Origin of the sequence: Variovorax sp. M-6 (assembly GCF_052114385.1) — a bacterium.
Taxonomy (GTDB): Bacteria; Pseudomonadota; Gammaproteobacteria; order Burkholderiales; family Burkholderiaceae_C; genus Variovorax.
The window spans coordinates 110,624-166,468 of the sequence record NZ_JBFREQ010000023.1 but is presented as its reverse complement, the minus strand read 5'-3'; the positions used below and the strand labels follow the sequence as shown (position 1 = coordinate 166,468).

The following is a 55,845-nucleotide window of genomic DNA, read 5'->3' as shown; positions in this document are numbered from 1 at the left end:
CCACACGCGGCTGCGTGCCGTGCGTCCCACGTTGGGCCGCGTGCCCGGCGTCGCGGCGCTGGCCGAACTGGCGCTGGCGCTGCTGCAGCCGCCCTCGGTTGCGCGCGAGGCGCAGCAGCTGCGCAGCGATGCGCTGGAGATCATCGCGCTGTTCGGCGCGCGGCTGGTGCCTCGCATCGACCATCCGGCCTACAGCCTGTCGTATGCGAACCGGCGCCGGGTGGAGATCGCCCGAGCCCTGGCCTTGCGGCCGCGCCTGCTGCTGCTCGACGAGCCGACGGCGGGCATGAACGAGAGCGAGACCGCGGAAATGCTGGAGATCATTCGCAAGCTCAAGGCGCGCGGCCAGACCATCCTGCTGATCGAGCACAAGCTCGATCTCGTGATGCAGCTGTCGGACCGCGTGGTGGTGCTCGACGACGGGCACAAGATCGCCGAGGGCCTGCCGGACGAGGTGCGAAACGACCCGCGTGTGATCGAGGCCTATCTGGGCCATCGGCAAGTCGGCAACGCGGTCCCGGTGGAGGTGGCCGCATGACGCTGCAAGCCACCATGGCCCGCACGGGGTTGGCGCCGTCCTCTCACTGGGGCAGCGACCGGGGGGAGGGCGCACGTGCCTCCGCCGCCTTGCCGGCCGCCGGTGGCGCCGCGCACCCGCTGCTGGCGCTGCGCAAGGTCAACAGCTTCTACGGCCCGGTGCAGGCGCACTTCGACCTCGACCTCGAGGTGCGGCCCGGCCAGATCGTGAGCCTGCTCGGCGGCAATGCGAGCGGCAAGTCGACCACGATGAAGGTGGTGCTTGGCCTGCTGAGGCCGCGTTCGGGCGAGGTCCGCTTCGACGGCCGGTCGATCGTCGGCCTGGCCACGCCGCAGGTGATCCGGCGCGGCATCGGTTCGGTGCCCGAGGCGCGGCGCCTGTTCCCCGCGATGACGGTGCGCGAGAACCTGCTGATGGGCGCCTATGCGCGCAACGACCGCAAGGCCGTGGCCGAGGACCTGGCGCGCATGCTCGATCTCTTTCCGCGGGTCGCCGAGCGCATCGAGTTCCAGGCCGGCACGCTGTCGGGCGGCGAGCAGCAGATGGTGGCGATGGCGCGCGCGCTGATGGGTCGGCCGAGGCTGATCTGCATGGACGAGCCGACCATGGGCCTGTCGCCGCTCTATGTGGACCGCGTGCTGGAACTCATCGCGCAGATCAACCGGCAGGGCGTGTCGGTCTTCATGGTCGAGCAGAACGCCAGCCTGGCGCTGCAGATCGCGCACTACGGCTACGTGCTGCAGACCGGCCGCATCGTGCTGCAGGGCCCGGCGAGCCAGCTGCTGGCCGATGCGCGCATCCGCGATGCCTATCTCGGCGGCGCCGATGCCGCCCTCACCGCTTCTTGAACCGAGGACCCCCCATGACCCTGAGACTCGACCACATCGTCATCGCCGTCGACGAACTCGACCCCGCCATCGCCGACTACCAGGCGCTCGGCTTCAACGTGCTGCGCGGCGGCGACCATCCGGGCCGGACGACGCACAACGCGCTGGTGGTGTTCGCCGATGGCAGCTACTTCGAGCTGATCGCCTGGAAGGCGCCGGCGCCCGGGGAGCGCTGGTGGCAACTGCTGCAGCGCCGAGGCGAAGGCCTGGTCGACTTCGCTCTGCTGCCCGCGAGCACCGGGGGCACGGTCGCCGAGGCCGCGCGGCGCGGCCTGGCGCTGCAGGGGCCGCTCGATGGCGGCCGCCTGCGCCCCGACGGCGAGCGGCTGCGCTGGCAGACCGCCCGGCCGCCGTCGCCGGACCTGCCCTTCCTGTGCGGGGACCTCACGCCGCGTGCGCTGCGCGTGCCCGAGGGCGATGCGCGGGTGCATCCCAACGGTGCGCTCGGCGTTGCCAGCCTGGCGATCGCGGTGCACGACCTGGAGGCCAGCCGGGCGCGCTACCAGGCGCTGTTCGGCGAGGCGACACCGGTCGGCCGTGCCGAGCAGCCGCCGGGCGAAGGCGGCCCCCACGCCTTGATCGCGCTGGGCGACAGCGTGCTGCGACTGAGCGTCGATGGAGCGGGCGAGCAGGGCCCGCGGGCCGTGGTCCTGCGCACGGCCGACGGCACGGCACCGCTCGCGCTGGATGCCAGGCGCACGCATGGGGCGCGCATCGCGTGGGATGCGGCAGGGCCGCGACCGGCCTCCTACAATGCGCGTTCTTCCGCGCCTGAAACTGTGGCCTGACACTTCCATCGAGCGGGCAGCCAACGGCGCTGCCGCTCATGTCGAGCGTCAGGGTGCAGAAGCCTTCCAATGAACCACCCTTACGCAGACCTCATCGGCCTCATCGTTGAAGAGCAGCGCGCCGGCTTCAGCCAGTGCTCGCTCCAGGTCGCGGAGCATCACCGCAATCCGCACGAGGTCGTGCATGGCGCCGTGATCTTCGCGCTCGCAGACACCGGCATGGGCGTCGCGCTCTACCCGACACTGGCCGAAGATGAAATCTGCGCCACCATCGAGGTGAAGATCAACTACTTCAAACCCGTGGCTTCCGGCCTCATCAAGTGCGTCACTGAACTCGTCAGCAGAGGCAGGACGATCGCCAATCTTGAATCGAGGATCTTCTCCGGAGAAACGCTGGTCGCGCAGGCCAATGGCAACTACTCCATTTTCCTGCCACGCAAGAAAGTGGCTTCGGTCGCGCGGTAGAGCGCATCGGGCGGCCCGGGCCCGGATTCGAGTCCTATCGCTGCGCACGCGTCACCATGGCCGGCATCGAGCCGATGCAAATGGTCAAAGCGGCGCGGCCGAGCCGCCCGGGGACGCAGAGGCCCGCGGCGTCGTCTCCGACGGCTTGACGCCGTTGCTGAGCCGGTAGTCGGCCGGTGTCGTGCCCGTCCAGCGCTTGAAGGAACGGAAGAAGGAGTTGGGGTCGACGAAGCCGAGCAGGTAGGCGATCTCGGTCAGGCTCGCGCGGCCCGCCGCGAGGTAGCGCCGTGCCATCTCGAGGCGGGCTTCGTCCAGCAGCGTGCTGAACCGCAAGCCTTCGCGCGCCAGCCGCCGCTGCAGTGTGCGCTCGCTGACGCACAGCACGCCGGCCACCTGCTCGATGCTCGGCACATCGCCGTGCAGCAGCTGCCGCAGCGCCTCCCGCACCGCCTGGGTGGTGTCGGGCGGCGACCGGTGGGCCACCAGGTCGCGCTCCGCGGCATCCTCGAACAAGGCGGCCACGGTCGGATTCGCGCTGACCAGCGGCAGGTCCAGGTCGCCGCGGCGGAACACGATCGAGTCGTGCGGCTGGCCGAACAGCGCCGGACACGAGAACATTTGCGCATAGCGCGTGTGATAGGGCGGTGCCTCGCCGATCAGCGTCAGGCGCACCGGCGCGATCTCGCGCTCGGTGAACAGTCGGCCGAAGTTCAGCAGCGTCCCCATCTGCACATCCATCCGGCAGCGGCTGTACGGGCGCTCGGGGCCGCTGTAGCGCACGCGCACGGCGGCCTCGTCGGCGTCCAGCACGATGTCGAGCTCGCAGGCCGACACCAGGGCGTTGTAGCGCGCGATGCGCGCCAGCGCCGCGCCGAAGCTGCCGCAGGTCATGGCCGAGAAGCCGACCACGCCGAACAACTCGGGCCGCATCGGCTGCATGCCCAGCGCCAGCCCGATGGCCGGATCGCCGATGCGCTCGTAGGCCATCGTGAAGAAGCGGTCGGCCTGATCCGCAGTGAGCGGCTTGCGCAGTTCATCGGGCGACAGCCCGGCCTGCGCTGCGAGTTCAGCCAGGTCGATGCCGGCCTTCTGGATCCCGGCGAGCATGTTGAACGGCAAGGCGGCGGAGGGCGTCACGAGGGGGACCTTTCAATGAGACGAGGCGTCCGGCCCTTGGCGCGTTCAGCAAGTGAAATTGGCGGCTGCGGACAGTTTTCCTTCCCGGGGCGCAGCTTAATCTGCAACACAAAGAAAACACAATTATTACTTTCTGTATGGTCCCCACGGCCGAAGCTGTTGCGGGTGGGCTTGGCGTGCACAAGACACACCCGATCGTCGAGTTGGACTACCGCGTCCGGCTGCCGGTGTGCCTGCTCGTGCTGGGGCTGTGGGGGACGCTGCTGAGCCAGCGCAACGCCAGCGTCTGGTTCTGGGCGCTGGCGGTGTTCCATGGCCTGCTGTGGCCGCACGTGGCCTATCTGCACGCGCGCTGGGCGGCCAACTCCAAGCGTGCCGAACTGCGCAACCTGCTGGGCGACGCTTTCCTGTGCATGCTGATGGTGGCGGTCTGCTCCTTCAGCCTGTGGCCGGCGGCGGTGGTGGTCATCACCCTCAATGCCGCCAACCTGAGCGTGGGCGGCGGCCGTTTCGCCGCCCTGGGCCTGCTCGCCCTGGCGGCCGGCGCGCTGGTCGGCGGTGCCTTCACCGGATTCGCCGTCGACCTCGAGTCCAGCCTGCCCATCGCGTTGCTGAGCATCGCGGCGCTGGCGCTGTTCACGGCCATCTTCGGCGTGCACTCGAATGCCCAGACCAAGCGCGTGCTGCGCCACAAGCAGATGCTGGAGAGCCAGAACCTGCTGATCGGCGAGCAGAACCGGCACATCGAGACCGCGCGCGCCCTGGCCGAGCAGGAGCGCGTGGCCGCCGATCAGGCGCGCGAGGCGGCCGAGGCGGCCAACCGCGCCAAGAGCGCCTTCCTGGCCAACATGAGCCATGAACTGCGCACGCCGCTGAACGCCATCATCGGCTACAGCGAGCTGGTGGCGGAAGAGGTGGCCGAGCTCGGCCAGCCGCAATTGCAGCCCGACCTGCACAAGATCCGCGCCGCCGGCCAGCAGCTGCTGGAGCTGATCAACAACGTGCTCGACCTGTCGAAGATCGAGGCCGGCAAGCTCGAGCTGCTGATCGAGGACGTCGACCTCGAAGACCTGATCCGGGACGTGCTCGACATCGCGCGGCCCCTGATCGCGCGCAACGCCAATGTGCTGGAGGTCAGCGTCGAGCCTGCGCTCGGCGCGGTGCGCGCGGACGGCATGAAGCTGCGCCAGGTGCTGCTGAACCTGTTGTCCAACGCCGGCAAGTTCACCCGGGACGGCCTGCTGTCGCTGGAGGTGCGCGGCGCCGCGCGCGACGGCCTGCGCTGGCTCGAGATCGCGGTCAGCGATTCGGGCATCGGCATGACGGCGGCGCAGGTCGAGCGGCTGTTCCTGCCTTTCTCCCAGGCCGACAGCACCACCACGCGGCGCTTCGGCGGCACCGGGCTGGGCCTCGCCATCAGCCGGCGCCTGTGCGAACTCATGGGCGGCGACATCCGGGTGTCGAGCGAGGAAGGCAAGGGCTCGCGCTTCACCGTCATGCTGCCGGTGCTGGGCCTGGAGCTGGTTGGCGTGAGCGTCGAGGGCTGAGCGCGCGATGAACGACGAGACCGCAGTCCCACGGCGCATTCACCCGATCGTGGAGCTGGACTACGGGGTTCGGCGCTGGGCCAACCTGCTGGTCTTCGTGGTGCTGGTGTCGCACTTCCTCGAGCGGCCGCCGTCGCCGTGGGCCTGGGCGGTGCTGGTCTTCCACGGCTTCCTGTGGGCGCCGCTGGCACGCTGGGTGGCGCGCCGGGCGCCCGACAGCCGCCAGGCCGAGCACCGCAACCTGATGGCCGACGCCCTGCTGTTCGGCGTCCTGAGCGGGCTGGTGTCGTTCTCGCTATGGCCCAGCACGCTCATGCTGAGCTCGGGCCTGCTGTCGATCCTGAGCCTGGGCGGACCGCCGCTGGCGCTGCGCGGCTTCGTCGCCTGGCTGGCCGGGGCGCTGCTGGGCGCGGCCGCCAGCGGCTTCGATGTGCAGCTGGAGACGTCGCTGCGCACCGCGCTGCTGTCGGTGGCCTGCTTCGTGCCCTACCTGCTGATGTTCGGCGTCCATTCGTATTCGCAGTCCCAGCGAGCGCTGGAGGCGCGGCGCGAGGTGATCCAGCGCAACGAGCAGATCACGCTGAAGAACCGGCAGCTCGAACTGGCGCGCATGCTGGCCGACTCGGCCAACCGAACCAAGAGCGCCTTCCTGGCCAACATGAGCCACGAACTGCGCACGCCGCTGAACGCCATCATCGGCTACAGCGAGCTGCTCGAATCGGAGTTCATGGACATCGGCGAGGCCGATCGCGTCGGCGACGTGCAGAAGATCCGCAGCGCCGGCATGACGCTGCTGGCCATGGTCGAGGGCGTGCTCAACCTCTCGAAGATGGAGGCCGGCCAGGCGGAGGTCTTCAACGCGCCGTTTCGGCCCGACGAACTGGTGGAGAGCGTGGCGCAGGAAATGCGCGAGGAGATCGAGCGCAACGGCAACGTCTTCAGCCTGTTCTGCGACGTCCCGCCGCTGCGCCTGCTGGGCGACGCGGAGAAGATCCGGGAGATCCTGGCCCACCTGTTGTCGAACGCCGGCAAGTTCACGCGCGACGGCGAGGTCGTGCTCAACGTCCGGCACGAGCCCGAGACCCAGATGCTCGTGATCCAGGTGGACGACAACGGCATCGGCATTGCCAGCGCCCAGCGCGAGCTGCTGTTCCGCGCCTTCGCGCAGGCCGACAGCTCCTCCACGCGCCGCTTCGGCGGCAGCGGCCTGGGGCTGGCGATCACGCGCCACTATTGCGAGCTGATGGGCGGCACGATCGACGTCGACAGCCAGGTCGGCGCCGGCGCCCGCTTCGTCGTTCGGGTGCCGGCGCCGGTGGCCGCCAGGAGGGGCCTGGCCCATGCCTAGGATCCTGATCGTCGAGGACAACGAGATGAACCTCGACATGCTGTCGCGCCGGCTGTCGCGCCAGGGCTTCCAGATCTCGGCCGCCACCGACGGCGCGCAGGCCGTGGCGCTGGCCGCGAGCGCCGCGCCGGACCTGATCCTCATGGACATGAGCCTGCCCGTGATGGACGGCTGGGAAGCCACGCGCGTCCTGAAGGCCGATGCGGCGACCCGGGCGATCCCGGTGATCGCGCTCACGGCGCACGCGATGTCGGGCGATCGCGAGCGCGCCATGGCCGCCGGCTGCAACGACTTCGACACCAAGCCGGTCGACCTGGCGCGGCTGATGGACAAGATCGCGCGCGCGCTCCTCCCGAAAGGCCCGGCATGACCTCAAGGCGAACACCGAAGCGCCGCTGCGCGAAGGCACACCGATGAACAGGCTCAGCATCACCCGCACCGCCACGCTGGACAACCTGCCCGAGCTGCTCGCCGCGGCCGACCAGGCCTGCCAGCAGGCCGGCGCCAGCCGCGAGGTGCGCGACGAGGTCCGGCTGGCGGTCGAGGAGGTCAGCGTCAACGTCATCACGCACGGCTACGCCGACGGCCCGCCGGGCCCCATCACGCTGGCGTTCGACTGGGAACGCTGTCCGATGACGATCGAGATCGCCGACCGCGCGCGCGCCTTCGATCCGGACTCGCTGGCCGCGCCTGCGCTCGACGCCTCCTGGGAGGAGCGCCCGATCGGCGGCCTCGGCTGGCACCTGGTGCGCCAGATGGTCGACGAGGTGCGCTACCGGCCGGACCCCGAGCGCGGCAACCATCTGACGCTCGTCAAGCAGATCCGCCCCTAATCCAGATCACAGGAGTTCCGCATGCAGATCAGCATCACCCCCGGCGACGTCACCGTCGCGGCCATCAGCGGCAGCGTCGACAGTCTCACGGCCGAGCACCTCATGGAGGCGCTCGGCAAGGCGGTCAGCGAACACCGGGTGCGCCTGGTGGCCGACTTCAGCGAAGTGGTCTACACCAGCAGCGCCGGCCTCCGGGCGCTGCTCGCGACCCTCAAGGACGCGCGCCGCCAGGGCGGCGACTTCCGGCTCGCGGGCGTCCAGCCCGGCGTGCTGCGGGTGCTGGAGCTGTCGGGCTTCACGAGCATCCTGAAGCTCTACGGCGACGTCGGCTCGGCGGTCGCCAGCTTCGACGCCGAAGTGCAATGAAGCCGCCCGAATCCGCCCCCGGGCGCAAGCGCATCGCGCTGGTCATCGGCGCGGGCAGCGTGAAGTGCGCCGCCGCCATCGGCATCCAGACCGTGCTCAAGCGCGAGGGCTTCGAGCTCGACATGGTGGTCGGCTGCAGCGCCGGGGCGATGTACGCGGCCGTCATGGCGGCCGGGCACGATGCGGCCGTGGCGGCCGAGATGACCCGCACGCTGTGGACCAAGGAAGTGGCGGAAAAGCGCAACACCCGGGCACTGCTGCAGACCGTGGCGCCGCGCTTGCTGCGCTTCGACAAGGCCACCTACGGCCTGCGCGACGACCGGATGATCCTGCAGCGGCTGCAGAGCGCCTTCGGCGATATCCGCATCGAGGACCTGCCGACGCCGCTGCACGTCACCGCCACCGACCTCGCCAACGGCGAGCAGGTGGTGCTGTCGTCGGGCAGCCTGGTGGATGCGGTGCGCGCCAGCATCGCGCTGCCGTTCGCCTTCTCGCCCTGGCGCATCGGCGACAAGCTGCTGATCGACGGCTTCCTCTCCGACCCGCTGCCGATCGGCGTCGCCATCCGCCAGGGCGCCAACGTGATCGTGGCGGCCGGCTTCGAGAGCCCCTACCAGTCCAGCATCCACTCGGCCGGGCGCTTTGCCTTCCAGCTCAGCGCGATCATGTCCAACAACCTGCTGAAGTCGAACTACGCCTTCCACAGCCTGGCCCACCACAGCGAGATCATCCCGATCATTCCGCGCTTCGAGCAGCGCGTGCGGCTGTTCGACACCGACAAGATCCCCTACATCATCGAGGCCGGCGAACGTGCCGCCGAGGAGCAGCTGCCGTACCTGCGCGAGCTGATGCGACAGAGCCCGGAGCCCGCGGAAGTCGCATGAAGCAAGGGCATCCCGGGCCGCCGGAGCGCAGGAAACCGAAGGTGGCGGTGGTGATCGGGTCGGGCGGACTCAAGTGCGCCGCCGCGCTCGGCGTGCTCAAGGTGCTGCAGCGCGAAGGCATCGGCATCGACATGGCGATCGGCTGCAGTGGGGGCAGTTTCTTCGCCACCGCGATCGCGCTCGGCGCCGCCGACATGGACGAGGCCGCCGAGCGCTTTGCGCGCGGCTGGAGCGGGATCTTCGGCCGCGTCGCCTATCGCACGATGCTGAGCGTGCTGTTTCCGCGCCTGTTCGGCTTCGGCCACCGCTTCGGCCTGCTCGACGACGAGAAGGTGAACCAGGGGATCGAATCCTTCACGCGGCAGCTCACCTTCGCCGACACCGAGATTCCGCTCCACCTGGCGGCGACCGACTATCGCACCGGCGAGAAAGTGGTGCTGTCGCACGGCAAGCTGGCCGACGCCATCCGTGCCAGCATCGCGATTCCGCTGGTGCTGCCGCCGTGGCCGGTGGACGGCCGGCTGCTGTTCGACGGCGGCGCCTCCAACCCGATACCGGTGGACGTGGCGACCCGCGAGGGCTGCGACATCGTCATCGCGATGGGTTTCGAGGAGCCGGTGGACGGCGAGGTGCAGTCGGCGATGCAGCTCGCGCACCGCGCCATCTCGATCTCGGTCAATCACTTCATCCGCTCGCAGTACGCGCTCTACAGCCTCACGCACCACGCCGAGGTGATCCCGATCCTGCCCGTGTTCGAGCGCCGCATCGGGCTGCGCGACCTGAGCGAGCTGCCCTACATCATGGCGCTCGGCGAACGCGCGGCCGAGCGGGAGATTCCTTACTTGCGCCGGCTGCTGGCCGCCGGCACGACCGCGATCGATCGCGCGCCGGGGACCGTGCAGTGAACGCCATCGCCGTCGCGCCGGCGCGCGCGCTGGTGGTCGACGACAACGAGATGAACCGCGACGTGCTGTCGCGCCGGCTGCAGCGCAGCGGCCATGCGGTGGAGGTGGCGGACAGCGGCGAGCGTGCGCTGGCCCGCCTCAAGGCGCAGAGCTTCGACCTGATCCTGCTCGACGTCATGATGCCCGGCATCGACGGCTACGAGGTGCTGGCGCGGCTGAAGGAGGATCCGGCGCTGCGGCACATCCCGGTCATCATGATCTCCGCGCTCGGCGAGACCGAGAGCGTGGTCAAGTGCCTGGCGCTGGGTGCCGACGACTACCTCACCAAGCCGTTCAACCCGCTGATCCTGCAGGCCCGCGTGGACGCCTGCCTGCTCAAGAAGCGGATGCACGACGGCGAGATGCGGCACATGCAGAGCATGGAGCGCGAGTTCGAGATCGGCCGCGCCATCCAGGCCGGCTTCCTGCCGGAGTCGCTGCCCGCGATGTCGGGCTGGGACATCGCGGTGCGCTTCCGGCCGGCGCGCCAGGTGGCCGGCGATTTCTACGACCTGTTCGAGACCCAGTCCGGCGGCATCTTCATCGTGGTCGCCGACGTCTGCGACAAGGGCGTCGGCGCCGCGCTCTACATGGCGCTGTTCCGCAGCCTGATCCGGGCCACCGCGAGCCAGCCCTTTGCGGAGGGCACCGATGCGTCGGCCATCCTGCTCGCGACCGCCACGCTCACCAACGACTACATCGCGCGCGTCCATGGCCGCGCGAACATGTTCGCCACCGCCTTCCTGGGCATCCTGGACGCCGGCACGGGCGTCTTGCTGTACGTCAACGCAGGCCACGACCCGCCGCTGATCGCGAGCGCGCAGGGGGGCCGGCGGCGGCTCGGCCTGACCGGGCCCGCGCTGGGACTGCTGGCCGAGCAGCGCTTCAGCGTCGGCACCACGCAGCTGGGCGTCGGCGACCTGCTGCTGGGCTACACGGATGGCGTCGTGGAGTCGACCGGCGCCGAAGGCGCATTCGGCGAGTCGAGGCTGCAGGACGCCCTGCTCGGCGCGCCGGGTTCGTCCGATGCGTTGCTGCAGCGGATCGAGGCCGCGCTCGACGCCTTCGGCGACGGCGCGGAAGCCGCGGACGACATCACGATGGTCGCGCTGCGGCGGGTCGAGGCGATCGAGGGCTCGATGCCGGCGCGCTGACGCAGTGGGCCGCGCGTCTGGCGAAGCGCGCCTACACCACGAGGTTCGGCCGCCTGGCGGTTCGACAGGGGCGTTTCCCTAAAATGGCCTGCCACGAGTTGAACGGAGCTTCCCTTGCGCATTGCCACCTTCGCCCTTGCCGCCCTTGCCGCGGCGGCTACTTTCCCGGCTCTCGGGCAGGTCAACATCAACATCAACGTGCCCGGCATCGTGCAGATGGCGCCGCCGCCGCCACGTTACGAAATGATTCCCGGACCGCGCCCGGGCCAGGTGTGGGTGCCGGGGCGCTGGGCCTGGAACGACCGCGACTATGTCTGGCGCGGAGGCTACTGGCAGCAAGCCCGTCCCGACTATGTGTACGCACCGGGCCGCTGGGTCCAGGCGAGCGGCGGATGGCGCTGGGTCGACGACCAGTGGAAGCCGGGCAAGCAGAAGCACGGCAAGCACAGCAAGCACGACCACGACGACTACCATGACGATGGCGGCTACCACTGCCCGCCGGGGCAGGCCAAGAAGGGGCGCTGCTAGCCTGCATCGCCTTCAGGCTCACCGGAGCAAGGCGCTAGGCATCTCTTTTTCGGCGCTGTATAGAGCGAGAGGAAGTGCTCACTAACAAGAGCGCGATGATCAGCAGCGCGGGCCCCAGGGCCAGCTTCAGCTTGTCCAGGCTCTCCTGCAGGTCGGTGCCGACGGCGGGGCACAGCGGTGCCGCCCACGGATTGACCTGCTGCCAGGCCAGCCGCAGCGCCTCGAAGGAGGCGCCGGCACTCCACCAGGCGGCGATCAGCACCATGCTCGCCATCGCGAGCGGGCCGCTCCATGGCTGGAGCAGCAGCAGCACGCCGAGGCCGATGGCCACGATCTGCCAGAACAGCAGGGCCTTCATGAGGTAGAGCCCGGCAAAGAGCAGCAGCACCATCAGCCAGCCCAGCCGGATGCTGCGCAGCAGCGTGACCGCGACCACGCCGGCCAGCAGCGCCCAGCCCAGCCCGAGTGCGGCCGAGGGCAGCTTGTCGGTCAGCAGCCCGGCCGCCACCAGCGCGAGGCCGATGCCCAGGATCGCGCCTTCCATCGCCGCGCCGGACGCGCCGGCCCCCGACAGCCGGTTCGCCAGCCAATACAGGATGCGCACCGGCCATTCGGTGATCCGGAACAGCACGTCGATGGCGTTGAAGCCGCCATGCTTCGAGCCCAGCGCCGCGTGGGTGGTGGCCAGCGCCTGGCTGGTGGTGCGCGTGAAGAGGTCGGTGCCCGGCTGCAGCGCGAGGGTCTCGGAGCCGAGCAGGTCGGCCTGCACCAGCCGCACCGCGTCGTCCGGCGCCGGCACCTCCGGCCGGCCGGCCGGCGCCACGCGCGCCAGCAGGGGAACGCCGGCCAGCGGGGAGGGCGGCGCGCCGCTGCGTCCCTCGGCGATCAGGCTGACCGCGATCTCGGGCAGTTCCCGGCGCAGGGCCTCCAGCTGCAGCCGGCGCGTGAGCGCGGCGGCGCAGTATTCGAGCACCGGCGGCGGCAGCGTCGCCGGATGGTCCAGCCATTGCAGCTCGGTCCGGATGCGGGCTTCGTCTTCGAGCCAGCGGGCTCGGAGCACCTCGTGCAGCGCCGGCTCCGCGCTCTCGACCGCCAGTGCGCGCAGGTACTGCATGACGTAGTCGGACGACTTCCCGAACAGCGGTCCGCCGGCGCCCGCCTGCACCTGCCGCAGGCCGTAGCGGCGCTGCAGCGCATCGGGATTCAGCGCGATGCGGATCGCGCGGTCGATGCCGTCGAGCCGGCCGAAGGTCCAGTCGTTGGCGCGCCACGAGCGCTTGTAGAAGGCGCCGAAATGCGCCAGCTGCATGCCGTTGAGCTTGCGCGAGGGGTCGTCGCGGCCGCCCCAGGCCGATGCCAGCCGCGCGCTGATCTGCACCAGCTCCGCCTGCGCGTTGGGCGTGCGCTGGCGCGAGCAGGCCGTGACCTCGAACACCTCGAGCGCCAGCATGCGCCAGGCGATCCGGTCGACGCGTTCGGGCGCGTCGCCGGGCTGATCGACGAAGAAGTAGAGGGTCAGCGCGTTCAGGTCCTTGATCGCCTCCTCGACGTCGGCGCGCCGCCTGAGTTCGGGGTCCTGGCGCCCGTGCTGCGCGAGGATCTCGGCGATCGGCTCGCGCAACGACGCAAGCAGTTCGCACAACGCGCGCGCGTCGCTCAGGTTTTCGGCCTCGTGAGTGGCGCCGGAGTCCTGGTTGCTCTTGTCCAGCAGCGCCACGATCATCGCGATCGCGTCGTCGAGGGGCGGCTGTTCGCCGCCGCTCGAGGTCCAGGCGTCGACCAGCGCCACGAAGCGCTCACGGCCGATGTCCTCGATCTTCTTGTTGCCCCGCAGCCGGCGCTGGCGCAGCCGTTGCACCAGGGCATAGACCTCGCGCCACACGGGTTCGAGCTGCCGGTCGCCGATGCGCGACAGGTCGCGGCGCAGCGCCCGCCCGGCCGGGCTCGGGCCGGCATCGAGCCGCTCCCAGGCGGCCGTCGGCGCCTCCCGGGCGGGGTCGGCCAGCGGCGGGCCGGCCACGGTGTCGCCGCGGTTCTGCGACCAGCGCTCGACCAGGCCGTGCATCCGCTGGGTGCGCCGCAGCACCTCGATGGTCAGCTCCGCCATGAATTCCAGCGGGTACATGCCCCAGGGCCAGCCGGCCTGCGGACCGGTCAGCAGCGCCGTGGCCGGTTCGTAGCGCTCCGGAATGCGCCCGGCCCAGACCTGCGGGAGGTCGGCGCTGCGCCAGGTGCTGCGCAGCCACTGGCGGGTGGCGCGGCGCATCGCGACATGGGTGGCGCCGCCGGCCGGGGCATCGCGGTGCGGTGCGGCCAGGCCGGCCTCGGTCTCGGCGATGAGGTAGTCGATGACGCCGTCGATCCGGCGCGCCCGGTAGGCCGGCAGCATCGCCGCCGCGCTCTGCATGAGCTGCACGGCGCCGACGTGGCGCACGGCGCCGACGAGGCGCTGCCAGCGGCTGCTCGCCTCGTCGTTGTGGGCGCGCAGCCGCGCCATGTGGCCGGAGATCGACTGCGACGCCGGGATGCTGACCAGGCTGCGCCAGGCCACCTGCGCCAGCGTGGGCCTGGGCAGCGCGTTGTTCGCGTCGGGCACGCGCCGTTCGGCCTCGGCGGCCGGATCGGGCACCACGTAGGCCAGCACCCGCCGCGTGTTGCCCTGCGCGGGCAGCCGCGCGATGCCTTCGAGCGCGGCGTCGAACGGGCGGTTGTCGAGGATGCCGCCGTCCAGCAGCAGCGTCTGCCCGGTGATCGGCTGGTCGGGCGACAGGCGCGCGCGCAACGGCTGGTGCGGACTGAACACCTCGTCCTGCGGGTCGTAGTGCGCCGGCTCGAAAGCCACCGGGAACGAGGCCGTCGCCCGCGCCGCGAAAGCCAGCTGGTCGACGATGCGCGGGCGCTCGAAGTCGTCGGCCTCGCCCTCCAGCCGCTCGAAGCGCCACAGCGAGCGGTGCACCGTGTCCTCGATCACGGCGCCGAAGTCGTCGAGCTGCTTCTGCGACATGCCGTCGAGCAGCGTCGACGTGAGGCTCAGCAGCATCGGCGCCTTGTCCTGCGCCGCGGGGTCGGCGCCTGTCAGGTCGCCGAAGGCGCGCCGGATCTCGGGCAGGAACCCGTCGTCGCCGCGCAGCAGCGAAGCCGGCTGCGGATCGTCCGGATCGCGCATCAGGCGGTCGAGCCCCGCGGTGTCGAGCCAGATGTCGCGCAGCCCGTAGAGGCTCTTGTCGTGCACCTGGGCCAGCGCCAGCGCGGCCCCGTTGATGCCGCCCGCGCTGGTGCCGCTGATGACGTCGATGCGCGCGGCGGTGCCGGTCAGCTCGAGCAGCCCCTTGTAGACCGGGTGCGTCTCGCGCACCAGCCGGTTGAGCTCGAACGAGACGCCGCCCATCCAGACGGCCAGGCTGACGCCGCCGTTGAGCACCAGCGCCAGCCGCAGTTCTTCGGTGCGTGGCTCCTCCACGCCGGGCATCGGGGCAGTGGCCATCGGACTCTCCTTGTGTGCGGCCGACCGGGCCGCGACGCCTCAGGCGCGCTGCAGGCGGTACAGCGCGTCGCGATAGATCCGGTACACGGGGCCGATGCTGTCGAGCGAGACCCGCTCGTCGGCCGCGTGGATGTTCTCGCCGTGCAGGCCGAAGCCGCACAAGGTCGGCACGCCCAGGCCGTGAAGGTAGTTGCCGATGTTCGACGGCCCCACCACGGTGGTCGGAAGTGAGATGCCGAGTTCGGCGCGGCCGGCTTCGCGCAGCGCGGCCACCATCGGGTTCGTGTCGGGCACGCGGTAGGCGGGCCAGCCGGCGGTCCATTCGATGTCGGTCGCCGCTGCGGCGGCGTACTCGGCATCCTGCCGCTCGACCGTGCGGCGAACCAGTTCGCGCGCGCGCTCGTCGGTGAAGCCCGGCGTGAGCCGCAGGTCGAGCCGCAACTCGCACAGGTCGGGCACCTGGCTGTAGCCGCCGTCGCCGGCGTGGATGCCGGTCAGCGTCAGCTGGGGCGGGAGCCCGAAGGCATCGTCCGCCGCCGGCGGCCCGGCCGCCTCGAGCGCGCGTGCGAGCGCGGTGGCCCGGGTGATCGCGTTCAGCCCGCGCTGGCGGGTGGCGCCGGAGTGCGCGGCAATGCCGTGCACCGCGAGGCGAGCGCGCAGGAAGCCGCGCCCGCCGGTGACGATCCGCTGCATTCCGGGGTAGCCGATGATCACGCCGTCGGGCCGTGGCGCCGGTCCGTCATCGAAGGGCTGGTCGAAGAAGGCGCGCGCGCCGCCGAAGCGGCCCGAATGCTCGTCGAGGTCGAACAGCACGCCGAGCCGGCCGGCGAAGCGATCCCGCTCGTGGCTGAACGCCTGCAGCAGGTGCGCGAACAGGGTCGCGCCGCCCTTGGAGTCGGCGCTGCCGCGCCCGTAGAGCCAGCCCTCCGAGATCCTCGGCTCGGTCGGCGGCGAGGTCCAGGTGGCGGCCTCGCCGAAGCCCGCGGTGTCCAGCGTGGCGTCGAGCACGGTCCAGGGGCCGCCGGCCTGCGCGCCGCGCACCTCCGCATAGAGGCCGAGCGCCTCGCCATCGGGACCTTGCAGCCGGCGGAAGGCCAGGCCGTGCGCATCGAGCCAGCCCTCCATGCAGTGGACCACCGGCCCCAGCGCGTCGGTGCCGGCGCGGCTGGGCGTGCGCACCAGCGCCTGGAGCAGCGCGACGATCGAGTCGGCGGGGACAGCGGGGCTTGGCATGCGACGCTATTGTGCCGCCGGCACCAGCAGCTCGTGCAGCATGCGCCGCGCGTTGAGCGGCAGCGCATCGACGTCCCGCACGCAGGCCAGCAGGTGCCGCGCGGCCCAGGCCTCGGCGATCGGGATGGCGCGGATCTCTGGCAGGGAAGGGGAGCGGTCCGCCGCGGCCTTCGGCACCACGCCGACGCCGATGCCCTGCGCGACCATCCGGCAGATCGCCTCGAAGCTGCGCACCCGCACCCGGTAGGCCAGCCGCTTGCCCAGCCGCCTGGCGTGCAGCGCCACGTGCGCCTGGAGCGGGCTGCCCTCCGCCAGGCCGATGAACTGGCTGTCGACCACTTCGGCCAACGCCACGCGGCGGCGTCGCGCCAGCGCATGGCCGCGCGGCACCACCAGCACCAGGTCGTCGCGCCGGAACACGAAGTGCTGCAGGCCCTCGACGTCGACCACGTCGGAGACGATGCCGATGTCGCAGAGCCCGGTGCGCACCGCGTCGACGATGTCGGCACTGGCCTGTTCTTCGAGGTCGACCGACACCCGGGGATGCAGTGCCAGAAAGCGGCCCAGCGCCTCGGGCAGGTGTTCGGTCATGGCCGAGGTGTTGCACAGCAGGCGGACGTGGCCCTGCAGGCCGGCGCCGTAGTCGCCGAGCTCGCCGCGCAGTCGCTCCATCTGCTGCAGCACCAGCCGTGCGTGGTGGACCAGCGTGCGTCCGGCTTCGGTCGGCTGCACGCCCTGGCTGGAACGCAGCAGCAACGGCGTCCCGAGGTCGGCCTCCATGCCGAGCACGCGCTGGCTGGCGGAGGCCAGCGTCATGTGCGTCTGCGCGGCGCCGCCGGTGATGCTGCCGGCCTCGACGATGTTCTCGAACAGGCGCAGGTCGGTGAGGTCGAATCGCATGCCGGCAAGGTACCACGAGGGCCCTCAGCCTGTGCCTGAGGCAGGGTGTGCAAGTTCCGCATTTTCAGACGAAGCCGGCGCCGCGACACTGCCTCAATGCTGGAATCCAACTTCTCTCTATGGGCCCTGGTGGCGGCTGTCTTCATGTTGGCGGGCGTCGTCAAGGGCGTCGTCGGCCTCGGCCTGCCGACACTGTCGATGGCGCTGCTCGCCGTGTGGATGCCGCCGGCCGCGGCGGCCGCGCTGTTGATCGTGCCGTCCCTCGTGACCAATCTCTGGCAGCTGCGGCCTTGGGCGAGCGTTTGGGGCATGTTGCGCCGGCTCGGCGGCATGCAGCTCGGCATCGTCGCGGGCACGCTGGTCGGCGCCTGGTGCTTCGGTGCTCCGGCCGGTTCAGGGGCGAGGCTGGCCCTCGGGCTGGCGCTGGCCGGCTATGCGGCCTGGGGGCTGCTGGGGCGCCCGCTCGATCTCCCTGCGTGCCACGAAGCCTGGCTGGGCCCCCTCGCGGGAGCGCTCACCGGCGCGATCACCGCGTTGACGGGCGTGTTCGTGCTGCCCGCCGTGGTCTACCTGCAGGCGCTGAGGCTGTCGCGCGACGAGTTGATCCAGGCGATGGGGCTGTCCTTCACGAGCTCGACCTTCGCGCTCGGCTTCGCGCTGGCGGGGCAGGGCGGCTATTCGGCGCCTTGGGTCGGCGCCTCGCTGGCGATGCTGGCGCCCGCGCTGGCGGGCATGGCGCTGGGCCAGCGGCTTCGGCTGCGGCTTCCCGTGGCCGTGTTCAAGCGCTGCTTTTTCGTCGGGCTGGCGCTGCTGGGCCTCTACATGGTCGGTCGCGAGCTGCCGCGTTGAGAAATCCTTGCCTCGTCGCACAATGCAATTCGCGACGAATCGACCCGACAAGGAGCAGGCATGTCAATGCACGTACTGTGGGACACCGCGATGGCGAGTCTGGCGTCGTCGATCTCCACCCCGTCCGGCATCGTCGCCGTGTGCTCGGCAGGGGTGGCCGGCGCGCTGGTGGTGGTCAGTTCGTTCGTGAAGACCATGATCCCGCTGCGCTGTCTCGCGGTGGGCGGCAACCTCGGCTTCCTGGTCTACGGGGCGCTCCACCCCTCGCTGATCATGATGCTGCTGCACGGGGCGCTGCTGCCGATCAACATCTGGCGCACCGCGGAGATGGTGCGTCTCACGCGTCGCGTGACCGCGGCGGCGGCGGAGGACGACCTGTCGGGCGTCTGGCTGCGGCCCTACATGCGCAGCCGGCGCCTGAAGGCCTCCCGCGTGCTGTTCCGCAAGGGCGATGCCGCCCGACACCTGTATTTCCTCGCCTCGGGCCAGATCGAATTCGTCGAGATCGGCGAGATCATGGAGGCCGGTCGCCTGTTCGGGGAGATCGCCTTCTTTGCGCCTGACAAGCGCCGCTCGCTGACTGCGCGCTGCGTCACCGACTGCACCGTGCTGCGAATCGACGAAACCACCTTCAAGCAGCTGTATTTCCAGAACCCGGCCTTCGGCTTCCAGGTCGTGACCCTGGTCACGTCGCGGTTGATCGCCGACCGCAAGCGACTGGAATCCCTGATGGCGGCGAACGCACCGCGGGCACCGGGCGCATCGGGAACACCGGAAACGGTCGTCCTGGGCACCTGAAAAAAAGAGCTCAGGCCATGCAGGCGCGCGCCGCGCCGAGGATCATTTCTTCGGAGGGCAGCTTGCCGATGCCCGCGAGCCCTTCGCGGGCGCATTCGATGTCGTGCCAGCGCACGATGCCTTCGCGGTCGATCATGAACATCGCCTTCAGCTGCGGCCATTGGCGGTCGACGTCGCCCAGGTCGGTCGGCGTGCAGACATAGCCGTCGAGCTCGGTCAGCACCTTGGCGGCTTCCGACACCGGCAGCGGCTCGGGCAGCTCGCCGGTCGGATTGACGCGGATCTCGTCCAGGGCCTGGATCAAGGCGGGCRTCGCCTCGGGCTTGGGCACCCGGTAGGCGCGGTGCGTCGACAGGGCGGGGTCGGACGCCAGCCGCAGCGGCGTCGGCCGGAACTTGAAATAGAGCCGCGCGTTCTCGGGATCGGTGGCCACCACCACCAGGCTCTCGACCCCCAGCGCCTTCAGCTTGACCTCGAACTTGCCGAGCTGCACCAGTTGCCGGCGGCAGAACGGGCACCACAGGCCGAGCATGAGCGCGAGGAACACGGGGCTGCGCCCGCGGTAGTCGGCGAGCGCGATGGTTTCGGGTCCGGCCACCGCCGGCAGCGCGAAGTCCGGGGCTGCTTCGCCCGGTGCCACGGGGGATTCCATCTGGGAGGTCATGTCGAATCTCCTTCCGACAGGTTCAGCAGAGAAACGGAAGCACCATCAGGGCGTCGGGCTCGAGGCCGGCGCGCTCGCAAACGGCCTGTGCCTTGGCCAGATAGGTCTCGGCCTGCGCCATGCGGCCGGCGTCGAGGTACAGCGTCGCCAAACCATCGTAGCAGGGAAAGAGCAGCTGAGGCTCGTCGATCTGCTCGGCCAATTGCAACGCCTCGTTGTAGGAAACGAAGGCGCGCGCATGGTCGCCGTGGCATTGGTAGATCTGCCCCAGCACGATCAGCGGCACCGCCAGGTGATCGAGCAGGCCGAGCCGGCGGTCGAGGCTGGCGGCGGCGCGCGCGGCCTCGATGCCCTCGGCCTCGCAGCGGCTGGTCAACGCGCAGTAGGCGACCGCGAGGTTGGCGTAGAGCCTTGACTGGAAGCCGAGATCGCCGACCTTGCGCGCGGTCTCGAGCCCGCGCAGGCAGGTCTCGATGCTGCGCTGCGGATCGAGCGACGCATACAGCACCCCGAGGTTGGTGTAGCCCCGGCAGGCCGCCTGCAGCAGTTGATGCGCCTCGGCCTGGGCGACGCTGCTCTCGATCTGCGCCACCGCCTCGGACGGCCGGCCCAGCCGCGCCAGCGCGACGCCGAGCGTGTTGCAGGCCTCGGCGCGCACCACGGTGGCCTCGCGCTCGCGCCCGAGCGCATCGGCCGGCAGCTCGGCCAGTGCGCGCTGCGCCAGCGCCAGGGCGGCGGGGCTGTCGCCGGCGCGGAAGGCGAGCCGGCCCATCTCCTGGAACAGATGGGCGCGCTCGATCGGATCGCCGTCCGCGCCCAGGGCTTCCAGACCGGCGCTGAAGCAGGCGCCGGCGCGCTCGCGCTCGCCGGCTTCCCAATGCAGTCCGCCGATCTTGCGCAGCGCGCGCGCGGCCCGCACCCGGTCGCGCTGCGATTCGGCCCCGCGCTGCACGAACTCGTACTGCGCCAGCGCCTCGGCGCGCCGGCCCTGAAGCCCGAACAGGTCGGCCAGGCGCTCGCGCGCGTCGAGCGTCGCGGCCTCGATCGAGGAAATCGAGGCCGGCGTGTCCGCCGGGGCCTCGGCCAGCGTCCGCAGCGCGCGCTCGTAGTGGCGGATGGCGTCGTCATTGGCATACACGGCGCGCGCGCGGTCGCCGGCGGCCAGCAGGTAGTGGGCGCCGCGCGCCTTGTCCGGCGACAGGCTCCAGTGGTGGCCGAGCGCCTCGAGTTCGGCCAGGCGGCGCGGGCTGGGGGCCTCGCCGTCGGTGCTCGGCTCCCAATCCGCCAGGAAGGTCGCTTCCAGGGCCTGGCCCGCCCGCTGGTGCAGTTCGGTACGCCGCGCCAGCAGCAGGTTCTGATAGGCGACCTCGTGCAGCAGCGCGTGCGTGAACCGCCAGCGCAGCCCGCTCGCCGCCCCGGCCCGGATCAGGTCGGCCGCCGCGAGCCGGCCCAGCGCCGCTTCGGTCGACGGCGGGTCGCTCGCGATGCGCTGCAACAGCCCGGCATCGAACTCGGCGCCCAGCACGGCCGCCTCCTGCAGCATCCGGCGGTCCTGCGCATCGAGCCGGTCGATGCGCGACAGCAGCAGGCCGTACAGCGTCGACGGGACGTCCACCGCGTCGTGCGTGGCCTCGCAGACCCAGCGTTCGCCCTGGCGCACCAGCATGCCGCAGCCGGCCAGGCTGCGGACGATCTCCTCGACGAACAGGGGGTTGCCGCCGGCGCGCGCCGCCACCAGTTCGCGCACGGGCCCCAGACCGTCGTCGGCCGCGGCGCCCAGCAGGTGGCTCACCAGCGCGCCGGCGTCTTCGTCGTTCAGGGGGGCCAGCTCGACGATCGAATGCTCGGCCCGCAGCGGGCGCAGCGCGCGGGCGTCGGGGCGCTGCGCGACCAGCAGCATCAGGGGCCGGTCGGCCAGCTGGTCGATCACCTCGCGCAGCAGGTCCACCGACGCCGCATCGGCCCATTGCAGGTCGTCGATCACGATCATCACCGGCTGCCGCGCCAGCCTGCGCTCGAGCAGCGCACGGGCTGCCAGCGTGATCTGGCGCTGCAACTGCTCGGGGTCGATGTCGCGCGGCCCGGTGTCCTCGATCCCGAGCAGGTGGCTCACCACCCGTTCGACCGCATCGACCTCGTCGGCGTCGGCGCCGAGGGCCTTCAGGCCCTCGTTCAGCTTGCGTCGGGCGACGTCCAGCGAGTCGGCGGCGTCGACCCGGTAGACCTCGCGAAACAGCGCGCCGAAGGTGCCGTAGGTCGGCTCGCCGTGCGACGAGCAGGTGGTGCGGCGCACGCCCGTCGCCGCCAGCCGGGCGTCGCTCCCGAGCCGCTGGAACATTTCGGCCAGCAGGCGCGACTTGCCGGCGCCGGCCTCGCCGACGATGCCGACGAGCTGGGCCCGGCCGCCCTGCATGCGGTCGAACGCGGCCAGCAGGCAATCAATGGCCTCGCCGCGCCCGACCAGCGGCGCCACCAGCCCGAGTTCGGCCAGACCGCGCGCGGAAACCGCATCGGTGCGCGGGCCGCGCAGGCAATGGACCCGCATCGGCCGCGCCTTGCCGCGCAGCGCCAGTTCGGCGGCCGGCTCGAAGTCGAAGCGGTGCCGCACCATCGCGTGGGTGGCCTCCGACACCAGCACCGTGCCCGGCAGCGCGGCAGTGAGCAGCCGCGAGGCGGTGTTCACGGTGTCGCCCGTGACCGCATAGGCGCCGCCGGCACCGCTGCCGAGGCTGCCCGCGACCACCGCCCCGGTGTGGACGCCGATGTGCAGCGTCACCGGGCGGCCGAGGCGCGTGGCCCACTGCAGGCTCAGCCGCTCCACGCGCTGCATCATGTCCTGTGCGGCCTCGAGGGCGCGCAGGGGGTCGTCCTCGTGCGCGCGCGGGGCGCCGAACACCGCCATCACGGCGTCGCCGACGAATTTCTCGACGAAACCGTCGCTGCGCGCAATGGCCTGCGCCAGGGTCTCGAACAAGGCGTTCTGGAAGGTGCGCACGGTCTCGGGGTCGAGCTCCTCGGCCAGCGAGGTGAAGCCGGTCAGGTCGGCGAACAGCACGGTGACCTGGCGGCGGTCGGCCACCTGCTCGGGCTCCGCCGGGCGAGGGTCCGCCAGCCGCTGCCCGCAACGCTGGCAGAAGGACGAGGAGGGCAGCACTTCGGCGCCGCAGCCGGTACAGGTCGTGGTCATGGCGAGTCCCGTGCCCGGATGCTGCGCCAGTTCGGGCATGTGCGCCACCGGGGCGCCCCGCAAGCCGGGGACGGCGTTCCCAAGGCCGGCGGAATCCGCGCCGATGCCCGCCATCCACCATGGAATTCCTCAAGTTCATCCGGTCACTCGATCGCCCCCGCGGCGTCGCGAGGAGGCGGCAACGGATGTGCGTGACGCGGAGGCCCCGAAACCGCTAGAGTGCGCCTGATGACACCCACTCGCGACATCGGGACTTTTTGCGCCACCCTGGAGGCCCGAGGACCGGAGGCCGCCCTGGCGTACCTCAACGAAGCGGTGCCGCATCGCTATTCCGCTGTCTACCGCATCGACGGCGGCATGCTTCGCAACGTCTTCCTGCACGACAAGCAGCGGGAGGCGCGACCGGAGTTCCTGGCGGTGGTGCCTTTCGAGGTCAGCTTCTGCCAGTTCGTCCTGCGCGACGGCTTCTTCCGAACGACGGATTCGGGCGCCGATCCGCGACTGGATGGCCATCCGTACCAGGGCGTGATGGTCAGCTATCACGGGGTTCCGCTCACCGACCCCGCTGGTGGCCTGATCGGCACGCTGTGCCATTTCGACGTCGTCGCGCACGGGCTGGCCGACGAGGAATTCGAGCTGCTCCAGCGTGCGGCCCGGGTTCTGCCGGCGTACCTGCCCGAGCCTGGAACGACAGCATGAAGATGGCCCTCGGCAGGGTCAAGATCGTCCAGCTCAGCTCAGCGTCTGAGGATCGGCCTGTTGCGGCACGACCCTTCAAGGATGCTCGGGCGTGCGCGCCGTTGTTCGATCGGGCACCCCTGCCGCACGGCGCGTTGCGCTCAGCCGCGCGCGCCAGGCAATCATCTCTCCGGTGAGCCCACGCCGGAACACCAGTACGCAGACAACGAAGATCAGGCCGGTGATCGTGGTGACCGACTCGCCGAGCGTGTTGAACCAGTCGATCGACGTCCATCGCGCCAGGAACTGGCCCAGTTCGCCGATCTTGTTCTCGAGCAGCACCAGAACGGTCGCGCCCACCAGGGGCCCCGCCAATGTCCCAAGCCCGCCCACCAGGGTCATCAGGACAACCTGCCCCGACGCAGTCCAATGCACGTCCGAAAGTGTCGCGAAACCCAGCACCAGCGTCTTGAGCGATCCAGCCAATCCGGAGATGGCGGCAGAGAGCACGAACACCACCAGCTTGAAGCGTGCGACGTCGTAGCCCAGAGAGAGCGCGCGCGACTCGTTTTCCTTGATGCCGCGCAGGACCTGGCCGAACGGCGAGTGGACGATGCGCATGATCAGCGCGAAGCCTCCTGCGGCCACTGCGAGCGTCACGTAGTACATCGCGACATCGCTGCGCAGATCGACGAGACCGAACAGCCGGCCGCGCGGGACGCCCTGCAGTCCATCCTCGCCGCCTGTGAAAGGGGCCTGAAGGACCACGAAGAAGACCATTTGCGCCAGTGCCAGGGTGATCATTGCGAAGTAGATTCCCTGGCGCCGGATGGCCAGCACACCGAACACCCAGCCGAGGAGCGCGCCGGTGAGCGTGCCGACCAGCAAGCTGAGTTCGGGCGTGAAGCCCCAGACCTTGGCGGCGTGGCCCGCCACGTACGCCGAACCGCCGAGCAGGGCCGCGTGCCCGAGCGACAGCAAACCGGTGTAGCCGAGCAGAAGATTGAACGCGCACGCGAAGAGGGCGAAACACATGAGCTTCATCAGGAACACCGGGTATGCACCAAGCCAAGGTGCAAATGCCAGCGCCGCCAGAACGAGCAGATAGACGGGGATCGATGGTTGGGTCATGAGAATCGAGGAAGCGAATGAAGGGCGGAGCCCGAAGGGGCCGAGGCGTGTGTCACTTCTCTTTGCCGAACAGTCCTGCAGGTCGCAGCAGCAACACGATGGCCATGATGAGAAACACGACCGTCGATGAAGCCTCGGGATAGATGACCTTGGTCAGCCCCTCGATCACGCCCAGTCCCAGGCCGGTGAGGATGGCGCCCATGATCGAGCCCATGCCGCCGATCACCACCACCGCGAACACGACGGTGATGAGGTTCTGCCCCATCAGCGGCGACACCTGCATCACCGGTGCGGCCAGCACGCCGGCGAAGGCGGCGAGCGCACAGCCGAAGGCGTAGGTCAGCGTGATCATCAGCGGCACGTTGACACCGAAGGCCTCGACCAGCCGCGGGTTCTCGGTGCCGGCGCGCAGGTAGGCGCCGAGCCGGGTCTTCTCGATCACGAACCAGGTCGCGAAGCAGACCACCAGCGAGGCCACGACCACCCAGGCCCGGTAGTTGGGCAGCACCATGAAGCCGAGGTCGGTGGCGCCGGACAGCAGGTCGGGCGTGTCGTAGGGCAGGCCCGAGACGCCGTAGACCGATCGGAACACGCCTTCGATGAGCAGCGTCAGGCCCAGCGTCAGCAGCAACCCGTAGAGATGGTCGAGCTTGTAGACCCAGCGCAGCAGGAGCCGTTCGACCAACACGCCGAACGCCCCGACGGCGATCGGCGCCACGAACAGCATGACCCAGTAGTTGACGTCGAAGTAGTTCATCGCCATCCAGGTCAGCACCGCGCCCAGCATGAACAGCGCGCCGTGCGCGAAGTTGATGACGTTGAGCAAGCCGAAGATCACCGCAAGCCCGAGGCTGAGGATCGCGTAGAACGACCCGTTGACCAGGCCGAGAAGCAATTGACCGAGCAATGCGGTGGATGGAATACCAAACAGATTCATGGTCCTTCAGACTCCCAGCAGCTCGTTGAGCACCGGCATCTTGGCGTCGAGTTCGGTGGCGCCGAAGGCCTCGACGATGCGGCCGTGTGCCATCACGTAGAAGCGATCGGCCAGCGGCGCGGCAAAGCGGAAGTTCTGCTCGACCATCACCACGGTATAGCCCTTGGCGCGCAGCATGGCGATCATGCGGGCCAGCGCCTGCACGATCACCGGCGCCAGCCCTTCGGAGATTTCATCGAGCAGCAGCAGCTTCGCGCCGGTACGCAGGATGCGCCCCACCGCGAGCATTTGCTGCTCGCCGCCGGACAGCCGCGTGCCCTGGCTATGGCGGCGCTCCGTGAGATTGGGGAACATCTCGTAGATTTCTTCGAGCGACATGCCTTGCTCCGTGCCCTTGAGCCGCGGCGGCAGCAACAGGTTTTCCTCGCACGAAAGGCTGGCGAAGATGCCTCGCTCTTCCGGGCAGTACCCGATGCCGCAATGAGCGATCTTGTTCGTCGGCATGTCGATGGTCTCGGTGCCGTTGACACGGATGCTGCCTTTGCGCGCGCCGGTCAGCCCCAGGATGGCGCGCAGCGTCGTGGTGCGCCCGGCCCCGTTGCGGCCCAGCAGCGTGACCACCTCGCCGGGCTGCACCACCATGTCCACGCCGTGCAGCACGTGCGATTCGCCGTACCAGGCGTGCAGATCCTTGATCTGGAGTGCGGGTGTGCTCATTCAGTGGGCGCCCTGGAGTTGTCCGTCCGTGGTGCCCATGTAGGCCTCCATGACCTGCGGGTTCTTCGAGACGACGCCGTACGGGCCTTCGGCCAGCACCGCACCGCGCTGCAGCACCGTGATGGTGTCGGCGATGGTGGAGACCACACTCATGTTGTGCTCCACCATCAGGATGGTGCGCCCGGCAGAGACGCGCTGGATGAGTTCGGCCACGCGGTGCACGTCTTCGTGGCCCATGCCCTGCGTGGGTTCGTCGAGCAGCATCAGCTCGGGCTCCATCGCCAGCGTGGTGGCGATCTCGAGCGCGCGCTTTCGGCCGTAGGGAAGATTCACGGTCTGCTCGCCGGCAAGATCTTCGAGGTCCACCTGCGCGAGCAGCGCGCGCGCCCGCTTGTTGAGCGGGTCCAGCGATTTCTCGCTCTTCCAGAAATGGAACGAGGTGCCCAGCGCGCGCTGCAGGCCCAGGCGCACGTTCTCCAGCAGCGTGAGGTGCGGGAACACGGCCGAGATCTGGAACGAACGAATCACGCCTCGCCGCGCGATCTGCGCCGGCCGTTCGCGCGTGATGTCGGTGCCGTTGAAGAGGATGGTGCCGGAGGTGGGCTCCAGGAACTTCGTGAGCAGGTTGAAGCACGTGGTCTTGCCCGCACCGTTGGGGCCGATCAGGGCGTGAATGGCGCCGCGCTCGACCTTGAGGCCCACATTGCTGACTGCGGTGAAGCCCTTGAATTCCTTGGTGAGCTGGCGCGTTTCGAGAATGATGTCGCTCATGAGCCCTTCACGAGGGTGCAGCGCGATTCGCTCAGGGGCTGGAACGCCTGATCGCCAGGAATCACGGCCTTCACATGGAAGTAGTCCCAGGGGCGGTTCGATTCGGAGGGCTTCTTGACCTGCATCAGGTACATGTCGTGCACCATGCGGCCGTCTTCGCGAATGCGGCCGTTGCTGGCAAACACGTCGTTGATCCGGGCCTGGCCCAGCTGCTTTCGGACGGCAAGCGCCTCGTCGGTGCCGGCGGCCTGAACCGCCTGCAGATAGCTTCTCACGGCGGAATAGGTTCCGGCATGAATCAGATTCGGCATCCGCTTGTGCTTCTCGAAGAAGCGTTGACTCCAGGCCCGCGTCCGCTCGTTCAGATCCCAATAGAAGGCTTCGGTCAGCATGAGACCTTGCGCCGTCTGCAGGCCGAGCGCGTGCACGTCGGTGATCGATCCGGACAGCGGAACCAGCGTCTGGGTCTTCGTGATGCCGAATTCCCGCGCAGCCTTGATCGCATTGATCAGATCACCGCCCGCGCTGGCAATGCCGACGGCTTGCGCCTTCGAGGCCTGCGCCTGGAGCATGAAGGACGAGAAGTCCGGCGTACCGATCGGGTGACGTACGCTGCCGATGACCCGGCCGCCTGCGGCCTTCACTGCCGCTTGGCCGTCCAGCTCGATGGACTGGCCGAGCGCGTAGTCGACCGTCAGAAAATACCAGTCTCGTGCACCATCCTTCGTCACGGCCGTGGCTTGCGGCCTGGACGTGGAGTAGGTGTCCCAGGTGTAGCTGATCGTGTGGGGTGAGCAGTCCTCGTTGGTCAAGCGCATGCTGCCGGCGCCGGTCACCATCAGCAGACGGCGCTTCTCCCGAGTCACATTGGAGGCGGCGATGGCGACTGCCGAATTGATCGCGTCCACGACCATGTCGACCTGCTGCGTGTCGTACCACTCGCGCGCCTTGTTGGCGCCGACATCCGCCTTGTTCTGGTGATCGGCGGACACCATCTCGATGCGGAAGTCCGGCTTGGTCGTGGCCTTGAAGTCATCGATCGCCATCTGTGTGGCGATCACCGAGCCGYGACCGGCCAGCTCGGAGAAGATTCCGCTCATGTCCGTCAGTACGCCGATCTTGACCACGCCATCGGACACCTGAGGCGACGCGGCATGGGATGCGAGCTGGAAGAAGGCTGCTGCAGCGGCGGCGAGCAAACGAATGCGGTTGGAGCGGCGAAATGACATGGTGTATTCCTTCAATCAAGTGAAATGCCTAAACATGAGCCGGGCGGGGGGCGTCGCCCGGAGACGGACCGATGGAGGCGGCGGCGGGTGCGCCTACGCCGATGTGGCGTGCTGCCGCTGCACTTCGCGCCAGAGCACTTTTCCCGACGCCGACTTCGGCAGCTCATCGACGAAATCGACGACGCGCGGCACCTTGTAGGCCGCCATTTGCGTCTTCGCCCACGCGATGAGGTCTTCGCCGGCTTGTTGGGGCTTCAAGCCCTGGCGCAGCACCACGACCGCCTTGACGGTTTCGCCGCGGTAGTCGTCTGGCACACCGACGACGCAAGCTTCCTGCACGGCCGGGTTGCGGTACAGCAGTGCTTCGACCTCGGCCGGCCAGACCTTGAAGCCGCTGGCATTGATCATTCGCTTCAGGCGATCGGTGACGAAGAAGTAGCCTTCTTCATCGCGGTAGCCGATGTCGCCGGTGCGGAAGAAGGACTTTCCAGCGATGTCCTTGAATGCCTGCGCGGTGGCCTCTGGCTGCCTCCAGTAGCCTCGAAACACGGTGGCGCCGCGCAAGACGATTTCGCCCGCCTGGCCCGTGGGAAGTTCGACGCCCGTCTCGGGATCGACGATCCGCACATCGTTGCCGAAGATCGGGATGCCGAGGCATTGCAGCTTCGCGCGCTCGATCGGGTTGATCAGCGTCATGGCCGCCGTCTCCGTGAGGCCGTAGCCTTCCGCGAAATCGATGTCGAACTCTTGCTTCAGGCGCTCGGCCACCGCTTGTGGCATCGCGGAGCCGCCGCCGATGAGATTGCACAGCGCCTCCAGGCCGAAGCTTCGGTAGTTCGGGCTCGCGAACATGTCGATCACCATGGTCGGTATGCAGGCGAAGTGGGTGACGCCGTACTCGGCAATCCAGCGGCCTGCAAGCTCCCTGTTCCAGCGCGGCATCACGACGGCAGTGGCCCCGAGATAGACATTGCTCAGCACCCCGAAGACCAGCCCCGTGATATGGAACATCGGCAGCGCTGCAAGGCTGCACGAGGAGGCGCTCATCTGAGGCCACATGGCGCCGGCGAGCGCGTTGGGCATCAAGGTCTCATGGGTATGGATGCAGCCCTTGGGCCGCCCCGTCGTCCCCGACGTGTAGGGCAACATCACCATGTCCGACGGCCGAGCCTCGTGCGGCCGTGGCGTCAGCGACCGCGCGAGCGCATCGGTCCAGCGCTCGCATCCTGCAGGCAGCGCGTGCTCGGTCAGAAGCATGGCTTCCAGTTCGGGAGGAATGTCTTGGCTCGCGGGCGGCATCGGCAGCGCATCGGCATAGCGCGTGACAAGCACCGCGGGCGCGGCGCCATCGCCCAGGCCGCCGATGGCGGAGCACAGCGTCGCTGCCACGTCGGCGGTGCAGATCGCGGCGGTGGCTTGCGCATCTTCGAGGTAGTGCCGCAGCTCCTCCACGGTGTTCATCGGGCTGACCGGAACAACCACCGCATCGGCCCGCACGATGGCGTAGTAGGCGACCACGAACTGCGGGCAGTTCTGCATCTGCAGCAACACCCTGTCACCCTTGCCAACGCCGGCCGCCTGGAGCCAGCCCGCGATGGCGACCGCCTGCTGGCGCAGCTCGGCGTAGGGCAGCGCGCGCCCGAAGAACAGGTAGGCGGGTTTTTCGGGGTATCGCGCCGCCGACACCTCGAGGTTGAACCACAGTGACGTGCCTGGGACCGTGAGCTGCGCAGGCAGGTGGCGTGGCCAGTGCTTGGGTCGGCCCGGCGCAGCGCTCATGCCCGTTCCGCTGCGGTGGCAGCGGCGCCCATGCGCTCCTCGATCCAGACCGCGAGCTCTGCCAGCGTTTGCTTGGCCTCCGGCAGGAAGGGGAACAGCGTGAAGACGTGCACGGAGTCCTCGACCAGACGCAAGGTGGTGTCGACGCCGCAGGCCCGGGCCTTGTCCGCCAACCGTGTGGTGTCGCTGAGCAGCACCTCGCCGCGCGTCGCGGTGAGGAACAGCGGCGGCAAGCCGCGCAGGTCCCCGTACAAGGGGGACACGAGCGGATCGGTCGGCTCGTGTCCCTGGAAATAGGACGCGGCGAGCAAACTCAAGGAGTCCCGATGCGCGGCGGGATCTTCGCCAGAATGGGCTTGCACGCTGGGGCCGCTGAGTGTCAGGTCGACAAACGGGCAGACCGCGAAGACCCCGGCGGGTGCCGGCAGGCCCGCATTGCGAATCGCGATCGCCAAGGCCAGCGCCAGCCCTCCGCCGGAAGACTCGCCGCTCAACAGTACCTGCTGCGCCGGGACGCCACTGGCCAGCAGGCCTCGGTAGGCATCCAGCGCATCGTCGATGGCGGCGGGATACGGATGCTCGGGCGCCAGCCGATAGTCGACCGTGCAGCACACGCCCTGCACGGCAGCGGCCAGGCGCTGCGCGTACTCCAAGGAACTGCGGGCGGACCCCAGGACATAGGCGCCACCATGGAAATGCAGCACGACGGGGCTACTCAATGGCGCTTCCGCCGTCGTCACCCGCAGCGTTCGAACGCCTTGGAGCTCCACCTCTTCGACCCGAGCGTAGCTGGGGACAGGAAAGTGGCTCAGCAGCATCCGGTCGTATGCCTCGCGCATCCCGTCGTGGCCGCGAGCCACGTCTTCGGGCGTGAACGTCCCCTTCCAGAGATCGAACGCGCGCTGGCTCTCGGGCCGCTGCATCCGCTTGCCTTCGCGCGCTGCGGCCACGCCCACCACATCGCCGGGGGGCTGCTGGGCCGCCACGAGTTCGTTGTGGCCCCAGACAAAACCCCAGGAGGTCTCGGCCAGCGGATCAATGCGCGCCATGCCCTTCCAACGGCCGTTGCGCGCCTTCACGCGTTCAGGGTCGGATTCGTGCACCATCTTGACGATGGCGCGGGCGCCGGCCTGGACGCGCGTCGTGCGAGGCCTGCGGCGGCTTTCGTATTCCTGCAGCCGCTCGGTGACGCCAGAGTCGCCGGTACGTGCCAGGGTTGCAGCCAGGGTCCAGGCGTCCTCGATCGACTGACAGGCGCCCTGCGCCAGGAAGGGCACCATCGCATGAGCCGCGTCGCCAAGCAGCGTGATCCGGCCCGTGGTCCAGCGCTCGATAGGGTCGCGGTAGTACATGCCCGTGATGAAGCTGGACTCGATCTGCTCGAAGACCTTGCGGACGGTCGGCTCGGCCCCGTGGAAAGAGCGTTGCAGTTCTTCGATGTCGCCGCTTTCGGTCCAGGACTCGCGCTGCACCTCCGTCGCCGGCACCGAGGCGAGGATGCTGTAGAGGTCGGGGCGCACCCAGTACGAAATCACCGTACGCCCCGGGCCGAACCAGTTGTTGCCTCGGACCGGCAGCCGCAGCCCCTCGAGCTTGTGGGCCGGGATCAGCGAGCGCCACATCAGGATGTTGGCGAACTGGGTCTTGTCGGGGCCGCCCAGCGCCGTGCGCACCGCCGAATGGATGCCATCGGCACCCACCACGACGTCGGCCTCCAGCCGCTCCCCCTGAGCCAGGTCCACCCAGGCCCGATGGCCGTCCTGTCCGATGCCGGCGACCTTGACGCCGAGTCGGACCACCCCTGCAGGCAGCGCGCGCGACAGGATCTCGATCAGGTCGGCGCGATGGACGTTGTACATCGGCGCGCCATAGCGTGCGGCCGCCTCCGGCCCCAGCGGCGCCAGATAGAGCTGGCGGCCGGTCGCGAGGTCGCGATAGTCGTAGGCGTCGGGCTGAGTGCCGACGGCAGCCAATCCGGGCTCGATTCCCAGCTCACGCAACACCAGCGCACCGTTGCTTGCGATCTGGATTCCGGCGCCAACCTCCGACAACTCCGCCGCTTGTTCCAACACCAGTGCATCGATGCCGTGGTGCCTCAACGCCAACGCCGCGCAGAGCCCACCGATGCCGGCCCCCACAATAATCACTCGCATGCCCAAGAACTCCTTCTGTAAGATAACTAAGCCATATCTTTTAACTAAGTTAACTCGCTTAAATAAAGATCAAACCAGTGAAAACCCTGAGAGCTGATGGTTTGGAGACGCGTGCGCGACTCAAGGAGTCGGCCCAGCGTCTGTTCGCGCTGCGCGGCGTGGACGGCGTGACGGTGCAGGAAATCGTGTCGGCGGCGGGCCAGCGCAACAATGCGTCGTTGCACTACCACTTCGGATCGAAGCACGACCTGCTCAAGGAACTGGTGCTCGACGGCGCCCGGTTCATCGATGCCCGGCGCCAGGAGATGCTCGATCGCCTGGAGGCCGACAAGGCGCTTTCTGTGCGCAGCCTCGTCGAGGCGCTGGCGCTGCCGCTGCTTGAAGTCAGCACCCAGACGGGGCAGCGCACCTACATTCGCATGATCGCGAATCTGCAGCTCAGCGACCGTGCATTCCTCAGAGAGGCAGTCGGCGACACCTGGAATACAGGCTATCGACGCTGCCTCGCGCACCTGGCCGAGCTACTGCCTCAGCTGCCGCCGCCCATCCTGGAGCAGCGCCTGTCGCTGGTCGGCATCTATGGCAGTGCGATCTGGGCAGCGTGGGAGGCCGCCCAGGATCTGGAGGCACCCAATCGCTTCTGGGGCCCGGCGCACAGCGTGGAGAACGTGCTCGACACGCTTCAGGCCACGCTGGAGGTGCTGCCGTCCGAGTCCACCTTGGCGCTGTTGGCGCCGACCCCGGAGCCGCCTGCGGGCAGGCGGCCACGCGGCAAGAGCGGAGCCACGACCGCCAATCGCAACTAAGGCCATCAGCTGCTGTCCGGAACCAGCGCTTGACCGCGGCGCGCCGCCCGAGATCCGTGCCGAGGTCTGGAAGCGTTTCGTCGATGCGCTGTTGCCGCTGCGCGCGGCCGGCAAACTGGGCCTGGTGCATTTCCAGTTCCCGCCCTGGCTGACCTGCAATCGCGAAGGCCACGCGCACGTGGCGCATTGCGTCGAGCAGATGGCGGGCCACACGGTCAGCATCGAGTTGAGGCTCCAGAGTTGGCTCGACGAGGCGCACCGCGCGGCGACGATCGAGTTCGTGCGCGGGTTGAATGCCGTCCACACGGTCGTGGACGGCCCGCAGGGCTTCGCCAACAGCGTGCCGCGGCTGGCCGAGACCACGCACCCGGACTACGCGCTACTGCGCCTGCACGGGCGCAACGTCGACACCTACAACACCAAGAGCGCGCCGTCGGCCGCCGAGCGCTTCGACTACGACTACCCGGATGCCGAGATCCGCGAAAAGGTGGCCGAGGCGGTGCGCATCGCCTACAAGGTTCGCAACACCCACATCACCTTCAACCCCTGCGACGAGGACAAAGGGCAGCGCAACGGCATCACCTTCATGAAGATGCTGCTGGCGTCGTGTTCCGGCTGACCTCCCTTTCACGCTCGATTCCTTTCCGGCAATTTTCACGTAGACAAGGTCCGGGTCCTCGGACTAGACTGCATCCAACCCGTCACATTGAACGCATTCATCGTGTCCATGCACCTGTCGATTTCGAGTTTTTGCACCTTCGTTGCCTTTGAGCAGCGCAGTCGAACTATGTGGGGTAGCTAGCCCGCTCACTTCGCCAGGCGCCCCCCTCAAAGGCAACGAGTTCCGCTCGTTGCCTTTTTGCATTTTTGGACCTGAATCATGTTCAATCTCAATCCCTCGAAGTGGTGGCCCGAGCCGGTGCCGGCGAATTCGGACCAGGGTTGCAATCTCTCGCTGCGCCCGTTGGCGGTCGTGTTCGCCTGCTGCGCATGCGTGGTCGGCTGCGACCTCACGCCAAGCGTCCTCTTCGTATCGGATGGAAGCCCGGTTCGCCTGTTGCAATTGACCGATGCGCAGGACGAGTGCGCTGCACCGCGCCGTGTCTGCTTCCTGGCAACTTGGGATGGACAGGCGGTTCGTGGTTGCTGGATGCGCGAGCAGGCCAACGTCCTGGTCACCCTTCCAGGCGAAGTGCGGACTGTGCCGGTGGGTAGTTTCCGGCCGACCGCGTACGCCGAGTATCGGCGTATGTCCTTGGATTAGCGGCGCTGCGGCGCCTGCGTGGAGAGCAGAATGCGGGCCATGACCAGACCTTCGTGAAATCCCATGAAACATGACGCGGCGCCCCCACCCTTCCTCGGCAGCTGTCTGTGCGGCGCAGTGAAGTACGAGGTTCGCTCCGAGATCAAGGCGGTCTCGCACTGCCACTGCCGCATGTGCCAGAAAACCCATGGCGCTGCCTTCGGCACGTATGGCAGCGTGCCGGTAGGCGATTTCGCCATCACGCACGGCGCCGACGTCTTGCGCGGCCGCAGTTCGTCGCCCGGGGTCACCAGGACGTTCTGCTCTCTGTGCGGCTCCCCTGTGACGTGGCACAGCACGCATGGCGACGCAGATTCCTGGATTTCGTTCACCTTGGGAACGCTCGACACGCCAATTGCCCCATTGAAGCAGCGGCATATCCATCTTGCGTCGAAGGCGCCTTGGCATGCGGCTGACGATGCGTCGTCGCGGCGCCAGTGACAAGGCACTGGCACGGCCGGTTGCGATGAAGCGACCGGCCGACTTCGGCCTCACGGCCACGCGCGGCACGGCGTCGGCCGTCTACAGTCCCTCCGCCCAGTTGCGCCGCATGGCACGCCATAGCGTCAGGTCGTAGGCGATCTTGAGCAGTCCACACGCGATGAGCGGCATCGAGATCCATCCGGCCGCGAACATCGCCCCGCTCAGCGTCGGGCTGATGGCCGCGGCCAAGCTGCGAGGCACGGCCGTGAAGCTTGCCGCGGCGCTGCGCTCCGCGGGCGTGACCACGGCCATGACGTAGGCCGTGCGCGTGGGCACGTCCATCGACGACAGGGCGCTGCGGACCATGAGCAAGGCCAACGCCAGCGGCAGGCTGGGCGCCAGCGCAGCCAGCACCAGGCAGACGTTCGCCGGCAGATGCGTGAAGACCATGGTGTTGAGCAGCCCGATGCGCCGGGCGACCACCGGCGCAGCCAGCTGGGACGCGGCGCCGAGCAGGCCGGTCCAGAAGAAGAACACCCCGGCCTGCGTCAGCGTGAAGCCGAAGCGCTCCAGCAGCCACAGGGACATCAAGGCGTTGACGGTCAGTCCACCGGCAAATGCGTCGACACTGAAGAGGGCCGCCAGCCGCACCACGACACCGCGCGACGCGCCCAGCGGTGCCGGCGCGACGGGAGCGCTCGGCGCGTCGGATGCACTGCTCGCACCCTCGTGCGCCGGCAGATGTCGATAGAGCCAGAAGACGCCCAGGCCGATCGCGGCATAAACCAGAAACATGCCGCGCAGCGCATCCGGGCGTGCAAGCCCGCTGTGCCGAACCAGCCAGTCCGGCACGCCGGCCGCGAGCGCCCCCAACGCCGCGCACAGCGCGCCCAGCAGGCTGTAGCGCGCGAACAGTGCGGTCCGCGCCTGGCCTTGCGCCGCCCCGGCCAGGCGGGCGTGCTCCAACGGCAGGAAGACGCTCACGTCGCCCGAGCTGGGATTGAGCGTGCCCACGAGCGCGACGATCAGCAAAGGCCAGAATGACGACAAGCCCGCGAAGCCCAGACCCGTGGCGGCCATCAACAGCGCCGCGCCGCGCAGGAGTTTTCCGCCGGCGACGCGGTAGCCCCATGCACCCACCGCGAGCGTGGCCAGCGCGGATCCCAGCATCGTTGCGGTACTGACGATGCCGACTTCCAGCGTGCCGAGGCCGATCGACAGCAGATAGGCCGGCAGCAGCACCGCCATGTAGCCGTCGCCGAAGGCGCGCAGCCCCCGCGCGACGAGCAGGGGGACGGCGCCGGCATCGACCCCGGATGGCAGCAGAAATCCGAGGCCGGGAAGACGACGGGACGGCGGTGCTGATTTCATTCGCGTGCTTGCACGATGGACGTTGCTTTAGCGATAGAGACGCAAACGCATTATTCGCTACATGCCGATCCTCGGTGCTTCGCCGCGGTTCAGTACAGGTACACCGCTCCCGACGACAGTGCGCCCGTGTTGTTCTTGTCGCCGCCCAGGCCCGATGCGTTGCTGTCTTCGCCGAAGGCGCTCACCAGCAGCGTGCTGCCGTCGGTCGAGATCGACAAGCGGGCTCCGAACGAGTCGTTGACATCCGTCGCGGGCGCCTTGAGATAGGCCTGTTCGCTCCATGCGTTCCCCGCGCGCGTGAAGACATAGGCCGCGCCTGCGCCGTGCGCGCTGTTGTCCGCCGGCCCGGAGCCGTTGCCGCTTTCGATGTCGGCGCCCACGGCAAGCGTCTGCCGAGTGCCGGAGAGATCTAGCCGCCACTACATTACCGACACGCCGCGCTCGCGCGGCCTTCGACGATCGGCAACGGTCACGCATATTGACGGAATTTGAAGGAGCAACCTTGGGACTACTCGACGGAATGCTTGGCAACGCAGCCAAGATCGACCCTGTGAAGATTCAGCGTGAGTTCAGCCAGATCTTGGCCGCCGGGGAAGTGGTCGAACACGCCTATCAGCTAGTCCGAGACTACTTCGTGTTCACCGACAAGCGCTTTGTGCTGGTCGACAAACAGGGCATCACCGGAAGCAAGACCGAATACCACTCGATTCCCTACAAGAGCATCACGCACTTCAGCATCGAGACGGCTGGCACCTTCGATCTCGATGCCGAGCTCAAGATCTGGATCTCAGGAACAGCCGCTCCGATCCAGAAGCAGTTCAACAAGAAGCTCAGCATCTACGAGGTGCAAAGCGTGCTCGCCAGCTACGTACTGCGATAGTCGCGAGAAAGGCGCCGCCCGGCCAGCCACTGATGTCCGCGAGGCCCTCGCCCGGTTATGAGCCGGACCGAGTCGGGCTCATGGCGGCTGCGCATTCGACGACCGCTTCCGGGCAGGATGTGGCGCATGAACGTCTGCAATGCAGCGATGAGCGACGCGCTCGCGACCGTCTACGAGTGGTAGCGGCTGCGATGCTGGATGACGACGCGCAAGCAGCGTTCTTGCCACCTACCCGCGCCATGGGGTGATGCGCGGCAACCATCGCCTCACGTTCGCCCGGTAGCGCTTGTACTCGTCGCCGAACTGCTCGCCCAGCGCAGGCTCTTCGTAGGCGACAACGAACAAGAAGAATCCGGCCCACACGATCGCGCCGTACGCCAGCACCGTGACGCTCCCGAAGAGGAGGCCCTGGCCGGCGATCAACGCCGTGACTGCGACGTACATCGGATTGCGAACGTAGCGATAGAGCCCGGTGACGACGAGGCGCTCGGGAGGCATCACGGGCGCCGGTGTGCCGAGGCCCTGCAACGCGAAGCGAGCGAACGAATCGAGCAAGATGGGCAACCCGGCGACGATCAGGGCGGCGCCGAGCACGCGCGCGATCGGGAATAGCGGAGGCGCGAAGTGCCAGTGCGTGAGGTACCAAGGGACGTACACGGCGAGCGTGCCCGGAGCGATGACCAGGAAGATCGCGGAACCGATGATCGCGGCGGCGCGCTGCACGAAAGGATCATACTCAACGCCGCCACGAATCGTGCGGAGTGGGCGAGCGCTGGCGTCGCGTGATGACCTGCGCGAGGTGCTTGTTGCGTTCGAGCCAGCGATGGAGGTCGCGCGCGCGGTCTCGATCGCCTGGCGCTCGAGCGCGTCGCCGCGCCGGAGGTCGACCAGCGTGTCCTCGTCAGTCACCTCATCGCTGGATTGCAGACGTTCATGCGCCACATCGCCAACGTCCGGTCCTGGCCGCATTCTGCCTGTTGGGGGCCGCTGGAGACTGCATCATCTTTCTACGCCTCATCGAGTCTGGCGCAGGCTGATATATGCTGGTGCAACTCGTCTCCGCCGAATGCAGCTGCCAAAAGAACTTGAAATCGGAATAGCCGGTGCCGGACCCGCAGGTCTGGCGACCTCGATTGCGCTGGCGAGGCTTGGCCACCGGGTCGAGGTTTTCGAGAAGCACCCGACTCTTGAACCACTGGGCGCGGGGCTGCTCATCCAACCGCAGGGACTTCGCGCTCTCGAAGAACTTGGCGTGCGGCGTGAGTTCGATGAGGTCAGCGTCCCCATCGGACGACTGCTCGGAACCAGCCACCGTGGTTGGCGCGTGGTCGAGATCAACTACGGAGACGCACCTGCTCGCGCTGTCAGTCGGGCCATGCTCGCTCGCGTCCTCTACAAGGCAGCCCAATCCGCCGGCGTCCATTTCTCGTTGGCGCGCCAGGTCGAGTCTCTGGATGTGGCGGATGGACGTGCGAGGGCCATGACGAAGACCGGCTCGTCGGATTTCGACCTGTTTGCCATTGCTGACGGGGCCGCTTCTCGATTGAGAGAAAGTGCCGGCCTTGCCGGTCCTTCCAGGACGTACCGATGGGGTGCCCTTTGGGGCCAGTTCTGGGTACCTGCCTGGAAGGATTCCGGGGTGCTTCTGCAGCGGTTCCGGGGGACCTCCGAAATGATGGGGCTCTTACCGACCGAGATTTCGGGCAGCGCCGTCCGACTTTCCTTCTTCTGGAGCATTCGCGGCGACCGCTATGCAGACTGGCGGTCGAGTGACCTGGCCGGGTGGCGAGCGCATGTGCTGTCTCTCTGGCCCGAGTCCGAGCCCGTGGTCGGCCAGATCCGGCGCCATGACGACTTGGCGTTCGCCACGTATCGCCACACCTGGCCGCGCTCGATGGCCTCCGGCCCACTGTGCGTGGTCGGCGATGCGGCGCATGCAATGAGTCCTCAACTCGGATTGGGTACGACGCTCGCCGTGGAAGACGCGCTCGCTCTTGCCCGTGCCGTGGAGCAACACGGGGCGATGGGAGCGACGCAAGCGTTTTCATCGCGACGGTTGCGGCGGTCCCAAGGTTTTCAGACCTTGAGCCGATTGCTCACCCCTTGCTTCCAAGCGCAGGGCGCAGGAATGTGGCGGGACGTGGCGTTCGCAACGGGACTGCACATCCCCGGTGTACCTTGGCTGATGAAGCGCAGCCTGGCCGCACCTGCGAGGTCCAATCCTGTCGGGCTGGTGGCACACCCGCCTGCAGACCCTAGCCGACCGGCCCCTCTCGCGTGACACGAAGGGCCGTGTGTTCGGGCCTCCAGGGTTGCAGGGCCGCAGGTTCGTATTGCTCGCGGCGACGACCGCGTTTGGCAGTCGGCTTGAGCCGATGGACGCTGCGTTCTGCGACCCCAAGTGTCTGCCTCCTAAGGCTCACCTAAGTTTCGCGACAGAGACTGCTCTTCGGCAGCCCGCTCTTCTTCTCCTCCTCCCTCCCTCAGGGGCTGCTCTTGACCCGCTCCGGCGGGTTTTTTCTTCGCGCATCCCGGAAGTTTCAATCGAAACGTCCCCTCGTGTCCGTCGGGCAGACTGCAGGCGTTCAGAGGAACAATCCTCCATCGTTGGCCCGCCCCCATGGACACCTTGCAGACACTCCAGTCGCTAGGGCTTGCGCTCCCGAGCCGGGCCTACATTGGGGGTGCCGTTCTGTTTGGCCTCATTGGAATTGCGGTCTACCGCTACGGAAAGCGCGCCGGTCGTTGGCGAAGCAAGTGGCTCGGCGTCGCCCTGATGCTCTATCCCTACGCGATTCCACAGACTTGGCTGCTCTACGTCGTGGGCGCGGCGCTCTGCGTCGGCGTCTTCCTCGACCGCGACTGAGTCCTGGGCTCTGGAAGGGGACGGGGCAGGTCGCGGCGCCGCGCAACCTTCAGTGGCCATTGCGGACGTCGGGCTCGGTTGGCGCCGGGTGATGGCTCGCGTCGGAGGCGATGCTTGCAGCGCGAACACGAATCTCTCGCATCAGCCGGACGTTCGAGGGCCATTTACAATCAGCGCTCCCTTGGGGAGTAGCCGGCTTTCGCTTCAGGAAGCGCCCGCGTCAACACACTCAGCATCTCGCATGCCGTGGCGCTGGCAACCGCTTTCGCGGTTGGCGAGACCATCGGCATGTCATCGCGAAGATGGTCGGGTAGTGGTGACGTGCCGTTGCGCTCTCACCCGGCCGTTGGACGAACCCCTCATGAATTTCGCTTCTACCGCGTTGCTGGCCTTGGCCATGTCGACCGATGCATTCGCCGCGGCTGTTGGCAAGGGCACGGCGCTGCAGAAACCTCGCTGGTCCGAAGCGCCTCGCACAGGCGCCATCTTTGGCGTTCTACTGAGGAAATGTGCGGCCTGAAGGGCTCATAGCGGCTGTCCAAATCAAGAACTTAGAACAGCTTCGGCGCAGAGTCGACCAAGGAGGGGGGCAAGGATCACGCCGGGGTGCGCGACCAGTGCATATAGGCCTTCGATCCCTCCCACATGGCCGCAAAGTGGCCTGCCGTCGGCCGTCATAGGACGTTGCGCAGCATTTATGGAAAGAAGCGATGGCGCGGCCGCGATCCCAAACAGATGGGCAATTGCGTCGCCAGTTGACGCGGCAAGCGCGGGAAGGCCGGCCTCGCCATTTTCTGGATAGTCGGCAGCAGAAAAAAGGCCACCCCCCAAGGATGGGCGCAGCTCCATTTCCGGCGCACAAATCAGGTGACGAATGCCATCCGCTTCAGCACCGAATCGGACCAGCACTGCCGGCGACTCATGGATCGGAAGGTCTGCGCCGACCGTCAAGGCAATCGTGCGCGAGCCATAGCCATTGGCGAGCACAACAATGTCGGCAGGAAATCTCTGCCCTTCGATCAAGACACCTGTGATCCGGTTTCCTGCGGCTTCGATAGCTTCAACCACTCCTTGGCGGACACATGCTCCAGCGGCCTGCGCTCCTGTCAGCAGTTGGCGCGCAAATGCGGCGGGTTCCAATGCGAAGTCGCCAGGCGCCCAGGCGGCGAGCGGCGGCGGTCCTGCAATCATCGGCTCCTTTTCGGCAACTTGGGGGCGAGCAAGTCGCTCCATTCGTGTGCCGGCGGTCCAATGCTCCGCAATCATTGCTGCCGTTTCGTCTTCCGTAGACCGCCAGAGAAGCGCGCCGCGCGCCGCGATCGGCAACGGGCCGAGGTCGCGCTCGATGCGTACGAACTCCTCCAGCGCCTTCAACCTCTCAGCGAATGCCGCCGGATTGTCAGAAGGTGTGCTCGCGCTGGCACCGACCCAACCGAAAGATGAGGCGGTCGCAGTGGTGAGGCAGTTGGGGGCGCGTTCAATCAACGTGACTGCTGCGCCTGCTTTGGACAGATGCCAAGCTGCCGACGCGCCCATGATGCCGCCGCCCACCACGATGACCTTGCCTCTACGTTTTACGAATGGAGTGTGCTTGAACAAGTTGGGCATCTGAGATGTTTGGGTGGGCGATTCGCTGGCGGCAAGGGTGGAATCGCATTCCCACTTCAATCCTTCGGATAGCGTCGGCGTCAACCAGTTCCGGATCGGTCAACTGATTCGGACCGATCAAGTATGAAGTCATGGCATCCGTCCTCAGTGCAGGCCGGTGAACGAGCCCATGTCCGCCGCGAATTGCGTGGAAGGTACCTCTGCCACGGGCGGCTTGAAACGCGTCGAAGTTCTCTCGGCAATGGGCTCCCGGGTAGTACAGGTCGTTGCTGCCGCGCAGCCACAGAGTTTTGCTTCTGGAAGGGTGCCCCGCGGACAAACGGCCTACGGTTCACTTCGACATACGAGGCACCTGAGCGCCCGAGCCAGCCCCCATTGAAGTTGACGGCGCCCCTGAACATGTCTGGGCGCACAGCCGTTCAGTGCGCCGGATCCACGCGCAGCCGGTACGCCACGCCATCGCGGCCGGGGTCGGCGCCGCCGTGCAGGCCATCGGCCTGTACCTGCACGCCGTGCACCCAGCCGATGGTGTAGTTGTACGGGTTGCGCCCAATGGCGTAGCCCTGTGTCTCCAGCGCGCGCGTGGTGGAACGCGGAATGCGGTTGCAGACGTCGATGGCGTTGCTGGTGGACGAGAAGCGCGGCGCCGACACGGCGGCCTGCATCTCCATGCCGTGGTCGATCACGTTGAGCAGCACCTGCAGCACGCCCATGGCGATCTGCGTTCCACCGGGGGCGCCAAGCACCACGTCGAGCTCGCCGTCCTTGAAGGTCATGGTGGGGCACGACGAGGTGAAGCGGCTCTTGCCCGGCTGGATGCTTCCGGCGCGGCCCGGGCGCGGGTCGAACACGCCCATGCAGCCGTTGTACAGGAAGCCCATGCCCGGGGTGATGATGCCCGAGGGCATGGCCAGCGAGTGGGTCAGGGAGACGGCGTTGCCGTCGGCGTCCACCACGCTCAGGTGGGTGGTGTCGCGCGGCACGGGCGCACCGGGGTTCACGCGCTCCACATTGAAGCGGTGGCCCGTGCGGATCTGCTCGGCCACTTCGCGGGCCATGTCCTTGGACAGCAACTGGTCCAGCGGCACGTCGAAGAACTTCGGGTCGCCGATGCAGCGGTCCTTGTCGATCGTCGCCTTTTTCATGGCCTCGCACACCCTCTGTAGGTAGGCGGGGCTGTTGTGCTCCAGGCTTGCCAGATCAAAGTGCTCGAGGATGTTGAGCATCTCCAGCAGCATGGCGCCGCCGCCCGGGGGCTGGTTGGTGGTGATGGTGCGGTCGCGGTAGCGGCCCACTAGCGGCGGGTTGCGCTGCACTTGGTACTGGGCCAGGTCGTCGAGCGTGATCAGCGCGCCCAGCGACTGCAGATGCGCCACCATCTTTTGCGCCAGGTCGCCCTGGTAGAACGGGTACGCGCCTTCTTCGGCAATCTGGCGCAGCACGGCGGCCATGTCTTCGTTGCGCAGCGGCGCACCGATGGGCTTGGGGCGGCCGTCGGGGCGGCAGTACAACTGGCGGCTGTCCTCGCAGTACTGCAGGCGCTCCAGGTTGCCGACGCGGCCCATGCTGGGCTCGTCGATCCAGAAGGCGTGCATGCCGGGGCGCACAAAGTAGCCGTCCGCTGCCCAGCGGATGGCGGGCTCCACCACCTGCTGCCACGGCAGGCGGCCGTGCGCCTGGTGCATGGCCTCCAGGCCCTTGAGCGTGGCCGGCGTGCCGATGGACTGGGGTCCGATGTCGTTGACGCGGCCCTTGAGGATGAAGCCGAAGCCGTCCTTGGTCTCGCCCTCCAACAGGTGTTCCCACATGTCTTCCCTGGCCGCCAGCGGCGCGGGCGAGTGGAAGTCGAAATATTCGTGCACCTGGGCGCCGGGCAGGTACACGGCGGCGGTGCCAAAACCTGCGATGCCGCACATCAGCGGATCGACCACCGTCTGAGCCAGGGCGGTGGCCACGGCGGCATCGACCGCGTTTCCGCCCGCGCGCAGGACTTCAATGCCGGATTCGGCGGCCTCCGGCTGCGGGCAGACCACCATTGCTTCTTTTTTCATTGCGTGTGAGGACAGGCCTCTTGCAGCATCGGCGATACGGCAAGGGGTGGAGATGGGTGGAAAAGAAGACGGCGCCTGCGCGCGTCGCGGGCTTACTTGGCGCTGAGGTTCAGCGCTTCGAGCGTGGGGCCCCAGGCCTTGGCGTCCCGCACTGTCGTCTCCATGACCAGCGCCGAAGGGCCGGACAGGGGGATCACGCCCATGCTCTTGAGCTTGGCCTGCACGTCGGGGCTCTTGTGGAAGGCTTGCGTGGCCTTGTTGAGCTTCTCCACGATGTCGGCCGGCGTGCCGGCGCGTGCCACCACGGCACTCCAGCCCATGTTGTCAAAACCCTTCACGCCGAGCTCGCCCAGGGTGGGCACATCGGGCAGCTCAGGGGTGCGTTGTGGTGACAGCACGGCCAGCGGATTGAGCTTGTGGTTCTTGATGTGGGGCAAGGCAGTGCCATACACCGGCGCCATCACCTCGGTCTGCCCGCCAATGGTGGCCAGGACGCCGTCGGCCTCGCCCTTGTAGGGGATGTGGGTCATCGAAATGCCCAGGGCATTGTCCACCAGCTCGACGGCCAGGTGGGTGGAGTTGCCCAGGCCGGCGGAGGCGAAGTTCAGCTTGCCGGGTGCTGCCTTGGCTTTTTCCGTCAGATCCTTGAGCGTCTTGATGCCCGTGGCCGGGTTGGCCGACAGCACGAATGGCACGGTGGTCAGCATGGACACGCCCACAAAATCCTTCTCGGGGTTGTATGGCAGCGGCTTGTAGGTGAACTGATTGAGCACCATCAGCGACACGCTGCCCAACAGGAGGGTGTAGCCATCAGCGGGCGCATTCAGCGCGTTCTGTGCGGCAATGAGGCCACCCGCACCGGGCTTGTTCTCCACCACGATGGTGGCGCCAATGGCCTTGCCTGCGTGTTCGGCCCACATGCGTGCGATGGCGTCGCTGCTGCCGCCTGGGGCCTGCGATACGACCAGGCGCACGGGACGGCTGGGGTAGGAGGCTTGCGCGTACACGGTGGTGGCTGCGGCGGCCGCGACCGCGACACCGATCAGGATCTTGGAGACGTTCGTGATTGCTTTGGGCACAGGGATTCCTAAGAGGGTCTGCCATGAAAGATGAGATCATTTTCATGACGAACCCTGCGACCTGCCTAGTGAAAATGCAAAATGGATACATGAGAGTTTATTCATGATTGATCGTTCTGAAGGCTTGTCCTGGGCGCGGCGCATCAAGGTCCGGCACCTGGAGTCTTTTCTGGTGCTGGACGAGGCGGGCACGCTGACCGAGGCCGCGGCGCGGCTGCACATGACGCAATCTGCCATGTCGCACTGGCTGGCCGAGCTGGAACGCGTGGCGGGCACGCCGCTGGTGGTGCGTGGGCGCAAGGTGCAGCTGACGCCTGCCGGGCATCTGCTCAAGCGGCTGGCCCTTACCGTGCTGGGCGACATCGCCCGCACCGGCCGCGAGATGCATGCGGTGGCCGCGGGGCGCGTGCCGCGTCTGAATGTGGGCAGCGTCTGGGCAGGCATCGCCGGCGGCCTGCCCGAAGCGGTGACCGCATTCCAACAGCGCCATGCCGATGTCGCCGTGTCCATCCACGACGGGCCGTTCGACAACCTGCTCAAGGGCCTGGAGACGCGTGCCATGGATGCCGTGATCGGCGTTCTGGATGCGCGGGCACACCAGCCGCAGCTGGCGCACCAGGTGCTCTTTGACGACCAGGTGAGCATCGTCATCGGCCAGGGCAGCAGGCACTGGGGCAGCAACCAGGCGCTGGGCTTTGCCGACGTTCTGCGAGAGAAATGGGTAATGCCGCCCCTTGGCACGCTCACGCGCATCCAGATGGATGCCTATCTCATCGAGAAACAAGCATCGTGGCTGGTGCCCAAGGCAGAAACCGCCTCGCTGGCCATGATGCAGGCACTGCTGCAAAGGGGCGACTATGTCGGCGTTTGTTCGGAATCCATGGCGGACTACATGGCCTCGCTGGGGCTGTTCAGGAAGATCGCCATTGATTCGAACATCCGCTTCGGCCCCATCACCGTGGTGTGGAACCGCGAACACGTCTCGGCCACCCTCATGGACTTCATCGCCTGCCTGAAGGCGCATGCGCGAGGCTTGCCTGCCGCGCCAGTGCAGGCGCCGCCCAGCGCTTAGCGCCCACGCCAGCAGCCGTGGCCCCGTCGCGCCTGAGGAGGCTCTAGATTGGACCGATCACAGTGCCGGCCATTGCAAGACAACGCCGTAGATGTGAACCAGCCCGATGACAAGACATATTCCAGAGGACACAAGCCAGAAAACCTGAGAGTTTTCGGGAAAGGCGGGCTTGAGAAGTGGAAATGCGACTGCGCGGGACAAGTACACCGCACTGATGGCGATGAGCACGAACTTTACAAGTGGCAAGCCACTGATGACGCCAGCTCCTGCCAACGCGTAGGCAGCCCAAATCAGGAGCACAGCTGCAACGGCCAGAGTGACGAGAGTGGGCCGAAGTTTTCGAGCCTCCACGGCGCGCGCCATCTTCTCGCCTGCGCCCATGAAGCGATACGCAGGCGCACCCAAGAGGATGCAGGCGAGGTGAGCAACTGCGGCTGCGGCGCTGAGTGCCGCGCCTATGACGAGCGCTTGAGCTCCGGAAATGACCATGGCGTATTCTGTAAGGCCCAACGTTGTAGGGAGACTGGCGCGTCCCGCAGGCGCTCAGCGTCGCGGGCGCTCCATGGCGGTCGTCGAGGGAGTGAAGCCGAGCTTGTCGAAGAACTCGGCGGCGCCCTTCCTTCCGGCTCGAAGCACCCAGGTGATGTTCGGTTCGGACCCGATGAGACACTCGACGAGCGCCTGCCCGATGCCTCGCCTCCGGTGCGGCTCAGCGACCACGACCATGGACAAGTAACCATTGGAAAGTCCGTCAGTAATCGCGCGGGCGAACCCGACGATGTCGTCACCTGACACCGCAACCACGGCTCGTTGTGACGCCGAAATCAGTCGGCCGAGCTCCTCGACGCCACCGACCCGATGGGCCCACCCGTTGGTCAAGAGCAGGCGATGGACTGCATCGACATCGGAAGCAGTGACGCTTCGAACCTGCATGCTCGCTCCTCGTGAAGTTCGCGGGATTGTGCCGTGTTGCGAAGGGCCGCTCCTGGCGACTGTAGCCGTTGGTGGCCAACGCGTGATTTCTTGGCCGCCCGGAGCGCGAGAATGCGAGCGACACTCCAGGAGAACTCTTTTTGACGACCGTCGCCATCACCTCCGCAATCAACGTCAGCAACAGCGACGGCTTTGTCCTGTTTGGCGGCGTGAACGTACTCGAGTCGAAGGACATGGCCCTGCGTGCTGCGGAGGAATACGTCCGAGTCACGCGAAAGCTTGGCATCCCCTACGTCTTCAAGGCAAGTTTCGACAAGGCGAATCGCTCATCCCTCCATTCCTTCCGAGGCCCCGGTTTGGAAGAGGGCCTGAGAATCTTCGAGGCCGTCAAGGCTGAGTTCGGCGTTCCCGTCCTCACCGACGTGCACGAGCCATGGCAGGCGAATCCCGTGGCCGAAGTGGTGGACGTTCTACAGCTGCCTGCGTTTCTCGCCCGCCAGACTGATTTGGTCGTCGCTCTTGCAAGGACGGGCAAAGTCATCAACGTCAAGAAGCCCCAATTCCTGAGCCCGCCGCAAGTGCTCAACATCGTTGAAAAAATCAGGGAGGCGGGGAACTCCCCTGTCATTCTGTGCGACCGGGGAACCTGTTTCGGCTACGACAACCTGGTGGTGGACATGCTTGGCTTCGGTGCCATGAAGAAGGTCAGCGGGAATTTGCCGGTCATCTTCGACGTTACGCATGCCCTCCAGCAACGCGAGGCGAACGCCGCCGTCTCTGGCGGGCGACGCGAGCAAGTGGTTGAACTGGCGCGTGCCGGCCTCGCCGTAGGCTTGGCGGGCCTCTTTCTTGAAGCTCATCCTGACCCAACGCAGGCCAAATGCGACGGTCCCAGCGCTCTGCCGTTGGACCAGCTGGAGCCGTTTCTCGCGCAGTTGAAAGCGTTGGACGACTTGGTGAAGTCGTTCGCGCCCCTGCATATTCGCGCCTGAACGAGACGTCGCGACCCGACGCGCCTGCGTGGGCAAGCTCGGGGCAGGTTGAAAACCGACAGGATTTGCATGCCCTTTTCACGCTGGTGCAACGCATCGTGCTCGACAGCGGCGCGTCCACCGACCAGGCCGAGGCGACCGCGCGCAGCCAGGTCGGGCTGAGGATCTCGCTGTTCAGTGATTTCACGGCCGACAGTTCCAAGGCGGGCCAAGCAGCAGCCATCGCGGCGCAATGGCTCGTCTTGGCCACGCAGCAACAGTCCGGACAGTTGGCGGCCCTGAAGGGGCGCGTCGGATGCCAAGGGTGAGATCTGTCTCCGCATTCGCCTCAAGACGCGCGATTCTTGTAGTGCTCATGCATCGTCGCGGCGTCTATGAAGAATTCATTGAACAAATTCATCCTTCACGCCGCAACCGGTGCCGAGGCACGTAGCGAGCGTCTGGTCCTGGGCCGACTGTAGGCGGTCGGCGCCGTACCGCGGTCCTCCAATGGGATGGCTGGCCGCAGCGCTAGACCTGCTTGGAAACGACCTCGAAGACATCGCCATTCGTTGGCGTCGCGCTCTCATGGTAGATGTCATACAGGTACTGCGAGAGTTCTTCATGGGCGACGTCAGACGGAATAGCGAGCTCCGCCTTCCGTCGTTTCCCGTCTATCCCCGTCCAGTAGCTGTTCCAGCGGCCTTCAACTCTTTCGATGGCCATGATTCGACCGAAAACATTGAACAAGTACTGCGTCATCTCGACTCCCAGCTGTCTGTAGCCCGAGCGGGCCGGAGGCGTTCCGCGCGCCGTCGTCAAGGCCAGGCCGTTGGTTTGATGGAATTCCGCTCCAACCTTGAACGAACTCAGGTTCGATCGACTTTGCTGGCGACACCTCGGCAAGTGCCGGCTCTGTAGATGACACGGAACCGTTCACACGCGACAGGCATGACGCGACTCGGCTCTCGGCCCAGGCGCGCGCACTCGCGGCCGAAGTAGGCCCAGTGAACGCGGCGCCAGTACGCCAGCGACCCATCGCCTTCACCCTCGCTGGCGGCGAAGTCGGCGCCGACCTGCTCATAGGGCACGACCTCGACGTCCAGAGTCTCGATGACGCACGCGGGGTGTCCATTCCAGTAGGTGACGACACTGAGGGCGCCCGGCTTCGGCGGCGAGCCGCCCGCCTTCTCGAAAGACCAGACAAGACTGGCCGTTGCCCGCTTGACGCCAGCGAGTACGAGGTCCGCCAGTGCGTTGGCATCGGCTTCGTTGTCGTCGAAGTGGAACGCCTCGAAGAACCGGGCGGAGCCGTCTTCTCCAAGCTCGGCGCAGAAGGTGTCCCAGAACGTGGCGATGCTCGAGGGTATGTTCATGCTTTTCCAGGCAGCAAAGCAATCAGGCTTGCGCGACTTTCAAACGTGCATGGCTGCCAGCGCACCCACGACCAGGCCGACGCCTGCGACCGCGATCATTCCCCACTCCAGCCACCTTTTCCTTGTGAGCAGCGCCATGGCAGCCAAGGCAATGGAGACCTGCAGTGCCGTGGTCGCTTGCGCCCAGCGATGATGCTGGTGCATTTGCGCTTCCGATTTCTGGTCCCATTCGGTGGCCTCGGCCTCGAGCTTCTGCGCGACGAGCAGGATTTCGGCTTTCTCTTGCTCATACCGCGAGACCTTCGACTGCCAAGCCTGCTTGCGGTCGTCGGGCGACGTGTCCCTGGCGAACTCGGCCAGCGACTGCTTCGTGCTCTTCGACTGAAAGTAGTTCCATTGATTGGAGGCCTCGGTCTTCTTCATGCCGGCATTGTTCTTGTACAACCCTGCGTTGGCCTGAGTGAGCCCACCCATGTACGCAAAAACCGCTCCCACCGTGGCGATGACGGCGGTGCAGACGGCGATCTGGCTGGTCATGCTTCTGCGGCCGGAGTTTGCAGAAGCTGATTCAGCGTCGCCGTGCGCTCCGGCGTGCTCGAGTTCGTGGTCGTGCGGGCCATGCACGTGAAAACCGCCTGCGGACATGGATTTCCTTGTTGTCGTGGGGAGGCAAGTATGACGAAGACGGGCGCGCGTCAGCGCGCCCCGAGAAGACTCAGGCGATTTTTGTCGTTTTTTGCAAGAAGTGGCGGCTCGCGTGCGTCCAGGAGGTGTCGGCGAGCGACATCCGCCCCGCTGGCGCCGCGCTTCGATTTTTGAGCGGATGGGCCCGCTATGCCCCCATCCGACGGAACACCAGGTCGCCCACTTGCATCTGCTCTTCGCCTTTTTCGATGCGAATCTCGGCCAGGTCGCGGCCGTCGTTGCCGGGCACCTTGACGGTCATGCCGGCCTCGTTGTCGCTCACCACGCGCAGCAACTGCTCGTTGTCCAGCAAGACGTAGCCTGGCATGTCCGCCAGCGCGTCGATGCGCCAGATCATCGGCGCGAGCAGGCGGCTCACGAGCGAATCGGGGGAGTCGCCGATGTAGAGCCATTGACTCCCCAGGCGCCTCTGCCACGCGTCCGGCAGCGGCGTTTCCAGCGGCGGCAGCCATTCGCCCATCGGAGATTCGCCCCAGTACAGCCCGTTGGCCGAGAGCGTTCGCCTGATCAGGTAGCGATGCTCCGCCACGGTCTGGAAGCGGTAGCACACGGTGGATTGCCCATCGGGCCACCAGTTTCCATCGCTTCTCGCGCGAAGCTGCTCCTGGTTCGCGTTGTCCCACTGACGCTTGTCCTTGCTCCAGCGGCGCAGCGTCAGCGAACCGTCGTCTGCACTCAAGACCTGCACGGGGAGGATGGAGTTGGCATAGACGCCCACCAGGGTGGTGCGGTCCGGGGCAGTAGACACCGGAGGCGGCACCGTAGGGACGATGGCAGGGGGCAGCGACCGGATCGCACCGCGTTCCGCGGCCGCGCGCAGCAGCAGCCCCTCTGCCAGCACTTGCGGCGCGTAGTCGTGCCCGCTGCCGCTGATCAGCATGGCCAGCCGGGCCTCGGGCAGCACGAAGAACTCGGCGGAAAAGAAGAAGGTGCCGCCGTTCTTTGTCCAGGCCCGCAGTCCGGCCGCGTTCAAGCCCGCCTGCTGCATCGAGTCCCACCCCAGCCCCCAGCGCCATGACGATGCAGCGGGGTTGATGCGCGTGCGGGCGCTCTGGTCGAGGCCCATTTCGCGCACCGCCCCGGCGGAGACGATGCGGCGTCCTGCGTACATGCCTTCGTCCAGGAACAGGCGCGCCAGCTTCAGCATGTCCGTGGGCGTGCTGAACATGCCTCCGGACGCGAAGGGGGTGGACATCTCCTGGGGCAAGCTGCGACCTTCATAGTACGGGTGCACGAAGGTGCCTTCGGCGGCAGGAGCCAGCGGATAGCCGGACAGGTCCATGCCCAGGGGCGCGAAGATCTCGCGCCGAACGAACTCGGCAAAGGGCAGGCCGGTGAGTTGGCGCACCAGCGGCTCGATCATGGTGAAGCCGTCGTTGCAGTACACCGCGAGTTCGCCCGGCTCGTGCTTCAGGTGCAGCTTCGCCAGCGCCTGCATGGTGTCCTGGGCGTAGTCCAGGTAGGGCGTGAAGGACCCGTTGTTCCGCATGTTGTTGCCGGGAAAGCCCGAAGCATGGGAGAGCAGGTGGCGCACGGTGACCCGGGTGAAGGCGGGCGATTGCATGCTGAAGGCCGGGAGCAACTCGACCAGCGGCTGATCCAGGGCGAGCTGCCCGCGGTCGCGCAGGATCATCGCGGCCAGGGTGGCCACGACCTTGGAGACCGAGCCGATGTTGAAGCGGGTGTCGGGGGTGGCCGGCAGCCCTTTCTCGCGGTCGGCATGGCCGAAGGCTTCGCGCCAGACCACGCGGTCGTCGGCCAGCAGCGCCACGGAGATGGCGGTGGTGGCGCTGTCGCTTCGGTTGAGCGTCTTGAGAATGGTCTCTCGGCACCAACGCACCGATTCAGGGTCGCCTTGTGGCAACAGCGGTGCAGCGGAGGGGCCGGAGCTGCCACCGCCGCAGGCCTGCAGCAACGGGGTGGCCAGGGCCGTCGTGGCCAAGGCCAGGCAATTGCGGCGGGACAGGGTTGGCGATGGCGGGGCGGATGGATGCGGCGTGGTGTCTTTGGTTGGCATGGTGAGGGGCGAGAACGGATGCAGGGGAGTGGGGGCGGGGTTGTCGTTTCCTCAGGAGGTGGGGGTCTCCTGGAACACCTGGCTGCCGGAGTGCGCCTCCTCGCGGCCGTTCACCGGCACCATGCGCAGCTCGATCAGGTCGCGGCCGCCGTAGAGCGGGACCTTGACCGCCATGGTGGCTTCCTGGTCGTCCACCACGCGCAGCATCTGCTCGTTGTTCCAGAGGATGTAGCCGGGCAATTCCGCCAGTTCGCCGATGCTTCCGAACACGGGGTAGAGCCTGCTCGTGAGCGAATCCGGAGAGTCGTTGGTGCAGCGCCATGCGCTGCCCAGCCGGGCTTTCCACGCCGGCGGCAGGGGCTGGGCCAGAGGCGCCAGCCGCTCTCCCACGGGGTTGTCCGTCCAATAGAGCTTGTTGGCCGAGAGCTTGCGCTCGACCAGGTAGTGATGGCCGTCCACGGTCTGGAAGCGAAAGCAGTTGGTGGATTTGCCATCGGACCACCAGTGGCCATCGGTTCGCGCGCGCAACTGGTCCTGGGACACGGCCCAACCCGCCTGGGTCCAGTGGCGCAGCGTCAGCGAACCGTCGCTGCCCGCCAGCACTTGCACGGGAGAGGTGGTCCTGGCATAGATGCCCAGCAGGGGCGTGTTGTCCGGGGCCGGCGATATCGGAGGGGGCACGATCGAGGCGATGGCGGCGGGAACCGCAGTGATGGCACGGCGTTCCGCGGCCACGCGCAGCAGCAACCCTTCTGCGAGCTGGATGGCCCCGTAGTCTTGCCCGCAGCCGGCGATCATCACGGCCAGCCGGGCTTCGGGCAGCACCACGAACTCGGCGGCGAAGAAGTCGGTGTTGCCGCCCTTGCGCCAGGCGCGCAAGCCGGCCGCGTGCAGGCCGGGCTGTTGCACCGAATCCCACCCCAGCCCCCAATGCAGATCGGGCGTGAGATTGATGCGCACGCGGGGGTCCTGGCTCCTGCCCGCTTCCCGCACCGACTCCGCGGAGACGATGCGCCGGCCCTCATGCACCCCCTCGTTCAGGATTAGACGGGCCAGCTTCAACATGTCGGTGGGCGTGGTGAGCACCCCTCCGGTGGCGAAGCACGCCACCATTTCCTGCGGCATGCGCTGGCCCTTGAAGTACGGATGCACGAAGCTGCCTTCGGGGGCGTAGGTCAGCGCATAGCCGGACAGGTCCATGCCCAGGGGACCGAAGATCTCGCGCTGAACGAATGCAGCAAAGGACAGGCCGGTGAGTGCCGGAACCAGCAGCTCCACCAGGGTGAAGCCATCGTTGCAGTAGACCGAGAGTTCGCCGGGCTCGTGCTTCAGGCGCGACTGCGCCAACGCCTGCAGGGTCTGCTGGGCATAGTCCGGCATGGGGGCGAAGTTGATGGCGTTCCGGTAGTTGGTACCGGGCATGCCCGACGCATGAAACAACAGATGGCGCACCGTGATCTGGGTGAACGCGGGCGAACGCATGCTGAAGGCCGGCAGCAGTTCGACCACGGGCTGGTCCAGGGCGAGCTGCCCCCGGTCGCGCAGGATCATCACGGCCAGGGTCGCGACGACCTTGGCGACCGAGCCGATGTTGAAGCGTATGTCAGGGGTCGCCAGCAGCCCGGTCTCGCGATTGGCATGGCCGAAGGCTTCGCGCCAGACCACGCGGTCGTCGGCCAGCAGTGCGACGGACACGGCGGTGGTGGCGATGTCGCTTCGGCTCAGCGTCGCTTGAATGGTCTCGCGGCACCAGCGCACCGACTCGGGGTCGAGCGAGGCTTGGGCCGCAGCGACGGAAGAGGCGGAAGCGCCCGAGCTGCCCCCGCCGCAGGCCTGCAGCAGCGGCGCGGCCAGGCCCGCCGTCGCCCAGCCCAGGCAATCGCGGCGCGACAGTCGAGGTGCTGCCTCCGTGGATGTGTTGACGACGATGCGCGGTGATTGCATGGGGGTCGGCACTGGTGAGATTTTCAGGACCCGGTCTGCCGGAATACCCAACCACCCGCGTGCAGCTCATCCTGGCCTTTGGTGTTCTTCACGCGCAGCTCGAACAGGTCGCGGCCCGCGTTTCCGGGAACCTTGATCGCCATGCCGGCCTCGTTGTCGTCCACCACGCGCAGCAATTGCGCCAGGTTCAGAAAGGCATGGCCGGGCGGCTGCGCGATGGTGAGCAGCACATAGCCCGGCAGGGCCTCCAACTCACCGACATGCGCGGTGAGGGGGCCGAACCGGGCCCAGACCGAGCCGGCAAATTCGTCTGCACACACCCATCGGCCGTCGACGCGAGCGCGCCATGCCGGCGGCAACGGCGCATGCAGCGGCGGCAGCCACTCGCCGAGGGTCGCTTCACCCCCATACGATCGGTTGGCCGAGAGCCCGTGCTGGATCAGGTAGCGACGGCCTTCCACCACCTGGAAGCGATAGCCGATGGCGGCTTGCCCGTCGATCGACCAGCAACCATCGCCGCGTGCGCGAAGCTTCTCTTGCACCGCGTCCCAGGCCGTCCCGTTCCAGCGATTCAGCGTCAATGTGCCGTCGCTCGCGGCGAGCACCTGGTAGGGCGCATCGCAGTTGGCGTAGATGCCCGCCAGCTCGGCCCCGTCCGGCGCGGGCGTCACAAGAGAGGTCACGGCGGGGACGATGGCGGGGGGCAGCTTCGGGATCGCGCCGCGCTCGGCGGCCGCGCGCAGCAGCAGCCCCTCCGCCAGGTCGAGTCCGCCGTAGTCGAAACCGCAGCCGCTGATCAGCATGGCCAGCCTGGCCTCGGGGAGCACGTGGAATTCGGTATAGAAGAATTGAGAGCCGCCGTTCTTCGACCAACCCCGCAGGCCGGCCGCCGCCATTCCCGCCTGCTGCACCGTGTCCCACCCCAGCCCCCAGTGCCACGACGAGGCAGCGGGGTTGATGCGCGTGCGGGTGCTCTGATCCATGCCCATTTCCCGGATCGCCTCGGCGGAGACGATGCGCCGGCCTTCGTGCATGCCCTGGTCGAGGAGCATGCGGGCCAGCTTCATCATGTCGGTGGGCGTGGTGATGACGCCGCCGGTTGCATAGCTCGCACACAACTCCTGCTGCAAGCTGTGACCTTCTTCATAGGGGCGTACGAAGCTGCCCTCGGCGGAACGTGCGTTCGAGTAGACGGACAGGCGCATGCCCAGGGGCTCGAAGATCTCGCGTTGAACGAAGTCGACGAAGCGCAGGCCGCTCAGCCGCTGCACCAACGGCTCGACCAGCGTGAAGCCGTCGTTGCAATAGACGGCGAGCTCGCCCGGTTCGTGCTTCAGGTGCGAATCCGCCAGGGCCTGCAAGGTGTCTTGCGCGTAGTCCGGGTAGGGATTGAAACCCAAGGCATTGCGGAAGTTGTAGCCGGGCATCCCCGAGGCGTGGGACAACAGGTGGCGCACGGTGATGCGAGTGAAGCTCGGCGAGCGCATGCGGAACTCGGGCAGCAGCTCGACCAGCGGCTGGTCCAGGGCCAGCTTGCCGCGGTCGCGCAGGATCATCACGGCCAGGGCGGCGACGACCTTGGCGATCGAGGCGACATTGAAGCGGGTGTCGGGCGTGGCCGGCACGCCGTTCTCGCGATCGGCGTAGCCGAAGGCTTCGCGCCAGACCACGCGGTCGTCGGCCAGCAGCGCCACGGAGACGGCAGTGGTGGCGCTGTCGCTTCGGTTGAGCGTCTTGAGAATCGCCTCGCGGCACCAGCGCACCGATTCGGATTCGGGCGGGACCTGAGCAAAGATGGATGCACCGCCTCCACCTCCCCCGCAGGCCTGCAGCAGCGGTGCGGCCAGCCCGGCCGTGGCCAGCGCCAGATATCCGCGACGCGAAAGGCGCGGCAAGGAAGTTTCGTCCGGCTCGGTATGGGTGTGTCCTGAGTGCATGGCCGCAGGTGAAGGGGTTGTGAGCTTCAGGGTGCGCGGGGTTTCTAGGCGTCCATTCGCCGGAACACCAGGACGCCGGAGTGCAGTTCTTCACGGCCGTTCACCATCACGATGTTCAGTTCCATCAAGTCGCGCCCTGCGCTGGAGGGGATCTTGACGGTCATGCCGGCCTGGTTGTCGTCGATCACGCGCACCAGCTGCGCGGTGTTGGACAGGATGTAGCCCGGCATCTCGGCCAACTGATCGATGTCAAAGACCCACCTCGCCGGCGTTTGGTTGGCGCGGTCCGGCAAGTGCGTGATCGAATCGTTCAAGTCGTTCACGCGCAACCATTGGCTGCCGAGCCGGGCCTTCCATGCGTCCGGCAATGGCGCGCTCACTGGCGGCAGCCATTCGCCGATGGGCTCTTCATCCCAGTACAGCTGATTGCTCGAGAGCGTGCGCTGGTTCAGATAGCGATGGCCCGCCAGAGTCTGGAATCGGTAGCAGATGCCGGTCTGCCCGTCGGCCCACCAATAGCCATCGCTGCGCGCGCGCAGGCGTTCCTGCACGACGGTCCAGCCATCGTCGCTCC

54 protein-coding genes (2 of these 54 only partly in view) are annotated in these 55,845 nt (G+C 67.6%); 26 read left to right on the top strand and 28 right to left on the bottom strand.

All coding sequences use genetic code 11. The annotated features are described in order from the left end of the window. The 4 genes from AB4Z46_RS23860 to AB4Z46_RS23845 all read left to right on the top strand — a co-directional run. Positions 1-538, top strand: the 3' portion of a protein-coding gene (locus tag AB4Z46_RS23860; RefSeq protein ID WP_442286022.1) for an ABC transporter ATP-binding protein. The gene continues 311 nt to the left of window position 1, outside the view; only the last 538 of its 849 coding nucleotides appear in the window; its start codon lies beyond the left edge, outside the window; the stop codon is at positions 536-538. Between the two features lie 2 nt (positions 539-540). After that, positions 541-1,386, top strand: a complete 846-nt coding sequence (locus tag AB4Z46_RS23855) for an ABC transporter ATP-binding protein (protein WP_442286055.1) — start codon at positions 541-543, stop codon at positions 1,384-1,386. A gap of 14 nt (positions 1,387-1,400) precedes the next feature. After that, positions 1,401-2,213, top strand: coding sequence for a VOC family protein (locus AB4Z46_RS23850; RefSeq protein ID WP_442286021.1), 813 nt, complete (start codon positions 1,401-1,403; stop codon positions 2,211-2,213). A gap of 69 nt (positions 2,214-2,282) precedes the next feature. Next, a complete protein-coding gene (locus AB4Z46_RS23845) occupies positions 2,283-2,678 on the top strand; it encodes a PaaI family thioesterase (RefSeq protein ID WP_442286020.1) in 396 nt (131 codons plus the stop codon). Between the two features lie 84 nt (positions 2,679-2,762). Here the strand turns inward: AB4Z46_RS23845 and AB4Z46_RS23840 are convergent, their stop codons facing one another. Beyond that, positions 2,763-3,815, bottom strand: coding sequence for an AraC family transcriptional regulator (locus AB4Z46_RS23840; RefSeq protein ID WP_442286019.1), 1,053 nt, complete (start codon positions 3,813-3,815; stop codon positions 2,763-2,765). A 176-nt stretch (positions 3,816-3,991) separates the two neighbouring features. On the opposite strand from AB4Z46_RS23840, the gene AB4Z46_RS23835 reads away from it, so the two are divergent. The 9 genes from AB4Z46_RS23835 (at position 3,992) to AB4Z46_RS23795 (ending at position 11,419) form a co-directional block, all read left to right on the top strand. Further along, positions 3,992-5,362, top strand: a complete 1,371-nt coding sequence (locus AB4Z46_RS23835; RefSeq protein ID WP_442286018.1) for an ATP-binding protein — start codon at positions 3,992-3,994, stop codon at positions 5,360-5,362. Positions 5,363-5,369: 7 nt separating this feature from the next. Beyond that, positions 5,370-6,710 carry an ATP-binding protein gene (locus AB4Z46_RS23830; RefSeq protein WP_442286017.1) on the top strand — a complete coding sequence of 447 codons (1,341 nt, stop codon included), beginning with the start codon at positions 5,370-5,372 and terminating at the stop codon, positions 6,708-6,710. Beyond that, positions 6,703-7,080, top strand: a complete 378-nt coding sequence (locus AB4Z46_RS23825) for a response regulator (protein WP_442286016.1) — start codon at positions 6,703-6,705, stop codon at positions 7,078-7,080. Before AB4Z46_RS23830 ends, AB4Z46_RS23825 begins: the two co-directional genes overlap by 8 nt. 43 nt (positions 7,081-7,123) lie before the next feature. After that, entirely contained in the window at positions 7,124-7,543 is a 420-nt protein-coding gene (locus AB4Z46_RS23820) for an ATP-binding protein (protein ID WP_442286015.1), read from the top strand. 21 nt (positions 7,544-7,564) lie between these two features. Continuing rightward, entirely contained in the window at positions 7,565-7,909 is a 345-nt protein-coding gene (locus AB4Z46_RS23815; protein ID WP_442286014.1) for an STAS domain-containing protein, read from the top strand. Then, complete coding sequence (locus AB4Z46_RS23810) at positions 7,906-8,793, top strand: patatin-like phospholipase family protein (RefSeq protein ID WP_442286013.1); 888 nt, start codon at positions 7,906-7,908, stop codon at positions 8,791-8,793. Before AB4Z46_RS23815 ends, AB4Z46_RS23810 begins: the two co-directional genes overlap by 4 nt. Beyond that, on the top strand, positions 8,790-9,698 hold the full coding sequence (locus tag AB4Z46_RS23805; protein WP_442286012.1) for a patatin-like phospholipase family protein: 909 nt from the start codon (positions 8,790-8,792) through the stop codon (positions 9,696-9,698). The genes AB4Z46_RS23810 and AB4Z46_RS23805 overlap by 4 nt, the downstream gene beginning before the upstream one ends. Further along, complete coding sequence (locus tag AB4Z46_RS23800; protein WP_442286011.1) at positions 9,695-10,891, top strand: PP2C family protein-serine/threonine phosphatase; 1,197 nt, start codon at positions 9,695-9,697, stop codon at positions 10,889-10,891. Before AB4Z46_RS23805 ends, AB4Z46_RS23800 begins: the two co-directional genes overlap by 4 nt. 114 nt (positions 10,892-11,005) lie before the next feature. After that, the gene (locus tag AB4Z46_RS23795) at positions 11,006-11,419 is read left to right on the top strand and encodes a YXWGXW repeat-containing protein (RefSeq protein WP_442286010.1); all 414 of its coding nucleotides are present in this window, start codon (positions 11,006-11,008) and stop codon (positions 11,417-11,419) included. Between the two features lie 34 nt (positions 11,420-11,453). Here AB4Z46_RS23795 and AB4Z46_RS23790 read toward each other — a convergent pair whose 3' ends face one another. The 3 genes from AB4Z46_RS23790 to AB4Z46_RS23780 are packed head-to-tail and all read right to left on the bottom strand — an operon-like array spanning position 11,454 to position 17,036. Then, on the bottom strand, positions 11,454-14,903 hold the full coding sequence (locus AB4Z46_RS23790) for a patatin-like protein (protein WP_442286009.1): 3,450 nt from the start codon (positions 14,901-14,903) through the stop codon (positions 11,454-11,456). A gap of 39 nt (positions 14,904-14,942) precedes the next feature. Continuing rightward, positions 14,943-16,136: a M20 family metallopeptidase gene (locus AB4Z46_RS23785; protein WP_442286008.1), complete on the bottom strand. Its 1,194-nt coding sequence runs from the start codon at positions 16,134-16,136 to the stop codon at positions 14,943-14,945. A gap of 6 nt (positions 16,137-16,142) precedes the next feature. Further along, a complete protein-coding gene (locus tag AB4Z46_RS23780) occupies positions 16,143-17,036 on the bottom strand; it encodes a LysR family transcriptional regulator (protein ID WP_442286007.1) in 894 nt (297 codons plus the stop codon). Between the two features lie 96 nt (positions 17,037-17,132). Between AB4Z46_RS23780 and AB4Z46_RS23775 the strand changes: the two genes are divergently transcribed. Together AB4Z46_RS23775 and AB4Z46_RS23770 are read left to right on the top strand one after the other, a co-directional pair. Then, the gene (locus tag AB4Z46_RS23775) at positions 17,133-17,885 is read left to right on the top strand and encodes a TSUP family transporter (protein ID WP_442286006.1); all 753 of its coding nucleotides are present in this window, start codon (positions 17,133-17,135) and stop codon (positions 17,883-17,885) included. Positions 17,886-17,945: 60 nt separating this feature from the next. After that, positions 17,946-18,683: a Crp/Fnr family transcriptional regulator gene (locus AB4Z46_RS23770; protein WP_442286005.1), complete on the top strand. Its 738-nt coding sequence runs from the start codon at positions 17,946-17,948 to the stop codon at positions 18,681-18,683. Between the two features lie 10 nt (positions 18,684-18,693). Here AB4Z46_RS23770 and AB4Z46_RS23765 read toward each other — a convergent pair whose 3' ends face one another. Both AB4Z46_RS23765 and AB4Z46_RS23760 read right to left on the bottom strand, forming a co-directional pair. Next, positions 18,694-19,347, bottom strand: a complete 654-nt coding sequence (locus AB4Z46_RS23765) for a peroxiredoxin family protein (RefSeq protein ID WP_442286004.1) — start codon at positions 19,345-19,347, stop codon at positions 18,694-18,696. Between the two features lie 22 nt (positions 19,348-19,369). Further along, positions 19,370-22,534, bottom strand: coding sequence for an ATP-binding protein (locus tag AB4Z46_RS23760; RefSeq protein ID WP_442286003.1), 3,165 nt, complete (start codon positions 22,532-22,534; stop codon positions 19,370-19,372). A gap of 228 nt (positions 22,535-22,762) precedes the next feature. Between AB4Z46_RS23760 and AB4Z46_RS23755 the strand changes: the two genes are divergently transcribed. Next, positions 22,763-23,233, top strand: coding sequence for a guanylate cyclase (locus AB4Z46_RS23755; RefSeq protein WP_442286002.1), 471 nt, complete (start codon positions 22,763-22,765; stop codon positions 23,231-23,233). A 75-nt stretch (positions 23,234-23,308) separates the two neighbouring features. Here the strand turns inward: AB4Z46_RS23755 and AB4Z46_RS23750 are convergent, their stop codons facing one another. The 7 genes from AB4Z46_RS23750 to AB4Z46_RS23720 all read right to left on the bottom strand — a co-directional run bounded on the left by AB4Z46_RS23750 (position 23,309) and on the right by AB4Z46_RS23720 (position 31,929). After that, positions 23,309-24,343, bottom strand: coding sequence for a branched-chain amino acid ABC transporter permease (locus AB4Z46_RS23750; protein ID WP_442286001.1), 1,035 nt, complete (start codon positions 24,341-24,343; stop codon positions 23,309-23,311). A gap of 52 nt (positions 24,344-24,395) precedes the next feature. Continuing rightward, positions 24,396-25,280 (bottom strand): branched-chain amino acid ABC transporter permease, encoded by an 885-nt coding sequence (locus AB4Z46_RS23745; RefSeq protein ID WP_442286000.1) that lies wholly within the window; start codon positions 25,278-25,280, stop codon positions 24,396-24,398. Between the two features lie 6 nt (positions 25,281-25,286). Then, positions 25,287-25,997: an ABC transporter ATP-binding protein gene (locus AB4Z46_RS23740; protein ID WP_442285999.1), complete on the bottom strand. Its 711-nt coding sequence runs from the start codon at positions 25,995-25,997 to the stop codon at positions 25,287-25,289. Next, on the bottom strand, positions 25,998-26,768 hold the full coding sequence (locus AB4Z46_RS23735) for an ABC transporter ATP-binding protein (RefSeq protein ID WP_442285998.1): 771 nt from the start codon (positions 26,766-26,768) through the stop codon (positions 25,998-26,000). Beyond that, the gene (locus tag AB4Z46_RS23730) at positions 26,765-27,997 is read right to left on the bottom strand and encodes an ABC transporter substrate-binding protein (protein WP_442285997.1); all 1,233 of its coding nucleotides are present in this window, start codon (positions 27,995-27,997) and stop codon (positions 26,765-26,767) included. The genes AB4Z46_RS23735 and AB4Z46_RS23730 overlap by 4 nt, the downstream gene beginning before the upstream one ends. Before the next feature lie 93 nt (positions 27,998-28,090). Beyond that, complete coding sequence (locus AB4Z46_RS23725; protein WP_442285996.1) at positions 28,091-29,776, bottom strand: long-chain-fatty-acid--CoA ligase; 1,686 nt, start codon at positions 29,774-29,776, stop codon at positions 28,091-28,093. After that, complete coding sequence (locus AB4Z46_RS23720) at positions 29,773-31,929, bottom strand: alpha/beta hydrolase fold domain-containing protein (protein WP_442286054.1); 2,157 nt, start codon at positions 31,927-31,929, stop codon at positions 29,773-29,775. The genes AB4Z46_RS23725 and AB4Z46_RS23720 overlap by 4 nt, the downstream gene beginning before the upstream one ends. Before the next feature lie 77 nt (positions 31,930-32,006). On the opposite strand from AB4Z46_RS23720, the gene AB4Z46_RS23715 reads away from it, so the two are divergent. The 4 genes from AB4Z46_RS23715 to AB4Z46_RS23700 all read left to right on the top strand — a co-directional run bounded on the left by AB4Z46_RS23715 (position 32,007) and on the right by AB4Z46_RS23700 (position 34,479). Further along, complete coding sequence (locus AB4Z46_RS23715) at positions 32,007-32,735, top strand: TetR/AcrR family transcriptional regulator (RefSeq protein ID WP_442285995.1); 729 nt, start codon at positions 32,007-32,009, stop codon at positions 32,733-32,735. Further along, positions 32,680-33,354 carry a DUF72 domain-containing protein gene (locus AB4Z46_RS23710; RefSeq protein ID WP_442286053.1) on the top strand — a complete coding sequence of 225 codons (675 nt, stop codon included), beginning with the start codon at positions 32,680-32,682 and terminating at the stop codon, positions 33,352-33,354. Before AB4Z46_RS23715 ends, AB4Z46_RS23710 begins: the two co-directional genes overlap by 56 nt. A 261-nt stretch (positions 33,355-33,615) precedes the next feature. Beyond that, a complete protein-coding gene (locus AB4Z46_RS23705; RefSeq protein ID WP_442285994.1) occupies positions 33,616-33,999 on the top strand; it encodes a hypothetical protein in 384 nt (127 codons plus the stop codon). 63 nt (positions 34,000-34,062) lie between these two features. Then, positions 34,063-34,479, top strand: coding sequence for a GFA family protein (locus AB4Z46_RS23700; protein ID WP_442285993.1), 417 nt, complete (start codon positions 34,063-34,065; stop codon positions 34,477-34,479). Between the two features lie 81 nt (positions 34,480-34,560). Here AB4Z46_RS23700 and AB4Z46_RS23695 read toward each other — a convergent pair whose 3' ends face one another. Next, the gene (locus tag AB4Z46_RS23695) at positions 34,561-35,832 is read right to left on the bottom strand and encodes an MFS transporter (RefSeq protein ID WP_442285992.1); all 1,272 of its coding nucleotides are present in this window, start codon (positions 35,830-35,832) and stop codon (positions 34,561-34,563) included. 89 nt (positions 35,833-35,921) lie between these two features. Then, complete coding sequence (locus tag AB4Z46_RS23690; RefSeq protein ID WP_442285991.1) at positions 35,922-36,212, bottom strand: hypothetical protein; 291 nt, start codon at positions 36,210-36,212, stop codon at positions 35,922-35,924. 122 nt (positions 36,213-36,334) lie between these two features. Between AB4Z46_RS23690 and AB4Z46_RS23685 the strand changes: the two genes are divergently transcribed. Beyond that, positions 36,335-36,712 carry a PH domain-containing protein gene (locus tag AB4Z46_RS23685; RefSeq protein ID WP_442285990.1) on the top strand — a complete coding sequence of 126 codons (378 nt, stop codon included), beginning with the start codon at positions 36,335-36,337 and terminating at the stop codon, positions 36,710-36,712. A gap of 228 nt (positions 36,713-36,940) precedes the next feature. On the opposite strand, the gene AB4Z46_RS23680 is transcribed toward AB4Z46_RS23685, so the two are convergent. Further along, positions 36,941-37,654 (bottom strand): methyltransferase family protein, encoded by a 714-nt coding sequence (locus tag AB4Z46_RS23680; protein WP_442285989.1) that lies wholly within the window; start codon positions 37,652-37,654, stop codon positions 36,941-36,943. A gap of 124 nt (positions 37,655-37,778) precedes the next feature. Here AB4Z46_RS23680 and AB4Z46_RS23675 point away from each other — a divergent pair, with 124 nt between their 5' ends. After that, the gene (locus AB4Z46_RS23675) at positions 37,779-38,993 is read left to right on the top strand and encodes an FAD-dependent oxidoreductase (RefSeq protein ID WP_442285988.1); all 1,215 of its coding nucleotides are present in this window, start codon (positions 37,779-37,781) and stop codon (positions 38,991-38,993) included. Between the two features lie 339 nt (positions 38,994-39,332). Continuing rightward, on the top strand, positions 39,333-39,578 hold the full coding sequence (locus tag AB4Z46_RS23670) for a hypothetical protein (protein ID WP_442285987.1): 246 nt from the start codon (positions 39,333-39,335) through the stop codon (positions 39,576-39,578). Between the two features lie 543 nt (positions 39,579-40,121). On the opposite strand, the gene AB4Z46_RS23665 is transcribed toward AB4Z46_RS23670, so the two are convergent. The 3 genes from AB4Z46_RS23665 to AB4Z46_RS23655 all read right to left on the bottom strand — a co-directional run bounded on the left by AB4Z46_RS23665 (position 40,122) and on the right by AB4Z46_RS23655 (position 44,316). Next, complete coding sequence (locus AB4Z46_RS23665) at positions 40,122-41,186, bottom strand: NAD(P)/FAD-dependent oxidoreductase (RefSeq protein WP_442285986.1); 1,065 nt, start codon at positions 41,184-41,186, stop codon at positions 40,122-40,124. 419 nt (positions 41,187-41,605) lie between these two features. Next, complete coding sequence (gene ggt, locus AB4Z46_RS23660; RefSeq protein WP_442285985.1) at positions 41,606-43,237, bottom strand: gamma-glutamyltransferase; 1,632 nt, start codon at positions 43,235-43,237, stop codon at positions 41,606-41,608. Between the two features lie 92 nt (positions 43,238-43,329). Continuing rightward, a complete protein-coding gene (locus AB4Z46_RS23655; protein ID WP_442285984.1) occupies positions 43,330-44,316 on the bottom strand; it encodes a Bug family tripartite tricarboxylate transporter substrate binding protein in 987 nt (328 codons plus the stop codon). A 103-nt stretch (positions 44,317-44,419) separates the two neighbouring features. Here AB4Z46_RS23655 and AB4Z46_RS23650 point away from each other — a divergent pair, with 103 nt between their 5' ends. Then, complete coding sequence (locus tag AB4Z46_RS23650) at positions 44,420-45,388, top strand: LysR family transcriptional regulator (RefSeq protein ID WP_442285983.1); 969 nt, start codon at positions 44,420-44,422, stop codon at positions 45,386-45,388. Between the two features lie 57 nt (positions 45,389-45,445). Here the strand turns inward: AB4Z46_RS23650 and AB4Z46_RS23645 are convergent, their stop codons facing one another. Together AB4Z46_RS23645 and AB4Z46_RS23640 are read right to left on the bottom strand one after the other, a co-directional pair. After that, the gene (locus AB4Z46_RS23645; protein WP_442285982.1) at positions 45,446-45,877 is read right to left on the bottom strand and encodes a hypothetical protein; all 432 of its coding nucleotides are present in this window, start codon (positions 45,875-45,877) and stop codon (positions 45,446-45,448) included. Positions 45,878-45,931: 54 nt separating this feature from the next. Further along, positions 45,932-46,321, bottom strand: coding sequence for a GNAT family N-acetyltransferase (locus AB4Z46_RS23640; protein WP_442285981.1), 390 nt, complete (start codon positions 46,319-46,321; stop codon positions 45,932-45,934). Between the two features lie 140 nt (positions 46,322-46,461). Here AB4Z46_RS23640 and kdsA point away from each other — a divergent pair, with 140 nt between their 5' ends. Next, complete coding sequence (gene kdsA / locus AB4Z46_RS23635) at positions 46,462-47,313, top strand: 3-deoxy-8-phosphooctulonate synthase (protein ID WP_442285980.1); 852 nt, start codon at positions 46,462-46,464, stop codon at positions 47,311-47,313. An 86-nt stretch (positions 47,314-47,399) separates the two neighbouring features. Beyond that, on the top strand, positions 47,400-47,621 hold the full coding sequence (locus AB4Z46_RS23630; protein WP_442285979.1) for a hypothetical protein: 222 nt from the start codon (positions 47,400-47,402) through the stop codon (positions 47,619-47,621). Between the two features lie 202 nt (positions 47,622-47,823). Here AB4Z46_RS23630 and AB4Z46_RS23625 read toward each other — a convergent pair whose 3' ends face one another. The 7 genes from AB4Z46_RS23625 to AB4Z46_RS23595 all read right to left on the bottom strand — a co-directional run. Next, positions 47,824-48,054, bottom strand: a complete 231-nt coding sequence (locus tag AB4Z46_RS23625) for a DUF7661 family protein (RefSeq protein ID WP_442285978.1) — start codon at positions 48,052-48,054, stop codon at positions 47,824-47,826. A gap of 107 nt (positions 48,055-48,161) precedes the next feature. Then, a complete protein-coding gene (locus AB4Z46_RS23620) occupies positions 48,162-48,668 on the bottom strand; it encodes an ASCH domain-containing protein (protein ID WP_442285977.1) in 507 nt (168 codons plus the stop codon). A 39-nt stretch (positions 48,669-48,707) separates the two neighbouring features. After that, positions 48,708-49,313 (bottom strand): DUF4337 domain-containing protein, encoded by a 606-nt coding sequence (locus AB4Z46_RS23615; RefSeq protein ID WP_442285976.1) that lies wholly within the window; start codon positions 49,311-49,313, stop codon positions 48,708-48,710. 187 nt (positions 49,314-49,500) lie between these two features. Next, the gene (locus tag AB4Z46_RS23610; RefSeq protein ID WP_442285975.1) at positions 49,501-51,390 is read right to left on the bottom strand and encodes a serine hydrolase domain-containing protein; all 1,890 of its coding nucleotides are present in this window, start codon (positions 51,388-51,390) and stop codon (positions 49,501-49,503) included. Between the two features lie 51 nt (positions 51,391-51,441). After that, a complete protein-coding gene (locus AB4Z46_RS23605; protein ID WP_442285974.1) occupies positions 51,442-53,334 on the bottom strand; it encodes a serine hydrolase domain-containing protein in 1,893 nt (630 codons plus the stop codon). A gap of 23 nt (positions 53,335-53,357) precedes the next feature. Further along, positions 53,358-55,271 (bottom strand): serine hydrolase domain-containing protein, encoded by a 1,914-nt coding sequence (locus AB4Z46_RS23600; protein ID WP_442285973.1) that lies wholly within the window; start codon positions 55,269-55,271, stop codon positions 53,358-53,360. Positions 55,272-55,315: 44 nt separating this feature from the next. Beyond that, positions 55,316-55,845, bottom strand: the final stretch of a protein-coding gene (locus AB4Z46_RS23595; protein ID WP_442285972.1) for a serine hydrolase domain-containing protein. It continues 1,378 nt past the right edge of the window; the window shows 530 of its 1,908 coding nt (coding positions 1,379-1,908); the start codon falls outside the window, past its right edge; it ends in the stop codon at positions 55,316-55,318.

Coding starts and splice junctions, on each gene's coding strand:
- AB4Z46_RS23850 (WP_442286021.1), top strand. CDS start 1,401: ATGACCCTGAGACTCGACCACATCGTCATCGCCGTCGACGAACTCGAC.
- AB4Z46_RS23845 (WP_442286020.1), top strand. CDS start 2,283: ATGAACCACCCTTACGCAGACCTCATCGGCCTCATCGTTGAAGAGCAG.
- AB4Z46_RS23830 (WP_442286017.1), top strand. CDS start 5,370: ATGAACGACGAGACCGCAGTCCCACGGCGCATTCACCCGATCGTGGAG.
- AB4Z46_RS23825 (WP_442286016.1), top strand. CDS start 6,703: ATGCCTAGGATCCTGATCGTCGAGGACAACGAGATGAACCTCGACATG.
- AB4Z46_RS23820 (WP_442286015.1), top strand. CDS start 7,124: ATGAACAGGCTCAGCATCACCCGCACCGCCACGCTGGACAACCTGCCC.
- AB4Z46_RS23815 (WP_442286014.1), top strand. CDS start 7,565: ATGCAGATCAGCATCACCCCCGGCGACGTCACCGTCGCGGCCATCAGC.
- AB4Z46_RS23810 (WP_442286013.1), top strand. CDS start 7,906: ATGAAGCCGCCCGAATCCGCCCCCGGGCGCAAGCGCATCGCGCTGGTC.
- AB4Z46_RS23805 (WP_442286012.1), top strand. CDS start 8,790: ATGAAGCAAGGGCATCCCGGGCCGCCGGAGCGCAGGAAACCGAAGGTG.
- AB4Z46_RS23790 (WP_442286009.1), bottom strand. CDS start 14,903: ATGGCCACTGCCCCGATGCCCGGCGTGGAGGAGCCACGCACCGAAGAA.
- AB4Z46_RS23785 (WP_442286008.1), bottom strand. CDS start 16,136: ATGCCAAGCCCCGCTGTCCCCGCCGACTCGATCGTCGCGCTGCTCCAG.
- AB4Z46_RS23780 (WP_442286007.1), bottom strand. CDS start 17,036: ATGCGATTCGACCTCACCGACCTGCGCCTGTTCGAGAACATCGTCGAG.
- AB4Z46_RS23775 (WP_442286006.1), top strand. CDS start 17,133: ATGCTGGAATCCAACTTCTCTCTATGGGCCCTGGTGGCGGCTGTCTTC.
- AB4Z46_RS23770 (WP_442286005.1), top strand. CDS start 17,946: ATGTCAATGCACGTACTGTGGGACACCGCGATGGCGAGTCTGGCGTCG.
- AB4Z46_RS23760 (WP_442286003.1), bottom strand. CDS start 22,534: ATGACCACGACCTGTACCGGCTGCGGCGCCGAAGTGCTGCCCTCCTCG.
- AB4Z46_RS23755 (WP_442286002.1), top strand. CDS start 22,763: ATGACACCCACTCGCGACATCGGGACTTTTTGCGCCACCCTGGAGGCC.
- AB4Z46_RS23750 (WP_442286001.1), bottom strand. CDS start 24,343: ATGACCCAACCATCGATCCCCGTCTATCTGCTCGTTCTGGCGGCGCTG.
- AB4Z46_RS23745 (WP_442286000.1), bottom strand. CDS start 25,280: ATGAATCTGTTTGGTATTCCATCCACCGCATTGCTCGGTCAATTGCTT.
- AB4Z46_RS23740 (WP_442285999.1), bottom strand. CDS start 25,997: ATGAGCACACCCGCACTCCAGATCAAGGATCTGCACGCCTGGTACGGC.
- AB4Z46_RS23735 (WP_442285998.1), bottom strand. CDS start 26,768: ATGAGCGACATCATTCTCGAAACGCGCCAGCTCACCAAGGAATTCAAG.
- AB4Z46_RS23725 (WP_442285996.1), bottom strand. CDS start 29,776: ATGAGCGCTGCGCCGGGCCGACCCAAGCACTGGCCACGCCACCTGCCT.
- AB4Z46_RS23720 (WP_442286054.1), bottom strand. CDS start 31,929: ATGCGAGTGATTATTGTGGGGGCCGGCATCGGTGGGCTCTGCGCGGCG.
- AB4Z46_RS23705 (WP_442285994.1), top strand. CDS start 33,616: ATGTTCAATCTCAATCCCTCGAAGTGGTGGCCCGAGCCGGTGCCGGCG.
- AB4Z46_RS23700 (WP_442285993.1), top strand. CDS start 34,063: ATGAAACATGACGCGGCGCCCCCACCCTTCCTCGGCAGCTGTCTGTGC.
- AB4Z46_RS23695 (WP_442285992.1), bottom strand. CDS start 35,832: ATGAAATCAGCACCGCCGTCCCGTCGTCTTCCCGGCCTCGGATTTCTG.
- AB4Z46_RS23675 (WP_442285988.1), top strand. CDS start 37,779: ATGCAGCTGCCAAAAGAACTTGAAATCGGAATAGCCGGTGCCGGACCC.
- AB4Z46_RS23670 (WP_442285987.1), top strand. CDS start 39,333: ATGGACACCTTGCAGACACTCCAGTCGCTAGGGCTTGCGCTCCCGAGC.
- AB4Z46_RS23665 (WP_442285986.1), bottom strand. CDS start 41,186: ATGCCCAACTTGTTCAAGCACACTCCATTCGTAAAACGTAGAGGCAAG.
- ggt (WP_442285985.1), bottom strand. CDS start 43,237: ATGAAAAAAGAAGCAATGGTGGTCTGCCCGCAGCCGGAGGCCGCCGAA.
- AB4Z46_RS23650 (WP_442285983.1), top strand. CDS start 44,420: ATGATTGATCGTTCTGAAGGCTTGTCCTGGGCGCGGCGCATCAAGGTC.
- AB4Z46_RS23645 (WP_442285982.1), bottom strand. CDS start 45,877: ATGGTCATTTCCGGAGCTCAAGCGCTCGTCATAGGCGCGGCACTCAGC.
- AB4Z46_RS23640 (WP_442285981.1), bottom strand. CDS start 46,321: ATGCAGGTTCGAAGCGTCACTGCTTCCGATGTCGATGCAGTCCATCGC.
- AB4Z46_RS23625 (WP_442285978.1), bottom strand. CDS start 48,054: ATGACGCAGTACTTGTTCAATGTTTTCGGTCGAATCATGGCCATCGAA.
- AB4Z46_RS23620 (WP_442285977.1), bottom strand. CDS start 48,668: ATGAACATACCCTCGAGCATCGCCACGTTCTGGGACACCTTCTGCGCC.
- AB4Z46_RS23615 (WP_442285976.1), bottom strand. CDS start 49,313: ATGTCCGCAGGCGGTTTTCACGTGCATGGCCCGCACGACCACGAACTC.
- AB4Z46_RS23610 (WP_442285975.1), bottom strand. CDS start 51,390: ATGCCAACCAAAGACACCACGCCGCATCCATCCGCCCCGCCATCGCCA.
- AB4Z46_RS23605 (WP_442285974.1), bottom strand. CDS start 53,334: ATGCAATCACCGCGCATCGTCGTCAACACATCCACGGAGGCAGCACCT.
- AB4Z46_RS23600 (WP_442285973.1), bottom strand. CDS start 55,271: ATGCACTCAGGACACACCCATACCGAGCCGGACGAAACTTCCTTGCCG.